The 56596-nt window shown below is 64.4% G+C and carries 49 protein-coding genes, 3 tRNA genes and 1 pseudogene (1 of these 53 only partly in view); 32 read left to right on the top strand and 21 right to left on the bottom strand.

The window, feature by feature from the left end; genetic code table 11:
• The 6 genes from denD to AB5Y68_RS14060 all read left to right on the top strand — a co-directional run.
• Positions 1–291, top strand: the final stretch of a protein-coding gene (gene denD / locus AB5Y68_RS14085; protein ID WP_368207281.1) for a D-erythronate dehydrogenase. The gene continues 684 nt to the left of window position 1, outside the view; only the last 291 of its 975 coding nucleotides appear in the window; its start codon lies off the left edge, out of view; it ends in the stop codon at positions 289–291.
• Complete coding sequence (locus AB5Y68_RS14080) at positions 288–1793, top strand: GntP family permease (RefSeq protein WP_010673294.1); 1506 nt, start codon at positions 288–290, stop codon at positions 1791–1793. Before denD ends, AB5Y68_RS14080 begins: the two co-directional genes overlap by 4 nt.
• A gap of 90 nt (positions 1794–1883) precedes the next feature.
• Positions 1884–2774: a DMT family transporter gene (locus AB5Y68_RS14075; RefSeq protein WP_039041063.1), complete on the top strand. Its 891-nt coding sequence runs from the start codon at positions 1884–1886 to the stop codon at positions 2772–2774.
• Positions 2775–2833: 59 nt separating this feature from the next.
• Positions 2834–4771 (top strand): methyl-accepting chemotaxis protein, encoded by a 1938-nt coding sequence (locus AB5Y68_RS14070; RefSeq protein ID WP_042017726.1) that lies wholly within the window; start codon positions 2834–2836, stop codon positions 4769–4771.
• 679 nt (positions 4772–5450) lie between these two features.
• On the top strand, positions 5451–6851 hold the full coding sequence (locus AB5Y68_RS14065) for an OprD family outer membrane porin (protein ID WP_010673291.1): 1401 nt from the start codon (positions 5451–5453) through the stop codon (positions 6849–6851).
• Between the two features lie 114 nt (positions 6852–6965).
• On the top strand, positions 6966–7796 hold the full coding sequence (locus tag AB5Y68_RS14060; RefSeq protein WP_368207279.1) for an SDR family oxidoreductase: 831 nt from the start codon (positions 6966–6968) through the stop codon (positions 7794–7796).
• A gap of 59 nt (positions 7797–7855) precedes the next feature.
• Here the strand turns inward: AB5Y68_RS14060 and AB5Y68_RS14055 are convergent, their stop codons facing one another.
• Positions 7856–8188: a DUF1904 family protein gene (locus AB5Y68_RS14055; RefSeq protein WP_041214640.1), complete on the bottom strand. Its 333-nt coding sequence runs from the start codon at positions 8186–8188 to the stop codon at positions 7856–7858.
• Between the two features lie 70 nt (positions 8189–8258).
• Between AB5Y68_RS14055 and AB5Y68_RS14050 the strand changes: the two genes are divergently transcribed.
• The 6 genes from AB5Y68_RS14050 (at position 8259) to AB5Y68_RS14025 (ending at position 13976) form a co-directional block, all read left to right on the top strand.
• Positions 8259–9146: a TraB/GumN family protein gene (locus AB5Y68_RS14050; RefSeq protein ID WP_041214639.1), complete on the top strand. Its 888-nt coding sequence runs from the start codon at positions 8259–8261 to the stop codon at positions 9144–9146.
• Positions 9147–9301: 155 nt separating this feature from the next.
• Positions 9302–9451 carry a DUF3149 domain-containing protein gene (locus AB5Y68_RS14045; protein ID WP_368207277.1) on the top strand — a complete coding sequence of 50 codons (150 nt, stop codon included), beginning with the start codon at positions 9302–9304 and terminating at the stop codon, positions 9449–9451.
• A gap of 115 nt (positions 9452–9566) precedes the next feature.
• Positions 9567–10148: a DNA endonuclease SmrA gene (gene smrA, locus AB5Y68_RS14040; protein WP_010673286.1), complete on the top strand. Its 582-nt coding sequence runs from the start codon at positions 9567–9569 to the stop codon at positions 10146–10148.
• Positions 10149–10254: 106 nt separating this feature from the next.
• Positions 10255–11733 carry a carboxypeptidase M32 gene (locus tag AB5Y68_RS14035; protein WP_039041058.1) on the top strand — a complete coding sequence of 493 codons (1479 nt, stop codon included), beginning with the start codon at positions 10255–10257 and terminating at the stop codon, positions 11731–11733.
• 261 nt (positions 11734–11994) lie between these two features.
• Entirely contained in the window at positions 11995–13503 is a 1509-nt protein-coding gene (locus AB5Y68_RS14030; protein ID WP_128345125.1) for an AlkA N-terminal domain-containing protein, read from the top strand.
• Entirely contained in the window at positions 13500–13976 is a 477-nt protein-coding gene (locus tag AB5Y68_RS14025; protein WP_128345123.1) for a methylated-DNA--[protein]-cysteine S-methyltransferase, read from the top strand. The genes AB5Y68_RS14030 and AB5Y68_RS14025 overlap by 4 nt, the downstream gene beginning before the upstream one ends.
• 22 nt (positions 13977–13998) lie before the next feature.
• Here the strand turns inward: AB5Y68_RS14025 and AB5Y68_RS14020 are convergent, their stop codons facing one another.
• The 6 genes from AB5Y68_RS14020 to AB5Y68_RS13995 all read right to left on the bottom strand — a co-directional run bounded on the left by AB5Y68_RS14020 (position 13999) and on the right by AB5Y68_RS13995 (position 19258).
• The gene (locus tag AB5Y68_RS14020; RefSeq protein ID WP_128345121.1) at positions 13999–14664 is read right to left on the bottom strand and encodes a class I SAM-dependent methyltransferase; all 666 of its coding nucleotides are present in this window, start codon (positions 14662–14664) and stop codon (positions 13999–14001) included.
• A 111-nt stretch (positions 14665–14775) separates the two neighbouring features.
• A complete protein-coding gene (locus tag AB5Y68_RS14015) occupies positions 14776–15033 on the bottom strand; it encodes a DUF1272 domain-containing protein (protein ID WP_210600433.1) in 258 nt (85 codons plus the stop codon).
• A gap of 43 nt (positions 15034–15076) precedes the next feature.
• The gene (locus tag AB5Y68_RS14010; protein WP_039041054.1) at positions 15077–15406 is read right to left on the bottom strand and encodes a DHCW motif cupin fold protein; all 330 of its coding nucleotides are present in this window, start codon (positions 15404–15406) and stop codon (positions 15077–15079) included.
• 117 nt (positions 15407–15523) lie between these two features.
• Positions 15524–17386: a U32 family peptidase gene (locus AB5Y68_RS14005; protein WP_368207274.1), complete on the bottom strand. Its 1863-nt coding sequence runs from the start codon at positions 17384–17386 to the stop codon at positions 15524–15526.
• 178 nt (positions 17387–17564) lie between these two features.
• Positions 17565–18176 carry a LysE family translocator gene (locus AB5Y68_RS14000; protein ID WP_368207272.1) on the bottom strand — a complete coding sequence of 204 codons (612 nt, stop codon included), beginning with the start codon at positions 18174–18176 and terminating at the stop codon, positions 17565–17567.
• Between the two features lie 128 nt (positions 18177–18304).
• A complete protein-coding gene (locus AB5Y68_RS13995) occupies positions 18305–19258 on the bottom strand; it encodes a LysR family transcriptional regulator (RefSeq protein ID WP_124245298.1) in 954 nt (317 codons plus the stop codon).
• 200 nt (positions 19259–19458) lie between these two features.
• On the opposite strand from AB5Y68_RS13995, the gene AB5Y68_RS13990 reads away from it, so the two are divergent.
• From AB5Y68_RS13990 to AB5Y68_RS13960, 7 genes and pseudogenes are all read left to right on the top strand, one after another.
• Positions 19459–20547: a ketoacyl-ACP synthase III gene (locus tag AB5Y68_RS13990; protein ID WP_225159775.1), complete on the top strand. Its 1089-nt coding sequence runs from the start codon at positions 19459–19461 to the stop codon at positions 20545–20547.
• 223 nt (positions 20548–20770) lie between these two features.
• A tRNA-Tyr gene (locus tag AB5Y68_RS13985) sits at positions 20771–20855 on the top strand.
• A gap of 42 nt (positions 20856–20897) precedes the next feature.
• Positions 20898–20982, top strand: a tRNA-Tyr gene (locus tag AB5Y68_RS13980).
• Between the two features lie 31 nt (positions 20983–21013).
• Positions 21014–21098: transfer RNA gene (locus AB5Y68_RS13975), tRNA-Tyr, on the top strand.
• A 136-nt stretch (positions 21099–21234) separates the two neighbouring features.
• Complete coding sequence (locus AB5Y68_RS13970) at positions 21235–21507, top strand: hypothetical protein (RefSeq protein WP_039040070.1); 273 nt, start codon at positions 21235–21237, stop codon at positions 21505–21507.
• A 112-nt stretch (positions 21508–21619) separates the two neighbouring features.
• Positions 21620–22351 carry an EAL domain-containing protein gene (locus tag AB5Y68_RS13965; RefSeq protein WP_039040069.1) on the top strand — a complete coding sequence of 244 codons (732 nt, stop codon included), beginning with the start codon at positions 21620–21622 and terminating at the stop codon, positions 22349–22351.
• 82 nt (positions 22352–22433) lie between these two features.
• Positions 22434–23739, top strand: a pseudogene (locus tag AB5Y68_RS13960) (endonuclease/exonuclease/phosphatase family protein).
• Between the two features lie 56 nt (positions 23740–23795).
• On the opposite strand, the gene AB5Y68_RS13955 reads toward AB5Y68_RS13960, so the two are convergent.
• The 3 genes from AB5Y68_RS13955 to dsrO are packed head-to-tail and all read right to left on the bottom strand — an operon-like array spanning position 23796 to position 28787.
• Entirely contained in the window at positions 23796–26903 is a 3108-nt protein-coding gene (locus AB5Y68_RS13955; RefSeq protein ID WP_368207269.1) for a tetrathionate reductase subunit A, read from the bottom strand.
• Positions 26903–28009: an NrfD/PsrC family molybdoenzyme membrane anchor subunit gene (gene nrfD / locus AB5Y68_RS13950; RefSeq protein WP_039040066.1), complete on the bottom strand. Its 1107-nt coding sequence runs from the start codon at positions 28007–28009 to the stop codon at positions 26903–26905. The genes AB5Y68_RS13955 and nrfD overlap by 1 nt, the downstream gene beginning before the upstream one ends.
• Positions 27999–28787: a sulfate reduction electron transfer complex DsrMKJOP subunit DsrO gene (dsrO, locus tag AB5Y68_RS13945; protein WP_039040065.1), complete on the bottom strand. Its 789-nt coding sequence runs from the start codon at positions 28785–28787 to the stop codon at positions 27999–28001. Before dsrO ends, nrfD begins: the two co-directional genes overlap by 11 nt.
• A gap of 259 nt (positions 28788–29046) precedes the next feature.
• Between dsrO and AB5Y68_RS13940 the strand changes: the two genes are divergently transcribed.
• The 3 genes from AB5Y68_RS13940 to pepE all read left to right on the top strand — a co-directional run bounded on the left by AB5Y68_RS13940 (position 29047) and on the right by pepE (position 32464).
• A complete protein-coding gene (locus AB5Y68_RS13940) occupies positions 29047–31002 on the top strand; it encodes a PhnD/SsuA/transferrin family substrate-binding protein (RefSeq protein WP_039040064.1) in 1956 nt (651 codons plus the stop codon).
• 1 nt (position 31003) lies between these two features.
• Positions 31004–31615, top strand: a complete 612-nt coding sequence (locus tag AB5Y68_RS13935; protein ID WP_039040063.1) for a response regulator transcription factor — start codon at positions 31004–31006, stop codon at positions 31613–31615.
• Between the two features lie 120 nt (positions 31616–31735).
• Positions 31736–32464 (top strand): dipeptidase PepE, encoded by a 729-nt coding sequence (pepE, locus tag AB5Y68_RS13930; protein WP_039040062.1) that lies wholly within the window; start codon positions 31736–31738, stop codon positions 32462–32464.
• Positions 32465–32529: 65 nt separating this feature from the next.
• Here the strand turns inward: pepE and AB5Y68_RS13925 are convergent, their stop codons facing one another.
• From AB5Y68_RS13925 to AB5Y68_RS13915, 3 genes are read right to left on the bottom strand one after another with little or no spacing between them, the layout of a single operon-like run.
• Positions 32530–34068 carry a DHA2 family efflux MFS transporter permease subunit gene (locus tag AB5Y68_RS13925; protein ID WP_039040061.1) on the bottom strand — a complete coding sequence of 513 codons (1539 nt, stop codon included), beginning with the start codon at positions 34066–34068 and terminating at the stop codon, positions 32530–32532.
• Between the two features lie 7 nt (positions 34069–34075).
• Positions 34076–35137, bottom strand: coding sequence for an HlyD family secretion protein (locus AB5Y68_RS13920; RefSeq protein ID WP_039040060.1), 1062 nt, complete (start codon positions 35135–35137; stop codon positions 34076–34078).
• A gap of 36 nt (positions 35138–35173) precedes the next feature.
• Positions 35174–35602, bottom strand: a complete 429-nt coding sequence (locus AB5Y68_RS13915; protein WP_039040059.1) for a MarR family winged helix-turn-helix transcriptional regulator — start codon at positions 35600–35602, stop codon at positions 35174–35176.
• Between the two features lie 122 nt (positions 35603–35724).
• Here AB5Y68_RS13915 and fumC point away from each other — a divergent pair, with 122 nt between their 5' ends.
• Complete coding sequence (fumC, locus tag AB5Y68_RS13910) at positions 35725–37116, top strand: class II fumarate hydratase (RefSeq protein WP_039040058.1); 1392 nt, start codon at positions 35725–35727, stop codon at positions 37114–37116.
• 200 nt (positions 37117–37316) lie between these two features.
• Here fumC and AB5Y68_RS13905 read toward each other — a convergent pair whose 3' ends face one another.
• Positions 37317–37754, bottom strand: a complete 438-nt coding sequence (locus AB5Y68_RS13905; RefSeq protein ID WP_039040057.1) for a VOC family protein — start codon at positions 37752–37754, stop codon at positions 37317–37319.
• A 398-nt stretch (positions 37755–38152) separates the two neighbouring features.
• Between AB5Y68_RS13905 and putA the strand changes: the two genes are divergently transcribed.
• Positions 38153–42100 (top strand): trifunctional transcriptional regulator/proline dehydrogenase/L-glutamate gamma-semialdehyde dehydrogenase, encoded by a 3948-nt coding sequence (gene putA, locus AB5Y68_RS13900; protein WP_039040056.1) that lies wholly within the window; start codon positions 38153–38155, stop codon positions 42098–42100.
• Between the two features lie 157 nt (positions 42101–42257).
• On the opposite strand, the gene alr is transcribed toward putA, so the two are convergent.
• Together alr and dnaB are read right to left on the bottom strand one after the other, a co-directional pair.
• Positions 42258–43331, bottom strand: coding sequence for an alanine racemase (gene alr / locus AB5Y68_RS13895; RefSeq protein WP_039040055.1), 1074 nt, complete (start codon positions 43329–43331; stop codon positions 42258–42260).
• A 134-nt stretch (positions 43332–43465) separates the two neighbouring features.
• Complete coding sequence (gene dnaB / locus AB5Y68_RS13890; RefSeq protein WP_039040054.1) at positions 43466–44860, bottom strand: replicative DNA helicase; 1395 nt, start codon at positions 44858–44860, stop codon at positions 43466–43468.
• A gap of 421 nt (positions 44861–45281) precedes the next feature.
• Here dnaB and AB5Y68_RS13885 point away from each other — a divergent pair, with 421 nt between their 5' ends.
• Positions 45282–46136 (top strand): Tim44 domain-containing protein, encoded by an 855-nt coding sequence (locus AB5Y68_RS13885; protein ID WP_010673257.1) that lies wholly within the window; start codon positions 45282–45284, stop codon positions 46134–46136.
• A gap of 193 nt (positions 46137–46329) precedes the next feature.
• Here the strand turns inward: AB5Y68_RS13885 and ushA are convergent, their stop codons facing one another.
• Complete coding sequence (gene ushA, locus AB5Y68_RS13880; protein WP_139700100.1) at positions 46330–48000, bottom strand: bifunctional UDP-sugar hydrolase/5'-nucleotidase UshA; 1671 nt, start codon at positions 47998–48000, stop codon at positions 46330–46332.
• Between the two features lie 248 nt (positions 48001–48248).
• Between ushA and AB5Y68_RS13875 the strand changes: the two genes are divergently transcribed.
• From AB5Y68_RS13875 to AB5Y68_RS13865, 3 genes are all read left to right on the top strand, one after another.
• Positions 48249–48587 (top strand): DUF2956 domain-containing protein, encoded by a 339-nt coding sequence (locus tag AB5Y68_RS13875; protein ID WP_103260734.1) that lies wholly within the window; start codon positions 48249–48251, stop codon positions 48585–48587.
• 115 nt (positions 48588–48702) lie between these two features.
• Entirely contained in the window at positions 48703–49038 is a 336-nt protein-coding gene (locus AB5Y68_RS13870) for a hypothetical protein (RefSeq protein WP_201920540.1), read from the top strand.
• Positions 49039–49136: 98 nt separating this feature from the next.
• The gene (locus AB5Y68_RS13865; protein ID WP_368207265.1) at positions 49137–50003 is read left to right on the top strand and encodes a tetratricopeptide repeat protein; all 867 of its coding nucleotides are present in this window, start codon (positions 49137–49139) and stop codon (positions 50001–50003) included.
• Between the two features lie 69 nt (positions 50004–50072).
• On the opposite strand, the gene AB5Y68_RS13860 is transcribed toward AB5Y68_RS13865, so the two are convergent.
• Positions 50073–51476, bottom strand: a complete 1404-nt coding sequence (locus AB5Y68_RS13860) for a sigma-54 dependent transcriptional regulator (RefSeq protein ID WP_042881314.1) — start codon at positions 51474–51476, stop codon at positions 50073–50075.
• Between the two features lie 148 nt (positions 51477–51624).
• Positions 51625–52434, bottom strand: a complete 810-nt coding sequence (gene fkpA / locus AB5Y68_RS13855) for an FKBP-type peptidyl-prolyl cis-trans isomerase (protein ID WP_029313875.1) — start codon at positions 52432–52434, stop codon at positions 51625–51627.
• A gap of 119 nt (positions 52435–52553) precedes the next feature.
• Here fkpA and AB5Y68_RS13850 point away from each other — a divergent pair, with 119 nt between their 5' ends.
• Both AB5Y68_RS13850 and AB5Y68_RS13845 read left to right on the top strand, forming a co-directional pair.
• Complete coding sequence (locus AB5Y68_RS13850) at positions 52554–53522, top strand: WD40 repeat domain-containing protein (protein WP_039040050.1); 969 nt, start codon at positions 52554–52556, stop codon at positions 53520–53522.
• A gap of 14 nt (positions 53523–53536) precedes the next feature.
• Positions 53537–53752 carry a SlyX family protein gene (locus tag AB5Y68_RS13845; RefSeq protein ID WP_010673249.1) on the top strand — a complete coding sequence of 72 codons (216 nt, stop codon included), beginning with the start codon at positions 53537–53539 and terminating at the stop codon, positions 53750–53752.
• A 64-nt stretch (positions 53753–53816) separates the two neighbouring features.
• Here AB5Y68_RS13845 and AB5Y68_RS13840 read toward each other — a convergent pair whose 3' ends face one another.
• The gene (locus AB5Y68_RS13840) at positions 53817–54455 is read right to left on the bottom strand and encodes a peptidylprolyl isomerase (protein WP_010673248.1); all 639 of its coding nucleotides are present in this window, start codon (positions 54453–54455) and stop codon (positions 53817–53819) included.
• A gap of 146 nt (positions 54456–54601) precedes the next feature.
• Complete coding sequence (locus tag AB5Y68_RS13835) at positions 54602–54808, bottom strand: YheV family putative zinc ribbon protein (RefSeq protein WP_039040049.1); 207 nt, start codon at positions 54806–54808, stop codon at positions 54602–54604.
• Positions 54809–54847: 39 nt separating this feature from the next.
• Between AB5Y68_RS13835 and AB5Y68_RS13830 the strand changes: the two genes are divergently transcribed.
• Both AB5Y68_RS13830 and AB5Y68_RS13825 read left to right on the top strand, forming a co-directional pair.
• Positions 54848–55534 carry a hypothetical protein gene (locus tag AB5Y68_RS13830; RefSeq protein WP_039040048.1) on the top strand — a complete coding sequence of 229 codons (687 nt, stop codon included), beginning with the start codon at positions 54848–54850 and terminating at the stop codon, positions 55532–55534.
• 138 nt (positions 55535–55672) lie between these two features.
• A complete protein-coding gene (locus tag AB5Y68_RS13825) occupies positions 55673–56572 on the top strand; it encodes a chemotaxis protein (protein WP_039040047.1) in 900 nt (299 codons plus the stop codon).
• Positions 56573–56596 lie beyond the last annotated feature (24 nt).

The following is a 56596-nucleotide window of genomic DNA, read 5'->3' as shown; positions in this document are numbered from 1 at the left end:
AACTTCCTGCTGGCGGCCAGACTTCCCGCCACCGGTGACGCCCGCAGCATCAATCTGCCCGGCATCAGCGTGACCGTCGGCGAAATGCTGGAGGCCCTCGCCCGGGCCGGTGGCCAGGCAGCCCGGGATCGGGTGCAGTTTGCCGCCGATCCGGCCATCGAGCGCATCGTGGCGAGCTGGCCGGGACGCATCGACAACCAGCGGGCCAGCGCCCTCGGCTTCGCGGCAGACAGGACGTTTGCCGACATCATCGACAGTTTCATCACCCATGACATGCAGGAGGCATCATGAGCGACATCCCAACCCCCATCATCGGTCTCATCATCGCGGTCTTCGTGCTGGTGTTCCTGGTCATCCGTACCCGGGTGCACGCCCTGATCGCCATGCTGGCGGCGGCCTGCATCGCCGGGATCACCGGCGGCATGAGCATCGACAAGACCCTCACCGTGATCACCCAGGGCTTTGGCTCCACCCTCGGCAGCATCGGCATCGTCATCGGCCTCGGGGTCATGATGGGTCGCCTGCTTGAGGTCTCCGGCGCCGCCGAACAGATCGCCTACAGCTTCATCAAGTGGCTCGGCAAGCGCCGCGAGGAGTGGGCTCTGGCCATCACGGGCTACATCGTCAGCATCCCCATCTTCGTGGATTCCGCCTTCGTCATCCTCTATCCGGTGGCCAAGGCGCTGGCAAAAAGTGGCAAGCGCTCCCTGCTCACCCTGGGGGTGGCGCTCGCGGGCGGCCTGGTGGTGACCCACCATACCGTGCCGCCGACCCCGGGCCCGCTGGGGGTTGCCGGCCTGTTTGGCGTGGACATCGGCGCCATGCTGCTGACCGGCATGGCCCTGGCCATCCCCTGCGTGCTCGGCATCGTCTTCTACGCCCAGTGGCTCGACAAGAAGTACCCCGAGTTCGGTGCCCAGGCCGCCCAGACCCCGGACGAGCTGCAAGCCACCTATGAGCAGTACCTCAAGGAGAAGGAGGGCAAGACCCTGCCGAGCCTGACCCTGTCGCTGCTGCCGATCCTGGTGCCCATCGTGCTCATCTTCGTCAAGGCCATCTTCACCACTCTGGCCACCCTGGAGGGCATGGACGGCCTGATGGCGAACCCCCTGGTGCAGGGCATCAACTTCATCGGCACCCCCATCATCGCGCTGGCCATCAGCGTGCTGCTGGCGGTCTATACGCTAGTCCCGCACATGGACAGGCACGCCACCGCGGCCCGCCTGGAAGAGGGGCTGCAATCCGCCGGCATCATCCTGCTGGTGACCGGTGCCGGCGGGGCGCTGGGGGCCGTGCTGCGCGACAGTGGCGCAGGCCAGCAACTGGCCGAGCAGATCGCCCAATTGCCCATCTCCCCCATCCTGATCCCCTTCATCGTGGCGACCCTGGTGCGCCTCATCCAGGGGTCCGGCACCGTGGCCATGGTGACGGCGGCCTCCATCTCCGCCCCTATCCTGGCGCAGATCCCCGGGGTCAACATGCTGCTGGCCGCCCAGGCCGCCACCATGGGGTCGCTCTTCTTCGGTTACTTCAACGACAGCCTGTTCTGGGTGGTCAACCGCATGATGGGGATCTCCGACGTCAAGCAGCAGATGATCGTCTGGTCCATCCCGACCACCATCGCCTGGGCCATCGGCGGCACCGGCGTCGCCCTGCTGAACCTGCTGTTCGGCTCCGGCGGCACCTGGTTCGACCCCGTGCTGCCGCTGCTGGTGCTGGCCCTCATCGTCTGGTACGTCAAGGGGCAGTCCCTGGCTCCGGCGGCAGGGGCCGTCCCGAGCCGGGAGTCATAACCCGCACCGTCACGGCAACGCTGTGTGACGAGGGCCAGTCTGCTAGACTGGCCCTCTTTTTCGTTCATTCATCTTGCAAAGGAGTGTTGGATGCCTGCGTCTTCCTGGTGGGACAAGTCCACCGGTTTTGCCCTGCTCACCATCTTGCTGTGGGCCTCCCTCGCCGCGCTCACCTCCCGGATCACCAGCGTCTCGCCGCTGGTGCTGGTGGGGCTGGTGCTGCTGTTCTGCGGGGCGGGCACCCTGCCATTCTGGCGCCAGTGGCGCGCCAGCCCCCTCACCTGGCTGGTGACCATCACCGCCCTGCTGCTCTATCACCTGCTGCTGTTCACAAGCTTTCGCCACGCCCCCGTGCTGGAGGCAAACCTCATCAACTACCTCTGGCCGCTGTGCATCATACTGTTCACCCCCTTGCTGCTGCCGGGTCATCCCCTGAGCCTGCACCATCTGCTGGCCGGGGCCCTGGGTCTCGCGGGATCGGTGCTGGTGATGGTCGATGGTCACCTGCAACTGCAACAGGCCCATCTGCCCGGCTACCTGCTGGCCCTCGGCGCTGCCATCGTCTGGGGCGCCTATTCCGTGCTCTCCCGACGCCTGCCTCCCGCTCCTGCCGTGGTCACGGCCGCCGCCTGCCTGCCCGCAGGGCTCCTGGCCCTGCTGCTGGCATGGATGCTGGAAGGCCCCTTGCCATTCGCCCGGATCCCCCAGGGGGACTGGCTGCTCATCGCCGGGCTCGCCCTCGGCCCCATGGGGGCGGCCTTCGTCACCTGGTATCTGGCGCTGCGGGACGGGGATCCGCGCCGCATCGGCGCGCTCGCCTACCTCACTCCCTTGCTGAGCACCCTGCTGCTGGTCTGGCTCAACGGCGAGGCGCTCACCCCGCGCCATCTGCTGGCGGGGGGGCTCATCATGGGCGGCGCCCTGCTCGGCCTGCTGGTGAAGAGCCCAAGTCAACGGGAGCTGGCACGGCCACTGTCATAAAAACGCCATCAGACCTGATTAAGCTCGCGCCCATTGCGTGATTCAAGCAGGAATCTGATGTGAAAATTGCCCATTTTGCCTCCCTCTCTTCCCTCGTCTTGCTGCTGGTGGCCGGTGTTCAGGCCACCGCGCTCTATCATGGCTGGCAACAATTCAACCACTCGGCCCAGGCCCAGCGTTTGCAGGAGCGCCTGCAACAGCAACTGAGCGGTCCGCTGCAGGGGGCGCTTCGCGACTATCTCGGCAGCGGGGATCCCCTGTTGCTGGCCCAGGCCCAGGGAGTGCGCCAGCAGGCGCTGGCCCTGCTGTCCCGCCTGGAGGATCCCCAGACCCAGCCGCTAAACGCCCGGCTTGAGCAGATGAAAACCCGCATTGACGGCGACTATCTGGCGGCGGGCAAGCTCTCCGGCAACAGCCAGTGGTTGCTGCAAAATGCCGAGAACGAGTTGACCACCCAGGCCAAAGCCTTGCTCCGTTACGGCCAGCAGGGGGCTGCCGCCGGGCGGGATCCGGCCCTTGCCGAGCAGTATCGCCAGGGGGCGGCCGACATCCTGACCGCCCTCCCCTCCCTCGCCCACCAGCGCCAGAACTACATGGAGCAGGCGAGCGCCAAGCGCCTCGAAGGGCTGCAATTCGAGCTGGCTGCCCTGCAAAAGCAGGCAGACTCCCTGGCCGCCCTGCCGAGCCTGGCACTTTTCGAGGAGGCACCGGCCGACGAATTCACCCTGGGAGAGCCGATACGCAAGGAGCTCGGGGATCAGCCCAAAGCCGAGCTGACCTCCCTGCTCAAGCGCTATCCCCAGGAGCTGGAAAACAGCCGCAAGGCGCTGCAACAGCAGCAGGCCGCTCGTCAGATGGTGCAGCAGGACATCACCCAGCTGCTGCAAGCGGGGGAGCAATTGGGCGAACAACTCGCCGCCGCCCGTCAGACCATGAACCGGGAGCTGGCCACCGTACTCGGCGTGCTGGCGCTCTGCCTGGTCGTGGTGGCCCTGCTGTTCGCCCTGGTGCAGCGTCGCTGGCTGGTCAGGCCCCTGCTGCAACTGCGGGCAGCCTTCCTGCAGCTCGACGCCACGGGTCAGGCCCAGCTGCTGACCCCGGGGCGCGAGCGCAACGAGCTGGCGGACATCGTCGCGAGCTACAACCGCCTGATACAGCGCCTGCAACAGGATCAGCAGCAGAAAGAGGGCCAGCTATCGGCGGTGTCGCAAAGTCTGCAAGGGATGGTCAACCAGGTGCAGGAGATCCATCACAGCACCCGCACCACGGAGCAGGCGGTGGACGAGAGTGACACCATGATGCAGGAGCTCAACCAGCTCGCCAGCGAGGTGCACCAGGTCGCCGCCGAAATCGCCCAGCACGCCCAGCACAATGAACACTCCATGAGCCAGAGCGAGCGGCTGGTCGGGGGCATGCTGACGGCTACCGCCCAGACCGGGCTCGCCATCGACGAGAGCAGCGGCGCCCTGGCCCAGCTGACCCGCTCGGTGGAGGACGTGACTGCCATCGTCGACGTCATCGGCCATATCTCCCAGCAGACCAACCTGCTGGCCCTCAACGCCGCCATCGAGGCGGCCAGGGCCGGGGAGCAGGGACGCGGCTTCGCGGTGGTAGCCGACGAGGTGCGCCACCTCTCCGCCGACACCCAGCGCTCCCTCGGCCAGATCACCGAGATCCTTGCCAGCCTCACCCAGGCGGGGGATCAGCTCGCCACCGTGCTGGCCCGCATCACCGCAGAGGCCGCCGAGCAGCGCCAGCAGGCGGAGCAGCTGCGCCAGACCACCCTGACGGTGCGGGAGATGGCGCGCAGCACCGCCGTCATCGCCCTGCAGGGCGCCGACAATGCCAAGAGCCAGGAACACAGGCTGGCGAGCTTCGCCGCCCTCATCGGTCGCATCAGCCAGCACGCCCGCCAGGGCAGTCGTCTCTCGGTACAGGTCTCGGAGCACATACACCACCAGGCCCAGCAGATCCCCCGGATCCTGAGCCAGGCCTGATAACCCCCGGGTCTGGCTCGCACCAGACCCGGGGCGCGCTCCCTGTCTACCTGCCCGCGGTACGGCCTTGCCGCAACCCTTCCCCTGATACTCCCGTCACGTCCTCACGGGCGATGACGGGTTGCCTCATCCATTCAGTCACAGGCCCTCTCACCCCTTTCACATCCCTGGTCCCCCTGTCTGTCGGGCGACGGCTCACGCTCACGACAGTGGGCATCCCGCCGGGCCCATCTTTTTTTGTGATACAAAATTATATGTTGCCACCGGGTTAACAAAGAAAGTTCTGCCTTGACGGCAAGATCTGCGCAGGAGAACGGTGAAATCACCATGAAAGCGCTGTCATTGCCGACATGAGTGGCCTGGGAGTGCCCACACCAAGAATCATGATTATTTGCACTCGGTCATATTTTTGAAACTTGCCGGGAACTTTACATTGATATTTCGCACCGCGAACGTACTCTTGGTGATGTCAGATCGCCAAGGATCGACAGCCAAAAAATAACGACTGTAACGATGCAGATAGCCCCGACCGATGCGCCAAGGCATCAGGCACAAGGGCACGACAGAGAACCATTTTTTTGCCCTTAGGGGTGTTGATTGCAATGCCAATACCGAGCGGCGGGTGCCTACCCGGCTGCCGGATAAAAAGCTAAGTCCATAAAATCAGGAGCAATAACAAATGGAAAAAGTGATCTTCAAGCGCGCCGCGTTGAGTGCTGCCGTGGTCGCGGCACTGGTCGCACCCGGCATGGCGTTCGCCGCTCAAGACATGATGAGCCCGGAATACGGCAAGTCCTACAGCGCCTTCATCGACGAAGGCAAGCTCACCGGTGGCCTGTTCTACTTCCAGCGTGAGCGTGATCGCGTCCAGGCCGGTCCGGGTCAGGATGGCAAATACCACTCCAACCTGAGCCATGCCACCACCCAGGCAGCCCTGAACTTCAACTCCGGCTATGCATGGGGTGTGGTCGGCGTCGACGTGGGCGGCTTCGGTGCCTACGACCTGGCCGTTGACGAGAGCAATGGCGTCAACGAAGAGAACGAGTTCTCCTTCTGGGGCGACAAGTGGGGTTCAGGTGGTGACGGCGTTCCCGAGAACGGCTTCAGCCTCTCCAACGCCGCCCTGAAATTCAAGTTCGGTGACGCCGTCACCGCCAAGGGTGGTTACACCCAGCTCTATGTACCCGGCATCCTCGGCGTCAACTGGTCCTATCAACCCGGTACCTACCGTGGTGGCCAGATCGAAGGCACCTTCGGCGGCCTCTACCTGACCTACGCCATCGCCGACGAGTACAAGGCTCCCTGGTTCAAGAACACCACCGGCTTCTCCAAGAGCAGCCCCTATGCCAGCGATCCCTTCACCGATGCGAACAAGATCGACTACATCCACGGTCTGGCCGCTCGCTACACCTTCGAGAACGGCACTGCCGTCACCGCCGGCTTCGGTCAGTCCGAAGGCTACATGGACAGCTACCACTTCAAGCTGGCCCACAAATTCGACGTACTGGGTGGCCTGAACACCAGCTACCAGTTCTACGGTTCCGACACCGAGAACAGCGACTATGACGGCCTGGCCTGGCAACAAGCCCTCACCGCCAGCTGGGCAGCCGGCCCCTATGGCTTCCGTCTGGAAGGCCTGTGGACCAAGGCTGAAGGGGATCTGGGCAACTACCTGCCCCGTCTGACCCGTGGCTACGGCAACTCCCAGGGCGCCAACGAAATCTGGTGGGATTCCCGCTCCGACTGGAACCACAACGACGAGAAAGCCCTGTTCTTCGGCGTGACTCGTTCCCTGGATGATCTGGTGGGTGCACCGGGCTGGGGCGTGGGTGTCTCCGGTGCCTACGGCTGGGATGCCAACAACGGTGACAAGTCCCTGGAAGGCGGCAAAGAGTGGGCAGCCAACTTCGACGTCATGTACACAGTGCAGGACGGCAAGCTGAAGGGCACCCTGTTCAAGCTGCACTACACCGACTACAACAACGAACAGGACGACAAGGGCAGCTGGTACTACCCGAACATGTTCAGCTCCGAGCATGACGTCAAGTTCCACATCATCATGCCGTTCACCATCATGTAATCAGGCATCTGACGTGACCGAAAACCGGGCCTCTGGCCCGGTTTTGTTTTTGGTGGCACCACGCTACCATGCCAGCTTCGGGCCACCTGCTGGCCGCCAACCAGGACCATGCTCATGCCCCATCCCTTCGTGCTCGTCACCGGCTGCTCCAGCGGCATCGGCCTCGCCGCCGCAAGAACGCTCGGCGCCCGGGGCTTCACCGTCATCGCTTCCGCCCGCAAGGCCGAGGATGTGGCCCTGCTGCAGCAGCAGGGTCTGTTGGCGGTGCAACTGGATCTGGCGGACAACACCAGCATAGAGCGAGGGGCGGCAGAGGCGCTGGCCCTGGCAGAAGGGCGCCTCTACGGGCTGTTCAACAACGGCGCCTACGGCCAGCCCGGTGCGCTGGAAGATCTCCCCACCGAGGCGCTGCGCGAGCAGTTCGAGACCAACCTCTTTGGCTGGCACCACCTCATTCGCCAGGTATTGCCCCCCATGCTGGCGGCAGGCGAGGGGCGCATCGTGCAGAACAGCTCGGTGCTTGGCCTGGTGGCCATGAAGTATCGTGGCGCCTACAACGCCAGCAAGTTCGCGCTGGAAGGCTATACCGACACCCTGCGCCTGGAACTCGCGGGCAGTGGCGTGCACATCAGCCTGATCGAACCCGGCCCCATCGACACCCGGTTTCGCGCCAATGCCCGGGAGGCCTTCCTGCGCCACATAGATCCCGCCACCAGCCGCCATCAGGACGCCTATGCCCAGACACTGGCCAGGCTGGAGCGTGAAGGGGGTGCCCGCGGCTTTACCCTGCCAAGCGAGGCCTGCATCCCGCCGTTACTGCATGCGCTCACGAGCAAGCGTCCCAGGCACCGCTACCCGGTCACCTTCCCGACCAAATTGTTTACCGTGCTGCGCCGCCTGCTGCCAAGCCGCTGGCTTGACAAGCTGCTGATCAAATCAGCCTGATAAAGGGGCCCTCGGCGGGCCTCCTCTTGACATGCACCTGTCTTAGCAACGATGCCCGCTCAATAGTGCTGGCCGTTGCTGTAGTAGTGACTCTTGACGATGGGCAGCACCTGCACCACCACATAGGTCTGCTCCCCCAGCACCCCTTTCAGGTGGCGGGTGATGAGGGCGGCGGCGGCATCCTGCATCTCCTGCGGTCGCTCGAACCAGACCAGCTCCACGAAGGGGAAACCGGCTTCGGGCTGGCCATCTCGTACCCACTGGCTCGGCACGCACTCCAGGGTGACGAACTCCGGCTTGCCACCGGTCAGGGCGCAGAGATCCGCCATCAGGGGGGCGCTTATCCGCTGCAGGGTGTCGACAGAAACTGCCCGAAAACGAAGGTGGGGCATGGGAAACCTCTTGGCTGTGACAAATGAGGACTTATCATAGAGCACTCATCCCGCTCACATAAGGTGCCTCATGAGATTCCATCCCACGCTGCTCTCCTTCCTGCTCTGTCTGCTGCTGCCGCTCCATGCCATGGCCGATCCGGCCTTTTACCGCATCAACAAGGGCAACGAACAGCACTGGCTGCTGGGGTCCATCCACGCGGGCAAACCCTCTCTCTATCCCCTGCCGGACCCGGTGGAGCGCGCCTGGCAGCAGAGCCGCGCCCTGGTGATGGAGGTGGACATGACCCACATAAGCCAGGAGCAGTGGCAGGAGATGGGCGCCATCACCCGGCTCGTCGACGGCAAGACCCTCAAGGATCACCTGCCCATCGACCTCTACCGTCGCACTCTCATCGCCGCGGGCCAGAACGGTCTGAACGAGAGCATGCTGGCCCCGCTGCGTCCCTGGTTTGCGGCCATTACCCTGACCCAGGCGGCCCTGGAGCGCACCGGCTATCGCGGTGAATACGGTGTCGACCAGCACTTCGCCAAGCGGGCGAACGACGGCGGCAAGCCCATCGTCGGGCTGGAGACCCTGCTGGAGCAACTCGGCTATCTCGCGAGCGTCGGCGACAACCAGACCCTGATGCTGGAGAGCACCCTGGACGAGCTGCCCGACATCCAGCAGGGGTTCGACGCCGTGATGACCGCCTGGCAGAACGGGGACGAGGCCACCCTCATCAATCTGCTCAGGGAGGAGATGGCGCCGCCCAAGCTGCAAGCCTGGCTGGAACAGACCCTGCTGGCGGAGCGCAACCGCAACTGGGTCAAGAAGTGGCCCAGCCTGCCGAACGAGAGCTTTATCGTGGTAGGGGCCCTGCATCTTTACGGCGAGCATGGGCTGCTCGCCCTGCTGGAGCAGCAGGGCTGGCGCATCACGCCCCTCACCGAACCGACCCTGGAGAAGGCAAAATAGCGTCCAGTCCGGCGACCTGACGCGCCGGATTCGCGTCGGCTCACAGAATTCGCTGCCGATTAAATAACCAGAGAGGGAGTTGATCGAGATCATCCCCTCCCTCCTGAAGAGGTATCTATCATGCCTGTCACCGCCCAGTGACAGGAGTGAACGAGATGGAATTCTGGATGAACCTGATGTTTGGCAACAGCGTGGAGCTGATGTCCATGCTGGTGATTTTCGGCACCTTCCTGCTCATCAGCGCCTATGCGGTCTATTTCATCTACAAGGTGATGCACGCAGAGCCGCCCAAAGAGGGGCAATAACCAGGCTCGCTCAGACCGCCCTCCCCGGCAGGGCCGGGGCCTGCGAGCGTTGCCATTCTAAGGCCCACCAAGGCCCGCTATACTGGCTCCCTCATTTTCATGCGGGGAGCCTGCCGTGTCTCATAACGACGAACTCTCACTGTTCCTGCAGGAAGTGGCCGACGTGCGGCCCCTTCGCAGCGACCATATCGCCCCCGTTGCGGGCAACAGCCAGCCCACCGAGGCGCAACTCGCGCGCCGGGAAGCCGCCACCGCCGAACAACTCACCCTGGATCACCTCGGCACAGAAGCAGTCGAGATGCTGGACCCCCACGCCATCGTCGGCTTCAAGCGTGACGGCGTGCAGGAGGGGGTCTACAAGAAGCTGCGCCTTGGCAAGTACGAGCTGCAAGGCTCCCTCGACCTGCACCACAAGACGCTCAACGAGGCCCGTATCGCCCTGGTGCAGTTCATTGCCGAATGCGAAGTGCGGGATATCCGCTGCCTGCTGATCCTGCACGGCAAGGGGGAGCGCAGCACCCCGCGTGCCCTGCTCAAGAGCCATGTCAGCGCCTGGCTGCCACAGTTGCCTTCGGTGATGGCCATGCACAGCGCCGAGCGCCGCCACGGCGGCAGCGGTGCGCTCTACGTATTGCTGCGCAAGAGCGAGCGCAAGAAGGCGGAAAACCGCGAACGGCACCAGAAGCGCCTCGGCTGACTGCCTGAGGGTGGCACCAGGGTGGATGGCAGTGCTAGCATCGGGCGGCCCCGATCATGCCAGGTACGGGGTGCATATCATCAGGGACGATAACAAGGACAATCCCATGTCATACCAGAAACTCGAACAACATCAGCAACAACTGCACCGCCTCTCCCACCTCTCCGCCATCTGCGGCTGGGATCAGGCCGCCATGATGCCGGAGGGGGGCAACGAGGCCCGCGCCGAGGCGATGGCGGAGCTCGGCGTGCTGATCCACGGCAAGCGCACCGCCCCCGAGCTTGGGGAGTGGATTGCCAAGGCAGAGAGTGAACCGCTGGACGAGCACCAGCGTGCGAACCTGCGGGAGATCAAGCGCCAGTGGCAGGATGCAAGCCTGCTGCCGGGGGCGCTGGTGGAGGCGCTTTCCCTGGCCGGCAGCAAATGCGAGCACGCCTGGCGTCGCCAGCGCAAGGAGAACGACTGGGCAGGTTTTGCCCCTAACCTCGAGGAGGTGGTGCGCCTGTCGCGGGAGGTGGCTCGCCTGCGCGCCGACGCGCTCGGGGTGCGTCCCTATGACGCCATGCTGGCGCTGTACGAGCCCGGCATGACGAGCGCGAGGCTGGATCAGATCTTCGGCGATCTGACGAGCTGGCTGCCCGGCCTCATCCAGACCGTGAGCGAACGGCAGAAGAGCGACGTGCTCCTTACGCCGCAAGGCCCCTTCCCGATCCCAACGCAGCAGGCGCTCGGTCAGGAGGTGATGGGGCTGCTCGGCTTTGATTTCGCCCACGGCCGGCTCGACGTGAGCAGCCACCCGTTCTGCGGCGGCGTGCCGACGGACGTGCGCATCACCACGCGCTACAACGAGCAGGAGTTCGTCTCCAGCCTGATGGGCATCGTCCACGAGACGGGTCACGCGCGTTACGAGCAGGGCCTGCCGCGCGCACTGCTCGGCCAGCCGGTGGCCGAGGCGCGTTCCATGGGCATTCACGAGAGTCAGAGCCTGTTCTGCGAGATGCAACTCGGCCATCACCCCGCGTTCCTTGCACAGATTGCACCGCGCATCCGCGCACACTTCGGCGAACAGGCCGCGCTCGCCCCCGCGAACCTCGAGAAGCTGTACAACAGGGTCGAGCCCGGCTTTATCCGCGTCGATGCGGACGAGGTCACCTACCCTGCCCACGTCATCCTGCGCTACGAGCTGGAGCGGGACCTGATGGAAGGGCGCATCGAGGTCGCGGACATCCCCGAGCTGTGGGACGCGAAGATGCAACAGTGGCTCGGCTTGTCCACGAAGGGCAATTACCAGAATGGCTGCATGCAGGACATCCACTGGACGGACGGCTCGTTTGGCTACTTCCCGAGCTACACGCTCGGCGCCATGTACGCGGCGCAACTGCGCTTTGCACTCGAGCGTGAGCTCGGCGACATGGGCACGCTCGTAGAGTCCGGCCGCCTGCCGGAGATCTTTGGCTGGCTCGGTCGCCATATCTGGTCCCAGGGCAGCCTGCACGGCACGGACGAGCTCATTCGCCGCGCGACCGGTGAGGCGCTCAATCCCCAGTGGCTGCGCAAACACCTCGAACAGCGCTATCTGAAATAAGCGAGGTTGAACCCCCTCCCAGCCTCCCCCTTCACAAGGGGGAGGAGCTAACCCCGCCCCCGTTCACAGAGGGGAGCTGTTTGTCCCCTCCCCTTACGAAGGGGAGGGTTAGGGTGGGGTCCTGCCCCCCTAACCTTACAAAGGGAGGACTGGGATTCCTCGGATCGCACTATTTTTGCTATCCCTGTCCGTTTTTGGCTAGTCACCCCTCTCGCCCCCGCTTAGTCTCTGGGACATGCCCACAGCAACCCGAGCCATGCCATGACCACAGAGCCCCCGCATTCATCCCAACGGGACGAGATCATCCCGGGTCTCACCCGGGAGCAGTGCCACGCCGCACGCCTCGCGCGAGACGCGCGTTTCGATGGTCGCTTCTTCACCGGGGTGCTCTCCACCGGTATCTATTGCCGCCCCGTGTGTCCGGCGCGGGCACCGCACGAGCACAATGTGCGCTATTTTCGCTTCGCGGCGGCGGCGGAGCAGCACGGGCTGCGCCCCTGTCTGCGCTGTCGCCCCGAGCTCGCACCGGCCCAGAGCGGCGATCTGCCACCGCTCGTCGCCCAGGTGCTGGCGCGCATCGAGCGCGGCGAGCTGGCGGAGCACAGCCTAGGCTCCCTTGCAACGCAGGCCGGGATCACGGAGCGCACCCTGAGGCGCCAGTTCGAGCAACACCTCGGCGCCTCGCCGAAACAGGTGGAGCAGACGCGCCGCCTGCTGCTCGCGAAACGGCTTTTGACGGAGACGCGCCTGCCCATCACGGACGTGGCGTTTGCCGCAGGCTTTGCGAGCATTCGTCGCTTCAACGACGCCTGGCTGCAGGCGTATGGGATGACACCGGGCGCCCTGCGCAAGCAGGAAGGGGGGACTGGCGAGGCGGCGCCGCAATCGAGCCTGCAACTGCACCTGCAATATCGCCCGCCATTCGATGCGCAGGCCATGCTCGCGTTCTACCGGTTGCGCGCCATTCCGGGGCTGGAGCGGGTGGATGAGCACGGTTACGAACGCCGTCACCGGGTCGGCGAGCAGGAGGGGCTCATCCGCATCGAGCCCGTCGAGGGGGAGAGGCTCAGGCTGACGGTGCAGGATCTGCCGCCGGGCGCGCTGCCAGACATCCTGTACCGCGTGCGCCGCATGTGGGATCTCGACGCCGACATGAGCCGCATCGGCGAACACCTGGGGCAGGATCCGCTGCTTGCCGGCATCCAGGGACGATGGCCCGGGGTGCGGCTGCCGGGGGGGTGGGATGAATACGAGGTGATGCTGCGCGCCATCGTCGGCCAGCAGGTGTCGGTCAAGGGTGCCATCACCATCATGGGGCGCCTGGTGGCGCGCACCCTGGCGCAGTTCGGCACCGCGCAGCTGCCCACCCCGACCCAGCTGTGCGAACTGGATCTCGACGGCATCGGCATGCCGGGCAGCCGCATCCGCACCCTGCAAGGGCTGGCCTCGGCGCTCGCAAGCGGCGCACTCACCCTGGGCAGCGCAAGCGACGAGCAACTGCTCGCGCTGCCGGGCATAGGTCCCTGGACGGTCGCTTACTGGCGGCTGCGCTGCGGGCTCGACACGGATGCCTTCCCCGCCTCGGATCTCGTGCTGCAAAAGGCGCTGGGGGGCGGTGACAAGCTGCCGGTGAAAGAGGTGACAGCGCGCAGCGCCCCCTGGCAGCCGTGGCGCGCCTATGCCGCGAGCTGGCTGTGGCACGCCATGAGTGAACAACCGGCGCTGCTCACCCGGCCAACACAGACACAAGACGAGGAGAAGAGCCCATGATCCGCTATGACATGATGCCCACCGACCAGGGCGAACTGCTGGTCGCCATCGACGAGCGCGGTCTGGTCCATGTGGACTTCCTGGCCGGACTGCGGCCGCTGCCCGACATGCAGGACTGGCAGCAGGACGGCGAGGCGCTCGCCCCCTTCCTCGCCGAGTTTCGGGACTACTTCGCGGGCCGGTTGCAGCGCTTCACCCTGCCGCTCGCCCCCAGGGGCACGGCGTTTCAGCAAGCGGTGTGGCAGGCGCTGTGCGACATCCCCTACGGGGAGACCCGCAGCTACGGCGACATCGCCCGCACCATCGGCAAGCCAAACGCGGTGCGGGCGGTGGGTGCCGCGAACGGCCGCAATCCGCTCTCCATCATCATCCCCTGCCACCGGGTGATCGGCCAGAATGGCAGCCTCACCGGCTATGCGGGAGGCCTGCCCATCAAGCAGGCGCTGCTGACGCTGGAGAGGACCTCTCGTTGATCCGGCGCCACCCGGCCAGGGCTCACTGCCGCTGCGCCAGCCAGCCGTGAAACCCCAGCGCCTGAAAGAAGCGGTGCGCCGCCGCGAAACCGGCCCCTTGCAAGAGGCGCCGGGTCTGTCCCTCGTCCAGGGAGGTGAAATCCTCCCCGAGGCGGCGCACCATCTGCTCGCAGGCAGGAAGCGGCAAACCGGCGAGGGCGGCTTGCAACCCCATCGCCTTTCGCTCAAGCGGGTCCGTGGGCGCCATCAGATCCGCCAGCAGCAGGGGAGCGCCAGGATTGAGCTGGCGATAAATATCACCCAATAGCGCGGCTTTGGCATCTTGCGCCAGAAAATGCAGCACCAGCAGACAGAGTGCACCATCGCAAGGCTTATCCACCACAGGCAATTCGCCTAGGTGCCAGCACACCCTCTCTCCCATGCCCGCCTGCTCGGCCCGCATCCTGGCCTGGGCCAGCATGTCCGCCGAGATATCCTGGGCCACAAAGGTCCAGCGGGGGCAGAGACGGCCAAGCAGCAGCAACTCGCTGCCCGTGCCCACCCCCACCAGCAGCACCCGGGCCTGCTGACCCAGCGCGGCCATCAGCCGGGAGGCACAAAGCTGGTGCAGCAGCTCGTAGCCTGGCACCAGCAAGGGGATGCGGCTGTCATAGGCCTTCGCCCCTTCTCCTTCAAATCGCTCCGTCATCTTTTGCTCCTTTGGTGTGAGCCCCCTTGATAGGGGCTGCCGCCGGGAGAAGGTCAAGAGCCACAGGGGCGAGCCAGTTGCCAGCCCAGCCCTTCCGATGAAGGGAGGGCCCTAGCCCCCCTTGCCCAGCACCGCTTTCAGAGCCGGATTGAAGACGCGCTGGAGGGAGGCGGGATTGTTCACCAGCTTGGCCGCCGGGCGGCGCGGGCGCCTGACCAGCTCGCCGCCACAGTTGGGACAGATCAGGTGCAGATACTGATCGTTGCACTCGGCGCAGAAGGTGCACTCGAAGGAGCAGATGTAGGCCGTCGCCGTGTCGGCGGGCAGATCCCGGTCACAGCACTCGCAGTTGGGTCTGAGTTCAAGCATGGCAAGATCCTGATGCACAAGGGGAAGCGGGAAAGAGGGAGGCTCAGTCGACGATAAAGAGGCGAGCGCCCAGTTCGGTATAGGAGCGATGGGGTTCGGCGTTGTCCGCCACCTGGTAGCTCATGCCCGGCGTCAGGGTGAAGACGCGGCCATCCTGCAACTCGGTGTGCAGCTCCCCTTCGAGGCAGAGCAGCACATGGCCCTTGCTGCACCAGTGATCCGCCAGATACCCGGGGGAGTACTCCACCATTCGCACCCGCAGATCCCCGAACTGCCGGGTGTGCCAGCGGGCGACGCCGCGCTCTCCCTTGTGTTCGGTCGGCGGGACCTCGGCCCAGTTCGTGGTGCAAAACGGCAGTGCATGGATGTTCATGACGGATCCTTTGTCAGAAGAAGACTGGGGGAAGGCGCCTCACCACGGGATATCCGTGACAAGGCCGCGCCCCATACTGCCATCAAATCCGCTCCAGCCCCATGCCCACACGGGCAATCATCCCCTCTTCAGGCTGCCCATCACCTGCATCTCGCAGCGATGGCAGTCAAAGCGCAGGCGGAAACTCTCCTTGCCCATCTTGAGCTCCAGGGGCTCGGCCTTGAGACCGGGCACCTCCTTGGGGCAGAGCTGCTGGCTGTAGCGGATGCAGTGCTTCGTTGTCATCAGCACCACTTCCCGCTCCTCCTTGTTCGCCTCATACGCGGGGGCGATGCTCCCCACCCCGTGTTCGCGAAAGAACTGCTCCGCCGCGCTGTTCAGCACGTTGCCGAGGTAGGAGAGCCGATGCAGGGGATAAACGGCGCCTCGCAGGGGAATGCGCCGCTCGGGTCGCCGGTAGGCAGCCAGACGGGCCGCTTCCAGGGCGGCGATCCCCTCCCGGCGCAAGCCGTTAAGCTGTGAAGCCGCAATAAATAGCGGGCGAGTGAATGCCAACTCAATCTGGCGCGCCACAAACAGGGTGTTGCCGAGTTTGCCGAGCTGATCCCTGGCCTGTTGCAGCGCCCGTTCCGGGTTGTCCGCCGGCTGCTGGTCGCAGGGGAGCGTGACGGCGGCACCAATGCCCTGCTCGTCCACAAGTTCGAGCCGCAGTCCCTCGTCGCACTCCGATAGCCGCATATCGACCCGGATGCGGCGATCCGCGCTCCCTTTTTCAAGCTGCTTGCTGAAGGCCTGATCGTGGTTGCGAAAAATCTCGGTGCCCACCTTGAGACCGGGCATGGGTTCCGACAGGAGTAACCGCTTGCTCTGTGCCTTCTCTTCCACCTTATTGAGGCGCATCCCCACCAGCTCGCCCCCCGGCTTGAAGAAGCCGAGGCCATCGCCGTTGTTGAGGGCTACGGCCTGGCCGTCGATCTCGATGCCATCGCGGGTCACGCTGGTGACGCGCCCGAGCGGCTCCCCGACGTATTTCGGGCTGCGCGGCGAGTCGATGCCTGGCTGTCGGCCATGGAGGAAGTAGTCGGTGCTGCCCCGGTTGAAACTCTTCTTGGGATCCGGCGTAAAGGTGTAGCTGCAACGACCGGCGGAAGCGGCCACCAGATCGGGGCGGCGCTCCAGAATGGTGTCCAGCTTCTGGCGATACCAGGCAGTGACGTTCTTGACGTAGTCGAGCCCCTTGAGGCGCCCTTCAATCTTGAAGGAGCGGATCCCTGCGGCGATCAGCGCCTCCAGATTGTCGGTCTGATCCATGTCTTTCAAGGAGAGCAGGTGGCTGTTTTCCACCAGCACCTCCCCCCCTGGCGTTTGCAGGGAACAGGGCAGCCGACAGAGCTGGGCGCACTCGCCGCGATTCGCGCTGCGCCCGGTGCGGGCGTGGCTGATGTTGCACTGGCCGCTGTAGGAGACGCACAGGGCGCCGTGGATGAAGAACTCCAGCTGCACGCTCGTGGCGGCGCTTATCTCGCGGATCTGCGCAAGGGAGAGCTCGCGGGCCAGCACCACCTGGGAGAAGCCCACGTCCTGCAGAAACTTCACCTTTTCCGGGGTGCGGTTGTCGGTCTGGGTGCTGGCGTGCAGCGCGATGGGGGGCAAATCGAGCGCCAGCAGCCCCATGTCCTGCACGATCAGCGCATCGGCGCCCGCCTGGTAGATCTGGTGGGTCAGGCGCCGGGCCTGCTCCAGCTCGTGGTCGTGCAGCAGGGTATTGAAGGCGACGAAGACCTGGGCGCCGAAGCGGTGAGCATGGCGGGCAAGAGCCTCGATATCCTCAAGGCTGTTGCCCGCTGCGCTGCGGGCACCGAAGGCGGGGCCCCCCATGTAGACGGCATCGGCGCCGTGGTTGATGGCCTCGATGCCATAGGCGAGGTTCTTGGCCGGGGCCAGCAACTCCAGGCGGTTGTGATGGTTCTGATCGCGCATAACGTCCGGTTCGAAGGGCTGCAAATGGCCGCCACTCTAGCCAGACTCCCCGCCCCCCGCCTTGATCCCGCTTAAGATCACCGCAGAATGCAGGATTGACCCGGTACAAAGACATCTGGCGGCCCCCTCATCCCCCGGCCCTGAGAGAGTGCCGACTACGCAGGCACCCGACGCGGAGCTAGATCACGACCTTGAGGGCCAGCCCCAGCAGCACCAGGCCGCTCACCTTGTCGATCACGGTGGATTTGGCCTTGAGCCAGGCGAGTACGGGCCCGCGAGAGAGCACCAGGGCCACCAGCACATACCAGAGCGCATCGATGCCGCCTGCGGTCAGCATCATGATGCCCCCCTCACGCCAGCCGGTGTCGGCATGAACGAACTGGCTGAACAGGGCAATAAAGAAGATGGCGAGCTGGGGGTTCAAGAAGGCCACCATAAAGCCCTCGAACGCCCCTTGACGTCCCCGTGGCGGGTGCCCCTCCTCCTTGCCTGCCTCACCCCCTGCGGGCCTGGCCAGCAACGCCTTGACCCCGAGCCAGGCGAGGAACGCCGCGCCGCCGTAGCGGATGAGATCGAACAGCAGCGGGGTCTGGGTGATCAGGATGGCGAGGCCGAGGGCCGTGATCAGCGCATAGATGCCGACTCCCAGGCCGTGTCCCAGCGCCGTGGCAACCCCGTGGCCCTGCCCTCCCTGCACCGTATTGCGGATGATCAGTGCCAGGCTCGGCCCCGGGCTGATGGCCCCCATCACGCAAATGGCGGCCAGCGCCAGCCAACTCGTCAGCTCCATACCTTCTCTTCCTTCGTGTCGATTGTTGCCACCCGGGATCAGGGTAGGGGGTGGCTCGCTATGCCAGAAGTGAAAGTTATGAATAGAGTCCATAGCCAGTGGCTATAGAGTGGCACAACCCGCTGCCATCAGCGGCTCGCCTGCGACCCTCCTGTCAACTGCTTGCGACTCTCCCCCAGGGTGAATTGCAGGTGATCCCGCAGGAAGGGATAGGCCAGCTCGCGAAACCAGCGGTGAGCCGGATCCAGGTGGTGGCGCTGGTGCCACAGCAGATGATACTGCTGGACCCGGGTGGCGAAGGGGAGATCGCAAAAACTCAGGGCATGTTCCCGGGAGAGCTGCCAGGCGATATGAGCCGGGGTGGTCATCAGACAGTCTGTGCGCAGCAACACCTCCACCGCTGCCTGGAAGAAGGGCACCCGGGCAAACCAGCGGCGGGAGAGCCCGCGAGGGGCCAGCACCTGCTCCACCGGGCTGTCCTTGTCCCCGCCCCCGCTCACCTGCAGGTGGGGCCATGCAAGGTAATCCTCCAGGCTGAGCGCCATGCCAGAGAGCGGGTGATGGCGCCCCATCAGCACCACCAGCCTGTCCTCCCCCTGATGCAGGCCGCGGATCTGGTCCGGCACCAGCTCCGTGATGGTGGAGACCATGTCCAGCTCCGATTGCCAGAGCTGGGGCAACTGGCGCTTGTCCCACAGGCTGTACTCCAGCGCCGCTCGGGGGGCGGCCCTCGCCAGGGCAGCACAGATGTCCGGCAGGATGTGCTGGGCCACGTAGTCGGAGGAGGCGAGCCGAAACACCCGCTCGCAGCGCTCGGGGGCAAATTCCGGTGCCTCGTAGAGCCGCTCCAGGGCACCGAGGGAATCGGCAAGCTGGGCCGCCAAGGCCTCGGCCCGCGGGGTCAGCAGCCAGCGCTGCCCTTCCCGCACCAGCAGCTCGTCGCCAAACTCGCTGCGAAGCTGGCCGAGCTGCTTGCTGATAGAGGGCTGGCTCAGGTTCAGCAGCTCCGCCGCCCGGCTGATGTTGCGGGTCTCCAGCAGCACCTTGAGGGTGGGCAAGAGATTGAGATTCGCTTTGTGCACAGGAGTCACCTCGGGAAGGGGTCGCCGGGATCGGGCCTTCATCTTACGGCAAGGAGAAGCGGAAATTTAAGCAAAATCACGGTCTTGCTCCCGCCACTCCCCTTACACTGGGGGGACCGCAGGATGACAGTGAACGCCCCGTGCGGCATAATTTCGCCACTTTCCGCCCCAGGGCGGCCATCACGACAAGCGACGACAAGATGACATACGCCACTATCACCGGGTGGGGAAAATGCCTGCCCCCCGCCTCGCTGACCAACGATGACCTCGGCACCATCATGGATACCTCGGACGAGTGGATCTACCCGCGCACCGGCATCAAGGCCCGCCGGGTCTCCCATGTCAGCACCCAGGCGCTCGCCACCCTGGCCGCCCGTCGCGCCCTGGCGTGCGCAGGTCTGGACGCCGCCGCCCTCGATGGCATCATCCTCGCGACCGCCACACCGGGCACGCTGGTCCCCAATGGTGCCTCCGCCGTGCAGCAGGCCCTCGGCGCCCACAAGGCGGCGGTGTTCGATCTCAACGCCGCCTGCACCGGCTTCGTCTATGCCCTCTCGGTCGCCACCTCCCTGGTGCAGACCGGCATGATGCAAAGGGTGCTGGTGATCGGTGCCGAACGGCTGACCCAGTTGCTGGACTGGGCCAAGCGCGACACCGCCGTGCTGTTCGGGGATGGCGCCGGCGCCGTCATCATCGAGGCGAGCGAGCAGGAGAGCGGCCTGATTGCCAGCAAGCTCGGCTGTGACAGCGAAGCGCGGGAGATACTGCACGTGCCGAACTTCGGTACGGATCGGGTGCGTTTCGCCGACATTGACGGCCTCTTCACCTTCAACTTCGAGGGGCAGGAGATCTTCAAGCGCGCCGTGCGCGGCATGGGCGAAGCCACCGGCACCGTACTGGCCCAGGCCGGCATCGCCCCCGAGCAGGTCGACCTCATCGTGCCGCACCAGGCGAACGTGCGCATCATCGAGACCCTGGCCAAGCGGATGAACGCCCCCATGGAGAAGGTGATGGTCAACATAGAGCAGTACGGCAACACCTCCGCCGCCACCGTGCCCATCGCCCTGTGCGAGGCGCTGGAGCAGGGTCGGGTCAAGCCGAACAGCTACCTGCTGACCGCCGCCTTCGGGGCCGGGCTGACCTGGGGCGCCGCCCTCATCAAGTGGGGAGACCGCGTCACCCCGATCGCGAGTTGCGACGAGGTGCTGCCCCCCTGCGAGCAGAGCGCCCTCGAACTCATCGCCCATGCGGTGCAGGGTTGCCAGCAGGCCCGCCCCGCCGACGCCTGAGCGAGCGCCAGCTCCCCATGATCCGCCAGGAGCCCCGTGGCTCCTGGCTGCCAGCCCCCCTACACCCCCTCGCCGTTTCGGCAGCGACATAAAAGTCATTGAAAAGTGTGAATTTTGAGCTAAACATATCAAAAAATGACCATTTGACACTTTTTTGTCGTCAGAATGCGGCCAAGGGGTTCACAACCTTGCCGGATCTGGTAGTATGCGGCCTCGCACTTGGGGAGGGGTTCCCGAGCGGCCAAAGGGATCAGACTGTAAATCTGACGGCTCTGCCTTCGAAGGTTCGAATCCTTCTCCCTCCACCATTCAAGTGCGTCAAGTAAGTAAAAATCAGGAAAATACCCCGTGGAGGGGTTCCCGAGCGGCCAAAGGGATCAGACTGTAAATCTGACGGCTCTGCCTTCGAAGGTTCGAATCCTTCTCCCTCCACCATCTTCCTGAACACAATATGCAATGCCCCTGTGGAGGGGTTCCCGAGCGGCCAAAGGGATCAGACTGTAAATCTGACGGCTCTGCCTTCGAAGGTTCGAATCCTTCTCCCTCCACCATCCTTCAGACAACCCGGCCTCGCGCCGGGTTTTCGCTTTTCTGAATAGAATCCATATGGCGCTGTCAGATCTGACAATTGCCCTCCCCGCACTTTTTAGAAACAGTGGAGCCTCATGTCGCAAGGAGTGCACACAGATGTTTGAAATCTGGGATGAAACGGGTCGCGAGCACGGGCTGACACTGGCCGAGCTGCAACTGCGGCTGCGGGATTACCAGGGAGACGTGATGGTGCGCTACCTCAACCGCCTCGGCCTGCCGAGCACCCTCTTCCTGACCATCCGCCAGGGATGTGCCTATCAGCGCTTCAAGGCGGGTTCCCCCATGCTCGACTGGTCCTGGCTTGCCCAGGCCATGCACGCAGCCCCCCTGGCTGGCGCCGCACCTGCACAGGGCCATGCCCTTCCCTGACCCCCTCCTTCCTGCCCACGCCCAAGCAGGGCCCATTATCAGACTCTTCCTACAGCCTCCCTTTAGACCCTCCCTGTATGATGCGTAACCATGTTCCCGTCAGGTGAGAACCATGTTTGCGTTCAAAGAAGAGTCTCCCGTAAGGGCCATGGCCAACATGGCGGATATCGTCGTCCCCTTTTATCAGCCCATCATCGGCCAGGATCGTCAAGTCAAGGGGTATGAGGTGCTGGCCAGGCGCTGGGATGCCGATAGCCAGGGTTATCAGGGCATCGATTTTGCCGCCCTCGGCGAAGATGACGCTCTGCACCTGGATATCGTCATGCTCAGGGCCATCATGCGCGATCTGCCCGTGCTCGCCCAAAAAGGCCCCTATGCACTCTCCATCAACCTCAATCCGGCTCTCTCCAGCCCCACCTACTGCAATCTGCTGTTGCAGGTGCTGCTCCAGGCCCGCAAGCTGGGGATCGACATCTGGTTCGAGGTGCTGGAACACGTCAGGATCAAGCACCAGCACAGGGAGATGATCGAGGTGTTGCGGGCCCATGGCGCCCACATCGCCTGTGACGACTTCGGCTCCCTGGCGTGCAATTTCCAGCGCCTGATGATGCTCCCCTACGAGATCGTGAAGCTGGATCGCTCCCTGCTGCTTCAGGCTACGCGCAGTAGCCACGCCCTCAACATGCTGACGGGGCTGGTGAAATACCTGCAACGACTCGGCATGGCCGTGGTGTGCGAGGGGGTGGAGACCCAGGTCCATATCGAGGTGGCGAACCGGCTGGGCTGCGACTACCAGCAGGGCTACGCCTACGCCATTCCCTCCCCTCTCTCCCGCTGGGCCTGAGCGGAGCGCTTGCTCGTCACGGGGGAAACCCGGGCACCTTTCCCATAAAATCCGGCAGGGTGCTGCCATTTTCCTGCCAAAGATGGCAGGCTGTCCCGGCCACACTGACGCCGAGGCCCGCCATGGTTCGCTTTGCCACCTTCAATCTCGCCTTCGATCGCACTGCACCCGGCATGCTGGGGGAAGAGCTCGCCCTGACCGGCACCGAGCAGGACGCCCTGCTGGCCCGCCTCGCCGACGGCACCTTGAGCGGCGCCGAGAGGACCAAGGCCCTCGACGTGCAGCAGATCCGCAACATCGCCGAAATCATCCAGCGCACCCGACCGGATGTGTTGCTGCTGAGCGAATTCGACAATGACGGCAAGGGCGCCGACACCACGGACCTCAACGCCTTCAACGACAACTACCTGGCCCACGCCCAGCACGACGAGGTGAAGGCCATCAGCTACCCGGTGCTGCAGAACTTCGCCACCAACACCGGTATGATGAGCGGCCATGACCTCAACCTGGACGGCAAGGTCAACAACGGGCCGGACGACGCCTGGGGCTTTGGCAACTACCACGGCCAGTACGCCTTCGCCGTGATGTCCCAGTACCCCATCGATACCAAGCAGACCCGCACCTTCCAGACATTCAAGTGGAAGGAGATGCCGGGCGAAGTGAATCCCGTCATCGACGACTGCAACAATGCCAAGGCGCCGATCCCGGCCGGCCGCCAGTGCGGCGATGCCTGGTATGACGACGCCGCCTGGCAGGCCTTCCCGCTCTCGTCCAAGAACCACGCCGACGTGCCGGTGCGCATCAAGCGTGGCAACAAGGAGGAGGTGATCCACTTCCTTATCTCCCACCCGACCCCGCCCATCTTCGGCAACGCGGCGCGCCACAACGTCAAACGCAACCGGGCCGAAGTCGCCTTCTGGCAGGACTATGTAGAGACCGCCAGCTACATGGTGGATGACGCGGGCAAGGCCGGTGGCCTGCCCGCGGGTGCCAAGTTCGTCATCGCCGGCGATCTCAACGCCGATCCCCAGATTGGCGATGGCGACCTGACCGCCATTCAGGATCTGCACAACCATGTGCTGGTCAACCAGGCCGTCACCAACGGCGCCCTGATCCCGGTCAGCCAGGGCGGCCCCGAGTGCCTCGCCAGCCAGCCGGATCAGTGCAAGCGCAACAACAACCGCCCCACCCCGGAGCGCATCACCAGCAGCAGCGGCCTGCAGCTCGACCACGTGCTGCCCTCCGCCAACCTGAACGCGGTCGCCTCCGGCGTGTTCTGGCCGGCCAGCTTCGAACCTGGCTACCACCTGGTGTATGACGCCAAGCTGGGCATCGCCAAGGGAGTCAGCTCGGATCACCGCCTGGTGTGGGTCGACGTCACACTGTGACAGTGACGCAGAGCAGATAAGCAACGGGGCCCGCAGGCCCCGTTTTCATTGGTTTGTCATACCAGCTTCTCCACCCGGGCCGGCAGCCCCTGGCGGGCCGACGAGCCGATGGCCCAGTCCACCAGGGGGTAGCGGCCATGGCGGCTGGGATCCAGCACCGCCAGATCGTTGAGGTTGACCCCGGCTCCGCGCAGCGGATTGGCAACCACTTTCTGGCCGTCTATCCAGTGTTCCCGCGCCCCCAGCTCCTTGTGGCCGAAGCCGTGTTCGATGGCGATGGCATCGGCCTGCACCCCGGCCACGCACTCGGCCACCCCGATCACGCTGCCATCCGGGGTGCTGACCCGCACCCTGTCCCCGCTCTCGATGCCCAGCTGCGCCGCCGTCTGCGCATTGAGCCGCACCCGGTTGCTGGGATTCACCTGGCGCAGGCGATCCGAGCCGATACTCATGGAGCTCATGGTGTGGGACTTGTAGCTGGTGAGCAGCAGCGGCCACTGGGCCGGTTTGAACGCCTCATTGAGCGGCGTGCCATCCGCCAGCTGGGGGCGGAAGAAGCGCGGGGTACCACTCAGGAACTGCCCGCTCTGGCTGTGGCGGCGGCTGCCCACCTCGGGGTTCCACACCATCAGCGGCTTGGGCCAGCGCTTGCTTGGCTGACCCGCTTCGTCGCGCCCCTTGGCCGCCGGCTCGAAGCGCCCGCCACGGGCGAAGAGATAGGCGGCGCGGCCCGCCTCCTCCGCACTCAGGGTGGCATTCAGCACCGGCAGGATCCGTTCCACCCCGGACCAGGCGAGATCCTCAGGCCCGATAGGAGGCACCGGCTCGCCGAGATAGGCGACGTTGGCCGCGCCGTAGAGGGAGAAGTCCGCCGCCTTATGCAGGGCATGCAGCTTGCCATCCGCCCCTTTGAGCGCCCCCTCGCCAAAGCCCGGCAGCCCCAGCCGTTTGGCCACCGCGATAAAGAAGGACTCCATGCAGACCGGATCTCCCTCGGCGGTCTTGGCGACACGAGGCTCTACGATGGGCCAGCGGCCGGTGGAGACCTTGGTCATCACCCCGTGCCAGGCGGTGGCCCAGCCCCAGGACTCGTAGGTCAGGGTATCCGGCACCAGGTAGTCCGACAGCGCCGACGACTCGTTGATGAAGCTGTCGATGCTGACCACAAGGGGCAGCACGGCAGGGTCCTTGAGATCTTCGCCTATGGCCTTGGCGAGCCCGGCCTGGCCGTAGAGGGGGTTGCCCATATGATTGATCCAGGCCTTGAGCCGGTAGGGATAGCCGTTCACCGCCGCGGTCAGGTGCTCGCCGAGCAATGGGCCCGAGATCGGAAACCAGGGCTCTTGCGCCGGATAGGGGTTCTGGCCAGCCTCGCGCTTGCGCCGATATTCAGAGGTCTTCTCGTAGGGGAACTTGGAGCGCGACAGGAAGACCCCGGCGGGTTTGACCATGCCGGGGAAGCTCGCCAGATCGTAGCGCGGCCCCGCCCCGAAGGGATCGAACTTGCCGCCGCTCGCCACGGCGCCGCCCCGGGCATTGAGGTTGCCGATCATGACGTTGAGCATCATGATGGCCCAGGCCGAGTAAAAGCCGTTGGCGCTCATGGTGCCGCCGTGGGAAACCACCGCCGCCCGGGTGCCGTGGCTGGTGAACTCCCGCGCCAGCGCCTCGATATCGCTCACTGGCACGGCGCACTCGGCGCTGTATTGCGCGAGGGAGTGCTCCCGGCACGCCTCGACCAGCAGCTGGAAGCTGCTCTTGACCACGAACTCCCCCTTGGGGCCCTGAATGAGGCGATCCACCCAGAGGTTGGCCCGCTCACACTGGCCGGCGGGTCTCGGCTCGCCGCTGCCCGCCTCCTCTACCAGCATGGCGTCCCCCTCCCCATAGGCTTCCCCATCAAAGGGCAAACCAAGATCGCTTGCCCGCAGCATCTGGCCGAAGCGCGGGTGGGACTCGTCGCAGAGCACCAGGTGGCTGGCGTTGCAAAAACCGCGATAGCCGGCCCGCTCGGCGGCAGCGGCATTGGGTGCCGTCAGGAAGGGCTCGGCGTAGCGCCGGTTGTCGATGATCCAGCGCAGCATGGCCATGGCCAGGGCGGAATCCGTGGCGGGCCTGATGGGCAGCCAGCGGTTGGCGGGGGCGGAGGGCATGTTCACCGTGTTGGGCAGGCTGGGGGCCACCACCACGTAGGAGAACGGCTTGTCCTGCCGCGCCCGGTTCGCCGCCAGCTGACGGGACTGGCGCTTGAAGGGATTGCCCGATTGCTGGGGCGAGGTGCCCATGAACAGCAGGAAGTCGCTCTCGTCCCAGTCCGGCTTGAGGTGGGCGTTCTTCTCCAGATCGTCCAGCAGGGCACCGGCCCCGACCCGGAACGACAGGCCGCAGTAAGCGCCGTGGTTGGCGAAGTTGCGGGTGCCGAAGCTGTTGAAGGTGAAGCGCTTGATGAAGTGATCCCGCCCCTCGTCCGAGGCGTTGCTCACCAGCAGCTGGTTGGCCCTGGGGCCGTACTCCGGGTTGGCCGGGTCGAGCGGCTCGGCGAGGTTGCGAATGGCCCGCAGCCCCTCAACCAGGCCCTCGCCAAACAGATCGCCCCCCTCCACCACCTCGGCCACCAGCTGCTCGAAGGGGATGCTCTGCCAGCGGCCGCTGCCACGGGGTCCCACCCGCTTGAGGCAGCGGGTGACCCGCTGCGGGCTGTCGAGCTGCTCCAGCATGGCATTGCCCCGCGCGCAGGCGGTGGAGCGCCCGTCCAGCCCCCCTTCCTGGTAGCCACTGGTGGCGAGCAGCGCCTGCTTGACCGGGGTCTTGAAGTCGATGTGATGGCGGGCGGAGAGGGGGTGATAGGGGTTGCCCAGGATCCGCACTATCTGGTCTCGCTCGTTGTCGATGCGGGCCCGCACTCCGCACAGGGTCCAGCAGCCGAGGCACATGGTGTTGGCAACCCGCTGGGCCGGGTTGGGGTGCAGCTCCCCTCGCTCGTCAACCCGGTACTCCACGGCCAGCGAGTTGCCATGGATGGGATCCCGGGTCGGCTGGCCCGAGCTGCCGGTGGCAAGACCACTCGCCACCTGCTTGAGGGTGTCGCTGTAACCGGCGACGAACAATCCGGTGCCGCCGGCGATGGCGGCGCCCTTGAGAAACTTGCGTTTGCTGTGATCCATCAGAGTGCCTCGCGTGCAAAAGTTGTGGATGCCTTGATGGCAGAGGAAGCAGAGGGGTGCACCAGCTCCGAGAGGGCCACCAGCAGGGCCACCAGCAGACCGAAGGTGCCGAGAATGCCGAGCACACCGGCCGGGCCCCAGGCGATTTCATAGAGGTAGACGCCGGCCCCGTACTTGGGGGCGAGCTGCCCCTGAATGAGCAGCAGCCAACGCAGGCCCCACACCAGGTGCAGTCCCAGCAGCGCCAGCCCCCAGAGTGCCAGGCGGGCAGAGATCCTTCGCTGGATCAGCATCAGCAGGCCAGCCAGCCCCAGGGTCAGCAACAGCCAGTGGGCCGCCAGCCGCCAGCTCGGGTCGAGCCGATAGAGGGCCGCGGCCTCTGCCGCCGAGGCGCCGCCAAGCAGGGCCCAGCCCAGCAGGGAGAGCGCCAGCAGGCTCAAGGTCCAGCCGCTCTGGCGCAGCAGAGTCGACTCGGTCTGGGCACCCCAGCCCGTCAGCAAGCGGTTGAGCAGCAGCAGGGCGCTCTGGGCCCCCAGCACGGCGCTCAGGGTCAGCAGCCAGGGCAACCAGGGGGTATGCCAGAGCGGGCGCGCCGCCACCGCCATGGTCTCGAGCCCGGTGTAGAGGGCGATGCTGAGCCCGCTCAGGGCGGCCAGCAAAGAGAGGGGCCGCAGCCAGACGTGCCCCGACCAGCTTCCCAGGCAGAGCAGACAGGCAAGGCGGGCTATCTTGTCCCCTTCTGCGCCACGCCGGGCCAGGGCTGGCCTTAGCAGCAGCCAGCCGAGCAGCATGGAGAACAGGCTGAACAGCGGCAGCAGATAGGCGCCATACCACATGACGGAGCCAACGCGCGTCTGGGCGTAGAAGTGCCAGGCCCGGGCCGGCTGGTGCAGATCCGCGGTCAGGGCGATGGGAGCCACCAGACCGGCCGCCACCATCAGCACCGCCGCCAGGGTCTGCAGCCGCGGGTCCGGCGCCTTGCGCCACAGATCAAAGGCGCCGAGCCAGAGGGCCCCGTAGGCGAGGCCGATGAGGAAGAAATATTGCACCGCCCAGGGCAACCAGGTGATGGGCTGAGCCGGGGCCAGCAGTTCGTTAATGACCATGGGCTATCTCCTTGCCATCGTCGGTGAGCAGGGTGCGCAGGGCCGGATTGCCGTCGACCTTGCTGACGAAGGCCTCGTCCATGCCGAGATAAAAGACCCGCGGTTGGGTATTGGCCTCCGGCTTGAGCACCTTGAGCGCCGGCTCGTGTTCGCGCAGCAAGCGGCTTATCCGGCTCTTGGGGTCGTTCAAATCCCCTATGATGCGCGCCTCGCCGACACAGCTCTCCACGCAGGCGGGCAAGAGCCCCGCCTCCAGCCGATGGGCGCAGAAGGTGCACTTGTCGGCGGTGTTGGTCTCGTGGTTGATGAAGCGGGCGTCATAGGGGCAGGCCTGCACGCAGTAGCCGCAGCCGACGCACCAGTCGTTGTTGACCACCACGATGCCGTCGTCGCGCTGGAAGGTGGCGCCGGTGGGGCAGACATCGAGGCAGGCGGGCTTGGCGCAGTGGTTGCAGAGCCTTGGCAACATCAAGAGAGAGGCGGGAGCCGCGAGGGCGGCCACGTCACTCACCTCGTACTGGCTCACCGTGGTGCGAAACTGGCCGAGTGGAGGCTGGTTTTCGATGGTGCAGGCCACGGTGCAGGCCTGACAACCGACGCAGCGGCGCAGGTCGATCAGCATGCCGTAACGCTTGCGACCGTCCCCCCGGCTGATGGCCGCCCGCCCGTTGCGGGGAGCGGGAACGGACTGCGCCTGAACCTGGGTGACGGGGATCAGGGCCGCCCCTGCGGTGAGGGCGGCGATCCCGGATAACAATCGGCGCTTGCTGGGCTCCATGGCATCTTTCCTTCTGCTGAGCTGGCTTGAAAGGGGTTGGGCCGATTGTCCTCAACGCAGGAAGTCGCCTCTATTGTGGTTTTCCACATACCGGGAGCCGGGTTGATCCAGCGCAATAAAAAATGCCCCAGCCCTGCTGAACTGTGACCGGGGCGGCGTTTGCCGCCCCTCCCGGCCCCGTTCGCGTGCAAGCGCGCGCCCCAGTGATAGACTGCCCCCTTTGCACCGAGAGGAGAGCCCCCTGCACGCCCCAGTTCCCTTGCCCCTGCTCAGCCTGCTGCTCTGGCTCGCCCTGTCAGCCCTGCCGCTGCGGGTGCAGGCCGCCCCGACTCCCTCTTCGCCAGCGCCGGCCCGGCAGCAACCCGCACCATCCCAGGCCGCGCCGGTGCAGGCCTTGGCCGAACCGATACGCATCGGCGTGCTGGCAACCCGTGGCCCGGCCCTGGCCAGAGCCCAGTGGCAACCGCTATTGCGCTGGCTGGCACAGCGCGTGCCCGACCATCGCTTCGTGCTGCATCCGCTGGGGCTCGATGAACTGGCCGAGGCCGTCGCCCGCGAGCACCTCGATTTCGTCATCACCAACCCGGGCCAGTCGGTGAGTCTGGCGCGCCAGTACCCACTGGCCTGGCTCGCCACCCTCAAGAGCCCGGCCGGGGGGGACAACCTCGCCATCGGCGCTGCCCTGGTGGTGCCCGCCCAGACCCCCTACCAACACTGGCGTGACCTCGAGGGGCAAGCGGTCGCTGCCGTTTCGGAGAACGCCTTCGGCGGCTACCTCGCCTATCGCTTCGAGGCGGGCGAACAGGGGGTCAGGCTGGAGCGCTTCTTCTCCACCGTGCAGTTCACCGGCTTTCCGCTGGACCGACTCATCGAGCGGCTGGCAACAGGTGAGGTGGCCGCCGCCATCGTGCCGGTGTGCCAGCTGGAGCGCATGGAGCGGGAGGGCAAGGTCGCCAGGGGGGCATTTCGGGTGCTGGACGATCAGGCGCCGGCCGGCTTTGGTTGCCAGAGCTCGACCCGGCTCTACCCCAACTGGTCCTTCGCCAAGACAGAACGGGCCTCCCCCGCGCTGGCGCTGGCGGTGACCCGCGCGCTGTACGATCTGCCCTCTGATAGCGAGGCGGCCATCGCCGCCGATTCGGCGGGCTGGACCGTGCCCACCAGCGAGCTTGCCATCGACCGCCTGCTCAAGGCGCTGGATCGCCACCCGCTGCAGGGCCCCTGGTGGCAAGCGGCCTGGCACTGGCTGCGCCAGCATCAGCAGTGGGGCTGGGGTGCTCTGGTGCTGGTACTGCTGCTGGGGGGCCACCACCTGCTGCTGCAGTACCTGTTCAACCGCAGCCAGCGCCGGCTGCTCAAAGCCCGCCACCAGCTCGAGCAGAAGGGACGCCAGCTGGCACAGGCCAGACGGCTCGCCGAACTGGGCGAGCTGGGCGCCAACGTGGCCCACGAGATCAATCAGCCCCTCAGCGCCATCGCCAACTACAGCCAGGGGGCACTGCTGCGACTGGACAGATTGGCACAGGATCCGGCCCAGGCTGCCGCCCAGGCCTCCCTGCGTCAGGCCCTGGAGCAGATAGGGCGCCAGGTCCAGCGCATCACCCAGACCGTCAACCGGCTCAGGGCCAGGCTGCAAAAGCGCCCTCCCCGCTTCGCGCCTTGCGACCTGCCCCCCCTGGTGGCGGAGTTGCGCCCCCTGCTGGAGCAGATGCTGGCGCCGCTCGACGTCGCCTTCACCCTGCACTGGCGGGGCCAGCCACGCCCGTTACCTCTGGACGGCACCGGGATGGAGCAGCTGCTGGTCAACCTCATCAAGAATGGCGCCGAGAGTGCAGCGAAGAGAGCGGCGCAGAGGGCAGCTAAGAGTGCGCGCCCCGCTGTTCACTCCCCTGCTCACCCCACTACGCAAGCACCGGCACAGGAGCCTGCCCGGGTCGAGCTGCTGATCGCCTTCGAGTCGCAGAGCCTGCTGCTGGAGATCCGCGACAACGGCGCCGGCCTGAGGGTCCCCGCCACCGAACTGCAGCAGGCGTTTTACAGCGACAAGCCGGACGGCATGGGGCTGGGGCTCGCCATCTGCCGGGAGGTGGTCGAGAGCCATCGCGGCCAGTTCAGCCTGGAGAGCCTGAGCCCCCACGGCTGCCTGGCCCGGGTCATCCTGCCCGTGCCGCCACCCGAAACCCTCCCTTCATCCACCGACATGCCGAGGAACTGAGATGACCTCCCCCTCCCGCCCCCCGCTCTATCTGGTTGACGACGACGAGGCCGTGCTCGACTCCCTGCGCTTCATGCTGGAGAGCTGCGACGAGCGGCAGCTGCTCAGCTTTGCCGATGGCGAGCGCTTCCTGGCCGAGGTCGACCTGCACCAGCCCGCCTGCCTCATTCTCGACTGCCGCATGCCGGGGCTGTCGGGCCCCGAGGTCCAGCAGCGGCTGAAGGCGGCCCAGAGCCCCATCGCCATCCTGTTTCTCACCGGCCACGGCGAGGTCCCACTGGCGGTGAAATCCCTCAAGCTGGGGGCGGTGGATTTCTTGCAAAAACCGGTGCAGCTGGCCCCCCTGCTCGCCGCCATCGAGCGGGCCGAGCAGGCGACGCAGGCGGCGGCCACCCGCCTCGCCCATCTGTCCGCCTTTGAGCGCCTCACCCCGCGCGAACGCCAGTTGTTGCAGCTCATCGCCCGGGGCCACAAGAACCAGCAGATAGCGCAGGATCTCTGCATTTCGGTTCGCACCGTCGAGGTGTGCCGCGCCAGCCTGATGAAACGCCTGGCGGTGAACTCCCTCGCCGAGATGCTGTTGCGCTACGCGCAGGTGAACGAACACCCCTGAGTGGCCTGCAACCGTACAAAACGGGCCGGGATCACACATTTGGCGCTTCGATGGCGGTAGAGTGCCCTCTTCTCTTCACCAGGATCGCCCGGGTCCTGCGCCTTGTTTCGAGGACACATCATGGAACTGCTTCTGCTCAGCAACGGTAAAACCACAGAACACCCCGGCCTGCTCGGCTGGGCCCGCGACCGGGTGCAAACCCTGCTCGCTCGCAACCAGGTCAAGCGCATCCTGCTCATCCCCTACGCGGTGATCCGCAGCGACTGGGATGCCCGCGCCCGGGAGCTCACCGAGAGTCTGGGGGTGGACGCCATCAGCATCCATCACTTCGACGATCCGGTGGATGCCATCAACCGGGCCGACGCCATCTTCATCAGCGGCGGCAATACCTGGCTCCTGAACCAGCGGCTGCACGAGTATGGTCTGGTGGTCCCCATCCAGCGTGCGGTGCGCGAGCGGGGCGTGCCCTATGTGGGCTGGAGCGCCGGCTGCAACGTGGCCACCCCCAGCATCCGCACCACCAACGACATGCCGGTGTGCAGCGCCGTGGTGCTGCCTGCGCTGGGGCTCTTCCCCGTGCAGATCAACCCTCACTATCTGGACGCCAGCATCAGCGGCCACATGGGGGAGACCCGGGACGAGCGCCTGGCCGAGTTCTGCGCCATCAACCCGAGCGAATCCGTGGTGGCCCTGCGCGAGGCGAGCCTGTTGCAGATCGGCGGCAATCACATCGAGTACTGGAGTGCCCGGGGCGAGACCTTCAAGATCTTCAAGCACGGCGAACCCATCCGGGAATACGGGGACGCTGCGCCTCTGGCAGCGCTCACCCCCTTCACGTCAGCACGCTGATCCTGCCAAACGACGAGGGATGGCCTGCGCCATCCCTCTTTCTTTGTTGCTCGCCCCTTCGTGATTCACTCCAGAATGGCCATCTCCTCCCGAGAGCCGCTGCGCCCGGGAGCCCTCAGCAACACCACCAGCGGCACGGCGCACAGGCTGACCCACATCATCAGGCGAAAATCCTGCAGGTAGGCGAGCAGGCTGGCCTGCCGGGTCACCTCGCCGTTGATCATGGCCAGCCCCTTCGGCGTCATCAGCTCCGCCATGCCCCCGCCCTGATGCAGGTTGACATTGAACGGGGTGATGTAGGCGGCGAACGCCTCGTGGTTCATCTGGGATCGCTGGGCCAGATAGGTGATCACCACCGAGATGCCGATGCTGCTGCCGATGTTGCGCACCAGGCTGAACAGCGCCGTCCCCTCGTTGCGATAGCGCGGCGCCAGGGTCGCAAAGGTGATGGTGGAGAGTGGCACGAAGATGAAGCCGAGCCCCAGCCCCTGGATGATGCCGGTGCGCACTATGTCCCAGCTGCCGATGTCCGTGTTGAACAGGGTCATCTCCCACATGGAGAAGCTGGTGAGCAGCAGCCCTGACAGGATGAGGTAACGGGCGTCCACCCGGCCCGACAGCCTGCCCACCATCATCATGGCAACCATGGTGCCCACCCCGCGCGGGGCGAGCAGGTAACCCACGTCGATCACCGGGTAACCCATCAGCCCCTGCATGAAGGGAGGCAGCAGCGTCATGGTCGCCAGCAAGATGATGCCGACGATGAAGATGAAGAGCAGACCGACGCTGAAGTTGCGATCCCGGAACAGGGCCGGTTCTATGTAGGGGTGCGGGTGGGTGAAGATATGCACCACGAAGAGGTAGAACGCCATCACCATCAGGATGGTCTCGATGACGATCTCGGGGCTGGCGAACCAGTTCTGGGACTCTCCCCTGTCCAGCGCCATCTGCAATGCCCCTATGCCGAGACTCAGCAGGGCGAAGCCCAGCAGATCGAAGCGGCGGCTGGCATCTATCTTCGTCTCCTCGATGAAGGCGGCAAGCCCGAACCAGGCCAGCAGGCCGAACGGCAGGTTGATGTAGAAGACCCAGCGCCAGTTGTAGTACTCGGTGAGCCAGCCCCCCAGCGAGGGCCCCAGAATGGGGCCCACCATGACCCCTATCCCCCAGAGCGCCATGGCGGAGCCGTGCTTCTCTGGCGGATAGGTGTCCAGCAGCACCGCCTGTGAGAGGGGCACCAGACTGGCACCGAAGATCCCCTGAAGCAGGCGGAACAGCACTATCTGATCCAGGCTCTGGGCCGCGCCGCACAGCATGGAGGCAACGGTAAAGCCCGCCACCGACCACATGAACAGCCTTTTGCGGCCAATTCTTGCCGAGATGAAACCGGTCAGCGGCATGAAGATGGCGGCCGCGACTATGTAGGAGGTCAGCACCCAGGAGATCTGATCCTGGGTGGCGCCCATGGCCCCCTGCATATGGGGGAGGGCCACGTTGGCGATGGTGGTGTCCAGCGCCTGCATGATGGTGGCCAACATCACCGACAGGGTGATGAAGCCACGTCGGGAGCTCTGATCCACCCCCTGATGGCTTTGCGTCGTCATATTAACCTCAGAATGACCAGCCCAGCAGGCTGCGTTTGTGGCCGGTGTCTATCTTGGTGATGGCGCTCAGGCCAGCGCGCAGAGTAGGCCCGGAGGCCATTTCGTCCAGCTTGATGCGCACCGCGACTCGCTGGGCGATCTTGACCCAGTTGCCGGTGGCATTCTGGGCCGGGATCACCGAAAACTCGGAGCCGGTGGCCGGACTCAGGCTCTCCACCACCCCGTGCCAATGGGCATTCGGGTAGGTGTCCAGGCTGATCTCCACCTCCTGCCCCGGCTGAACATGGGTCAGCTCGGTTTCGGTGAAGTTCGCCTCTATCCAGGGGTTGTCGGTCTCTACCAGCATCATGGCGGTCATGCCGACGATGCTGTACTGGCCCGGCTTGGGCAGCTGGCTGGCGATGCCGTTGGCGGGGGCGTAGATCTTGGTGCGAGCCAGATCCAGCCTGGCCTTGGCGAGCTCGGCGGCGGCCTCCTGATAGGCGGGCTGCTGCTCCACCGGCAGGTTGACGTCGCCGTTCAGGGAGGCCTCTATCTTCTTGAGCCCCTCCTCCAGCGCCACCTGCTGCTGGGCGGTCTGTATGGTGAGCTGACGGGCATCGTCATAGTTGGCGGTGGAGGTGAAGTGTTTGGCCACCAGATCCGCCTGGCGATGCTCCTCCTTCAGGGCATAGGCATGGCGGGTGCGTGCCACGGCGATCTCCGCCTGCTGGCCGCGATAACTGGTCTGCAGCGCCACCAGATCGGTGCGCACCTTGGCGAGCTCCGCCTCGGCCTTGGTTACCGCCACCTGGAAGGTCTCGGGATCCAGCTCGAACATCAGCTGACCGGCCTTGACCTGCTCGTTCTCATTCACATAGACCTTGGCCACCCGGCCCAGCACCTCGGTACTGATGGGCACCTTGTCCGCCTTCACATAGGCGTTGTCGGTCTCGACATAACGGCCACCCAGCATGTAGATGGCACCTATGCCGAGCAGGGCCAGGGCCGGTACCACCACCAGCAGAAGCAGACGGGTCCGGCGGCGGTTCGTCACCGGCGTTTGGGGAGGGGAAGATTCGGCATTCATAGAAACACTCCACATTCAATGCTGATAAAGATGAGATCAATACTTCGATAGATTGTCGCGCAGGGTCTTGAGGGCGTCGCAGAGGGCGCGGGTGCCCGCCTCCCCCAGCTCACCGATGGCGTGCTGATGCACCACAGCGGAGGCCTGCTTGATCTTCTCGAGATAGGGTTCCGCCCCCTCGGTCAGGAACAGCTGATGGGCACGCCTGTCGTTGGGGTCGTTGCGCCGCTCCACCAGACCGTTGTCGGCCATCTGATCGAGCTGGCGCGCCAGCGTGATGGGCTGGATGTCCAGCCGCTCGGCGAGATCCACCTGGCGTATGCCCTCGCTGCGTGCAATGTGCACCAGAGCCCTGGCCTGGGCCAGGGTGAGGCAGCTTCCCTCTAGCTGCTGCTGGAACTGGCGGCGCATCAGGCGCTGGACGTCGCCGATGAGAAAGCCAAGGGTGTCCGGTTGTTTGTTCATGATATGCAACCCATATAGTAAGCTTTACTTATTATATACAAGGCGTATCCATGTGCAAGCTGGCTCCGGCCGCCGTTTGGGTTCATGCTGGGTGCCACCACCTCAACGGCAGGAGACACGTCATGGATATCAGGATGGAGCGGGACAGCCTGGGGGAGATAGCCGTCCCGGCGGACAGGCTCTGGGGGGCACAGACCCAGCGCTCCCTGCATCACTTCAACATCTCGGGGGAGCGCCAGCCCATGGAGATCATCCATGCCCTGGCCCGCATCAAGTCCGCCTGCGCCAGGGTGAACCACGCCCTGGGGCTGCTCCCCGCCCGCAAGGCCCAGGCCATCATGGCCGCTGCCGACGAGATCCTGCGCGGCCTGCACGACGCCGAGTTTCCCCTGATGGTGTGGCAGACCGGCTCCGGCACCCAGACCAACATGAACCTCAACGAGGTGCTGGCAAACCGGGCCAGCGAACTGCTCGGCGGCCCCCGGGGGGAAGCGCGGCTGGTGCATCCCAACGACGAGGTAAACAAGAGCCAGTCCAGCAACGATGTCTTCCCGAGCGCCATGAACCTGGCGGCGGTCACCGCCATCACGCAGCGGTTGCTGCCGGCCCTCGCTGCCCTGAAGCAGACCCTGGCAGGCAAGGCCGCCGCCTTCGACCACATCGTCAAGATTGGCCGCACCCATTTGCAGGATGCCACTCCCCTCACCCTGGGCCAGGAGATCTCCGGCTGGGTCGCCCAGCTCGAACAGGGGGAGCGCCATCTACGGGCCGCCCTGCCCCATCTGTGCGAGCTGGCGCTCGGCGGCACCGCCGTGGGCACCGGCCTCAACTGCCCTCCAGGCTTTGCCGAGGCGGTGGCCAGAACCCTGGCCGAGCAGACCGGCCTGCCGCTCATCAGCGCCCCCAACAAGTTCGAGGCCCTGGCGGCGAGTGACGCCCAGGTTCACGCCCACGGTGCCCTCAAGACGCTGGCAGCCTCCCTCATGAAGATCGCCAACGACGTACGCTGGCTGGCGAGCGGCCCCCGCAGCGGGCTGGGGGAGCTGCTCATCCCCGAGAACGAGCCCGGATCCTCCATCATGCCCGGCAAGGTCAACCCGACCCAGAGCGAGGCCCTCACCATGCTCTGCGCCCAGGTGATGGGCAACGATGTGGCCATCAACATCGGCGGTGCCAGCGGCAACTTCGAGCTCAACGTGTTCAGGCCCATGATCGCCTACAACGTCCTGCAGAGCGTGCGGCTGCTGGGGGATGGCATGCAGAGCTTCCACGACCACTGCGCCGTCGGCATCACTCCGAACCAGGCCAGGATCGACGATCTGCTCTCCCGCTCCCTGATGCTGGTGACGGCCCTCAACCCCCATATCGGCTATGACAAGGCGGCCGAGATCGCCAAGCGGGCGCACCATCAGGGACTGAGTCTGCGGGAGGCGGCCATTGCCTCGGGCCACCTCAGCGCGGAGCAGTTCGATGCCTGGGTGATCCCCGCTGACATGGTGGGTCGCACGCCATAAGGTAGCTCAACGCACGGCAATCCCATGCCCGGGTGATCCCCGCTGACATGGTGGGCCGCACGCCATAAGGCAGCGCAGCGCACGGCAATCCCATGCCCGGGGCATACCAGCGCAGGTGGCGGGGCGCAGCAAATAGGGACAGTGATGGGCAATAAAGATGAAAAGGGCGCCATGGCGCCCTTTTCATTGCAGATCTGCCGTCAGGTCTTGCTCTGGCAGTTGAACATCCAGTGGGTGCCGAACTTGTCCACCAGGGATCCGAAATAGTCACCCCAGAACATCTCCGCCAGCGGCATCTCCACCCTGCCTCCCTCGGCCAGGGCCGCGAACAGGCGATCGGTCTCGCCTCGGCTGTCCGGCTCCAGGTTGAGGTAGCTGTTGTTGCCCTGCACCAGGGTGAACCCCATGCTGGCCGGAGCATCCGTGCCCATCAGCACGTGTCCCCCAAGGATGGGCAGGGCCACATGCATCACCAGCTCCCCGTCTTCCTCCGACAAAGGGGGCTGGCCCGGGCAACCCGGGGACTCCTTGAACCTGTGGATGGGGCCGCTGAAGTCACCGCCGAACACTTCGCGATAGAAGAGGAAGGCAGCCTCCGTCTCCCGGGCAAAATTGAGATAGGTACTGACACGCGCCATGGGTTTCTCCTTGTCACCGATAGCTGGCCCCTGTGGCCAGCTAACAGCATAGAAGAGCACGGGGCTCTGTCAGGTGGCGATCCGGTCCCCCTCCCCGCATGGGGAGCCGTGATCACAGCCCCACCTCGGCCTAACCTCCAAAAGTGCAACCACATTTGCAAGGGGTTGCACCTCACATCAGCATTCATAAGATGCATTGCCAACCCATTAATAATGTTGTGAAAAGCGGACAAGCGGCGGGCTTGAAAGGAGCCTGATGGAGACCGGATTCATGGAAGAATTCAACAATGTAACCAATACATTAAAATTTCTTGCTTGAAGGTTGCACCTGGTTGCACCATCATCGGCGAAATTTAACCGTCCGGTAATATTGTTACCTTCTAGACACAGGAAGTCCCATGGCCACTACCACCCTCGGCGTCAAACTCGATGAAGCGACCCGCGACCGCCTCAAACAGGCTGCGCAGACCCTGGATCGCACTCCCCACTGGCTGATCAAGCAAGCCATCTTCACCTATCTGGAGCAACTGGATCGCGGTCTGACCCCGCCCGAGCACTCCGGGCTGGCTGCCGCCGCCGGGGAAGAGGCCGTCGAGACCCTGACCGAGCAGGGCATCCAGGTCTTCCTCGAGTTTGCCGAGAGCATTCTGCCCCAGTCCGTGCTGCGGGCCGCCATCACGGGGGCTTATCGCCGCCCCGAGACCGAAGCCGTCCCCATGCTGCTGGAGCAGGCCCGTCTGCCCAAGGAGAAGGCTGACGCGACCCAGAAGCTGGCCATGGGCATCGCCGAGAAGCTGCGCAACCAGAAGAGCGCCAGCGGCCGTCAGGGCCTGGTCCAGGGGCTGCTTCAGGAGTTCTCCCTCTCCTCCCAGGAAGGGGTGGCCCTGATGTGCCTGGCGGAGGCGCTGCTGCGCATCCCCGACAAGGCGACCCGGGATGCCCTCATCCGCGACAAGATAAGCGGCGGCAACTGGAGCCAGCACCTGGGCCAGAGCACCTCATTGTTCGTCAACGCGGCCTCCTGGGGTCTGCTCATCACCGGCAAGCTGGTGGCCACCCACAACGAGGCGGGCATGAACAGCTCCCTCAAGGGACTCATCGGCAAGGGGGGTGAGCCGCTCATCCGCAAGGGCGTCGACATGGCGATGCGCCTGATGGGTGAACAGTTCGTCACCGGCGAGACCATCGCCGAGGCGCTGGCGAACGCAGGCGGCATGGAGAGCAAGGGGTTCCGCTACTCCTACGACATGCTGGGGGAAGCGGCCCTGACCGAGGAGGACGCCAAACGCTATCTGGCCTCCTACGAGCAGGCCATCCACGCCATCGGCAAGGCCTCCCACGGTCGCGGCATCTACGAGGGGCCGGGTATCTCCATCAAGCTCTCCGCCCTGCATCCGCGCTACAGCCGCGCCCAGTACGATCGCGTCATGGAGGAGCTCTACCCCACCTTGCTGGGCCTGACCCAGCTCGCCAGGCAGTATGACATCGGTATCAACATCGACGCCGAGGAGGCCGATCGGCTGGAGATCTCCCTCGATCTGCTGGAGAAGCTCTGCTTCGATCCGTCCCTCGCCGACTGGAACGGCATCGGCTTCGTCATCCAGGCCTACCAGAAGCGCTGCCCCTATGTGATCGACTACGTCATCGATCTCGCCAAGCGCAGCCGTCACCGCCTGATGATCCGTCTGGTGAAGGGCGCCTACTGGGACAGCGAGATCAAGCGCGCCCAGCAGGAAGGGCTGGAAGGCTACCCGGTCTATACTCGCAAGCCCTACACGGACGTCTCCTACCTCGCCTGCGCCCGCAAGCTGCTGGCGGTGCCCGAGGCCATCTATCCCCAGTTCGCCACCCACAACGCCCATTCGTTGTCGGCGATTTACCAGCTCGCCGGTCAGAACTACTACCCGGGCCAGTACGAGTTCCAGTGCCTGCACGGCATGGGTGAACCGCTCTACGAACAGGTGGTCGGCAAGGTGGCCGACGGCAAGCTGGGTCGCCCCTGCCGCATCTATGCACCGGTAGGCAGCCACGAGACCCTGCTCGCCTACCTGGTGCGCCGCCTGCTGGAGAACGGGGCCAACACCTCCTTCGTCAACCGCATCGCGGACAACAACATCTCCCTCTCGGATCTGGTGCAGGATCCGGTGCAGCAGATCGAGCAGATGGCCGCCCGTGAAGGGACCCTGGGTCTGCCCCATCCGCGCATCCCCCTGCCACGGGATCTCTACGGCGAGGCGCGCCCGAACTCCGCAGGTCTGGATCTCGCGAACGAGCACCGCCTGGGGTCACTCTCCGCCGCCCTGCTCGCCAGCACCAACACCGCCTATCAGGCCGTGCCCATGCTGGGTTGCGACACCGAGGCGCCGACCCAGTTCCAGCCCGTGCTCAACCCGGCGGATCACCGCGATGTCGTCGGTCAGGTGAGCGAAGCCACGGTAGCGCTGGTGGACAAGGCGCTCGCCTGCTCCCTCACGAGCGGCCAGATCTGGCAGTCCACCCCGCCAGCCGAGCGGGCCGCCGTGCTGGACAGGGCCGCCGATCTGATGGAATCCGAACTGCAACCCCTGATGGGCCTGCTGGTTCGCGAATCCGGCAAGACCTTCGCCAACGCCATCGCCGAGGTGCGCGAAGCGGTGGACTTCCTGCGCTACTACGCCGCCCAGGCGCGCAACCACTTCGCCAACGACACCCACAGGCCGCTCGGCCCCGTGGTCTGCATCAGCCCCTGGAACTTCCCGCTGGCCATCTTCAGCGGCCAGGTGTGCGCGGCCCTGGCCGCCGGCAATACGGTGCTGGCCAAGCCTGCCGAGCAGACCCCCCTCATCGCGGCACAAGCGGTGCGCATCCTGCTGGAAGCGGGGGTTCCCGCCGGTGCGGTGCAACTGCTGCCGGGCCGTGGTGAGACCGTGGGTGCGGCGCTCATCGCGGACGAACGGGTGCGCGGCGTCATGTTCACCGGCTCCACCGAGGTGGCGGGCATCATCTCCCGCAACCTGGCCGGTCGCCTCGACGCCCAGGGTCGCACCATTCCCCTCATCGCCGAGACCGGCGGCCAGAACGCCATGATCGTCGACTCTTCCGCCTTGACCGAACAGGTGGTGATGGATGTCATCTCCTCGGCGTTCGACAGCGCCGGTCAGCGCTGCTCCGCCCTGCGAGTGCTGTGCGTGCAGGATGACGTGGCGGATCGGGTGATCCGGATGCTCAAGGGCGCCATGGCCGAGTACAAGGTCGGCAGCCCCGAGCACCTCTCCACCGACATCGGTCCCGTCATCGACGCCGAGGCCAAGGCCAACATCGAGCGCCACATCAAGGCCATGGGCGACAAGGGGCGCAAAGTGCACCAGATCGCCCGCACCCAGGGGGATGCCTGCAGCCGCGGCACCTTCGTGCTGCCGACCCTGATCGAGCTCGACAGCCTGGACGAACTGGGACGCGAGGTGTTCGGCCCTGTGCTGCACCTGGTCCGCTACCCGCGCACCCGGCTCGGGGAGTTGCTCGAGCAGATCAACGGCAGCGGTTACGGCCTGACCCTGGGTGTTCATACCCGCATCGACGAGACCATCGCCCAGGTGGTGAACGTGGCCAAGGTGGGCAACCTCTACGTCAACCGCAACATCGTGGGCGCCGTGGTCGGGGTGCAACCCTTCGGTGGGGAAGGGCTTTCCGGCACCGGTCCCAAGGCCGGTGGCCCGCTATACATGTATCGCCTGCTCGGCGCCCGTCCCCAGGAGGCGGTGGCCAACCAGCTGCACCAGGAGTCCGGTGCCCTGCATGCCGAGGCGAAAGCCCCCCTCGTGGCCCTGCGCGACTGGGCAAGCAAGCAGGATCCGGCCCTCGCCGCCCTGTGCGATCACTACGCCGCGCTCTCCCAGAGCGGCCGTACCCAGCTGCTGACCGGCCCCACCGGCGAGCGCAATAGCTACAGCCTGCTGCCACGGGAACGGGTGCTCTGTCTTGCCCAGGAGAAGGCCGACCTGCTGGCCCAGCTGGCCGCCTGTCTGGCGGTCGGCAGCCAGGTGTTGCTGCCGGACGATGCCCAGACACGCTCCCTGCTCTCTTCCCTGCCGACCGAGGTGCGGGATCCCATCGCGCTGGTGGCGGACTGGGCCACGGGAGAGACGGACTTCGATGCCCTGCTGCACCACGGCGACTCGGATCAGTTGCGGGAGGTGAGCAAGCTCGCCGCCGCGCGCCAGGCAGCCCGTAACGGCGCCATCATCGGTGTGCACGGCCTGCATCGCGGCGAGACCGACATCCCGCTGGAGCGCCTGCTCATCGAGCACGCCCTCTCGGTCAACACCGCCGCCGCCGGTGGCAACGCCAGCCTGATGACCATAGGCTAAGCGCCACATAGTGACGGAGACTCAAGCCCCGCCGATGCGGGGCTTGTTCTTTCGTCTCTGGGACACGCCCATGAAAAAGGCCGCCCTTGTCGGGGCGGCCTTTTTGTTCTCCCTTCTCCCCTCGCGGGAGAAGGGTGGGGGATGAGGGGCGACTCGCCTACACGTAATCCATAAACACCCGGGAAGTGAGCTTGGTGATGAGCTCATAGGGAATGGTGCCGATCTGGTCGGCCACCCGCTCTACCGGCAGCCCCTCACCCCAGAGCACCGCCTCGTCGCCGGCCTTGTCGGTGGCGTCGGGGCCGAGATCCACCGTGGTCATGTCCATGGAGACGCGACCCACCAGGGGCACGATGCGGCCATTGACCAGCACTGGCGTGCCGTTGGGGGCCATGCGCGGATAACCGTCGCCATAGCCGATGGCAATCACCCCGAGCCGGGTATCGCGATCCGACACCCAGTTGGCGCCATAACCCACCGGCTCGCCCGCCTTGTGATCCCGCACCGCGATGAGCTGGGTCTTGAGGGTCATCACCGGCTGCAGGTCGTAATCCGCCGCCACCGTATTGGGGAACGGCGAGACGCCATAGAGGATGACGCCGGGGCGCACCCAGTCGCAGTGGGAATCCGGCCAGGCCAGGATGCCTGCCGAGTTGGCCATGGCGCGCTCGCCCAAAAGCGGCGCGGTCAGCTGGCTGAACAAGTCGATCTGCTCGCGGGTGGTGGGTTGCTCCAGCTCATCGGAGCGGCTGAAGTGAGTCATGACGTTGAACGGTTGCACCACGTTCTTGCACTTGGCGAGGCGCTCGATAAAGGCGGGCATCTCCTCGGCCCGTACCCCGAGGCGGTGCATGCCGGTGTCGAGCTTGAGCCAGGCTACCACGGGGGCAGGCAGCTCGGCCTGCTCCAGCGCCTCGAGCTGCTCCCAGGTGTGCACCGCGGTCTGCAGGTTGTTGGCCGCCAGCACCGGCAGGTCGGCGGCGCTGAAGAAGCCTTCCAGCAGCACGATGGGCTTGACCACGGCGCAGGAGCGCAGCATCAGCGCCTCTTCGATGCGGGCCACCGCGTAGGCGTCCGCATCCACCAGGGTGCGGGCGACCGGCAGCAGGCCGTGGCCGTAGGCATTGGCCTTGACCACGGCAATGATCTTGCATTGGAGGGCGTGGCGTTTCACCACGGCGAGGTTGTGGCGCAGGGCCGCTGTATTGATCTGGGCGATAGCCGCTTTCATCTGTTTTCCCTTACGAGGGCATGATAATCAGGCACCGGGTGGTGTCAGCCCTCAAATCTCATCGTCTAAGGCCGGACCGGCAGAATTGTCGAACCGGGAAAACTGTATCTGGATACCGGGAGCAGGCTCCCGACTTAGTAGTCATCATCAAACGCCGGGCCCGCGTAGTTGTCAAAACGCGAGAACTGACCCTGGAAGGTGAGCCGCACTCGTCCTATGGGGCCGTTACGCTGCTTGCCGATGATGATCTCGGCGATCCCCTTGTCGGGACTGTCGTCGTGATAGACCTCGTCGCGGTAGATGAACATGATCAAGTCCGCATCCTGCTCGATAGAGCCGGATTCCCGCAGATCCGAGTTGACCGGGCGCTTGTCGGCCCGCTGTTCCAGGCTTCGGTTCAGCTGGGAGAGCGCCACCACGGGGCACTGCAGCTCTTTCGCCAGCGCCTTGAGGGAGCGGGAGATTTCACCGATTTCCAGAGTACGGTTGTCAGACAGCGCCGGTACCCGCATCAGCTGCAGGTAGTCCACCATGATCATGCTGATGCCGCCGTTGTCCCGCGCCACCCGACGGGCACGGGAGCGCACTTCGGTCGGGGTGAGGCCGGAGGAGTCGTCGATGTACATCTTCCCCTTCTCCAGCAGCAGCCCCATGGTGGAGGAGAGCCGCGCCCAATCCTCGTCGTCGAGCTGGCCGGTCCGCACCTTGGTCTGGTCGATGCGGCCCACCGAGGCGAGCATACGCATGATGATCTGCTCGGAGGGCATCTCGAGGGAGAAGATCAGCACCGGCTTGTCGGCGGTGAGGGCCGCGTGCTCGCACAGGTTCATGGCAAAGGTGGTCTTGCCCATGGAGGGACGGGCGGCGACGATGACCAGATCCGAACGCTGCAGGCCGGCGGTCATCTTGTCCAGATCGTTGTAGCCGGACGACACGCCGGTCACCCCGTTGTGGGGGGTCTTGAACAGCTCTTCAATCTTGTCGACGGTCTGCTCGAGGATGAGCTTCAGGGGCTGGGGGCCCTCGTTGGCGCTGGTGCGCTGCTCGGCGATCTGGAACACCTTGCTCTCGGCAAGATCCAGCAGATCGTTGGAGGTACGGCCCTGGGGCTCGTAGCCCGCTTCGACTATCTCGTTGGCGACCGAGATCATCTCCCGCACCACCGCCCGCTCACGCACGATCTCGGCGTAGGCACTGATGTTGGCGGCACTCGGGGTGTTCTTGGCGATCTCCACCAGATAGGCGAAGCCACCGGCCTCTTCCAGTTGCTCGGAGCGCTCGAGCTCCTCCTGCAGAGTGATGAGGTCGATGGGGTTGCCCGCGTTGGAGAGGCGGGTCATGGCCTGGAAGATCAGGCGGTGCGGGCGGCTGTAGAAATCCTTGTCGATCACCCGTTCGGCGACCCGATCCCAGGCCTCGTTGTCCAGCATCAGGCCGCCCAGTACGGACTGTTCGGCCTCAAAAGAGTGGGGAGGTACTTTCAGCTGTTGTGTCTTGGCGTCTTTTTTCGCCGTCACTTGCTCTGCCATACACATAAAAACCGCAGCGGGAAGGGGACGGGAATTTTACAAAAGAAACCCCGCCATCGCGAGTGCTAATACGTCCCGTCATCGCATCCGGCGACAAGACGGGACCCAGGCCTCGTCAGCGTCATCCACTTCTGCGCCGCAGACCTGCCTCACAGTACGAGAAAGGGCCAGACCAGGGTCTGATCTTTCGTTCTTGCTCTTTGTTTGTTGCGCAGCCTGCGCACCGAGCGACTCGGCCGTCTGTGTTTCATGGGCGCCTCCCCTGTCGGACGACTCAATCTGTTCATGAATAATTCATGCCATCCGTGATAATCATACCCGCAAGCTGCAACACAAAAAGGGACTGGCAGCCTGCCATGCGCCTCGCTGAGCTTGCACAAGCAGAGCATGCCCCCACCTACATGAGAGTGAAAGAGTCAAAATGAAAAAGATGCTGACCCTGTTTGCCCTGATCCTGGCCATTGGCCTTGGGGCACCCATCGCCGAGGCCAAGAAACTTGGTGGCGGCAAATCCTTTGGCAAGAGCTACAAGACGGCTCCGGCCCAGCCTGCGGCCAAGCCGGTTGACACCAAGAACCCGACCGTGGGCGCCCAGGCACCCAAGAAAGGCGGCATGATGGGCGGCCTGCTGGGTGGTCTGCTGGCCGGCGGCCTGTTCGCCTACCTGCTGGGCAGCGGCGCCTTCGAAGGTCTGCAAGGGATGGACTTCCTGCTGATCGCCCTGCTGGCACTGGGCGGTGTCTTCCTGTTCCGAGCCCTGCGCAGGAACAAGGCGGCAGCGGCCCAGCCACAGACGGCCTATGCGGGCTATCAACCGCCCCAGAGCGCGGCCCCCCAGCAGTTCGAGCAGAGCCACAGCGCCCCGCAGGCCACCGGTTTTGCCGACAGCGACGTGCCCTTCCGTCTGCCCCCGGGCTTTGACATGAACGGCTTCCTGGCCGGCGCCCGCGATCACTACCGCACCCTGCAAGAGGCCTGGAACAAGAACGACCTGGAGAAGATCCGCGAGTACGTGAGCCCCGAGCTGTTCGAGCACCTCAAGGCCGAACGCGCCGAGCTCTCCGGTGAGCAGCACACCGAGGTGATGTACGTGGACACCCAGCTGGTCCGTGCCGACTACGGCAGCGACTGGGCCCAGGTGAGCGTGCGCTTCAGCGGCCGCTACATGGACCGTCAGGAGCAGGTCGAGGAGGATATCAAGGAGGTGTGGCACCTCGAGCGTGATCTCGCCAAGGACAATGCCCCCTGGCATATCGTCGGCATCGAGCAGCTCTAAGGTTCAACCGACCCATTTCATCAAGGCGACCTCAGGGTCGCCTTTTTATTGCCCTCAGATCGTGTCATGCCCTATTTCGAGGCAGCTCCCCGTGGCCGGATATATTTCCCGAGAGACGCTGCTGATGACATTGAAAATAAAAAGAGAGGCAGCCATGGCTGCCTCTCTTTTTTATTGGCTCGGGGTGCAGAGATTATTTGCAACCCTCTACCGAGGTGGAGTTGATATAGCTGACCTCGCCGGCCGGCTGATAATCGGCGACCTGAATGGTCTTCTTCGCCGCGATATAATCCTTCAGCACACCGGCATCCACCAGACCGGCATTGATGGTGTCGATCTTCGGATAACCGTCACCACCGGCCGCGCTGAAGCTCGGGATGGAGAAGCTGTAGGTTGCTGCCGGATCGAAGGCCTTGCCGCCGATGGTGGCGATGTCCACACTCTTGGCCTGGCAATCCACCGTCATCTTGATACCGCCGAACTGGGCATAGCCACCGGTATTGGCGGTCTTGGTCGCAACCTGACCCAGGTAGGTCAGCAGCTCGTTGCCGCTCATGGTCGCCTTGTTGACGGTGTTGCCGAACGGATGCACGGTCAGCACGTCACGGTAGCTGATGTCCCCTGCCGCGATGGAGGCACGCACCCCACCGGAGTTGACGATGCCAAAGTCGGTGCTCAGCTTCTCGGCAGTCGCGGTGGTGATGAGACGACCCAGGTTGGTCTGCTTGTTGCGCACGTTGGCGCGTTCACCGTCCAGTACGCCATCGGTGGCACCGATGACCACACCCAGCTCCTGCTGTCCCTTCTCCTGATAGGTGAGCAGGGTGTTGTAGAGCTCGGGATCCTTGACGATCTCTTCCTGAATGAAATCACCGTCCGCATTCTTCAGGTTGACCGGGATCAGATCGTACTGGGTCAGGGTCAGCTTGCCATTCTGATAGTCAAACTGGGCACGACCCACATACTTGCCCCACTCGTGAGCCTGCATGATCCAGGTGCCGTTCTGCTGATCCGGCTGGCAGTCGTCGCCCGGCTTGAAGTCGGCGTACTTGTCCGGGGTACCCGGCTCCATGCAGACTGGGTTCTGGGAGTGACCACCGATGATGGCGTCCAGGGTGCCTGCCGGCAGCGCACGGGCCATTTCCACGTCACCCGGTGCGTTGCTGCCGTGCTGACCATTCTCGTAATGGCCCATGTGGGTGATGGCAAGAACCAGGTTCGCCTCTTTGTTGTCGCGGATCTGCTTGCCGAGATTGGCGGCTTCCGTGGTCGGATCGCGGAACTCCAGGGTCTGGACGTTGTTGGGATCCACCAGCTGGGCGGTGTCCTCTGTGGTCAGACCCAGCACGGCGACTTTGAGGCCGCTTTCCAGCTTGAACACCTTGTAGGGATCGAAGTAGCGCTTGCCGCTCGCCTTGTCATAGATGTTGGCGGAGATCATCGGGAACTGGGCCCACTGGCGCTGTTTCTCGAGGATGGTCAGGGGGTTGTCGAACTCGTGGTTGCCCACCGCCATGGCATCGTAACGGATGCTGTTCATGGCCATGAAGTCCGGCTCTGCATCCTGCAGATCCGACTCTGGCACCCCGGTGTTGACGTCACCGCCGGAGAGCACCAGCACTTCGCTGCCCGCCGCTTTCGCCTCGGCACGCAGCCGCTCGACCAGGGTCTTCTGGGCCGCCATGCCATATTCGCCCTTGTCGTTGTGCCAGAAACGACCGTGGGTATCATTGGTATGCAAAATGGTCAGCTTGCAGACATTTTCGGTGCAGGGGGCGACGCTGTCGTTGCTTGAGGTATTGCAGCCGCTCAATGCGGCAAGCACTGCCAGTGCGATACTTCCTTTGACAAATTTATAATTCATTTCCATATCACCTTGTTATTTTGTTATTGGACGACCCTATCCAGGATCGGGCGGTAATATAACAAACAACATGTGACGGTTTTTCATCGGCGACTCACAAATTCCGCCAAATGTGATCATCCACGCAACCTGTTTCCCCTATTTGGAACAGAGGCACCCCACTCGCAGAGCAATTTCCCCCATGATGGCAGCCCGCCGGTAACGGTTATGGCATACTGCCCGCCAATCAATGCCAAGGAGTGCCTGGAATGGCCAAGTACGACAAAATTTCCCCCGAAACCCAGCAGGAGGCGATGAAGATCGCCCGTGCCAACCAGAAGCCGGGGCAGACCAAGGAGCAAACCCAGCTCATCGCCCAGGGGATCCAGAAGGGCATAGACGAATACAAGAAACAGATGAAGGCGAAGGCCCGCGAGGCCAGCCGCCAGAAGAAACTGCAAGCCAAAGCCAGGCACTCTTCCCAAGAGACGTCGGAAGAGGAGAGCGAAGCCGAGGTCATCGAGCTCACCCGCCAGCACCCGCTGCCCTGGATCCTGCTGGTGCTGAGCTGGCTGGTATTTGCCGTGCTCTGGTTCTGGTTCCGCTGATCCTGCCCAGGCAAACCTTTGCCCTGCGATCCGCTTCACAGCCCGGGCGCGGGGGACTGGTCATTCCCCACCAGGACTGCCTACACTCTGCCCCCCTTGTCAGGAGACCCTCATCATGAACCCGGCCCCGCTCTATCTGCTGGCTCCCCTCGCCCTCTTCCTCGTGACCCTGGTGCTCTATCGCATCTCGCCACTGCGGGCGGTCGCCGCCGGCCATGCCCGCTGGTTTATCCTGCCCGCCTTCACCCTCTTTATCCTGCTCATCGTCATCAATGGCAATGCGGATCCCGCCCTGCGAAGCCCTGCTTTCCACTGGCTGATGCCGGGGTTCGGCTTTGCCCTGAGCCTGTTCCCTGCCCTGCCCAAGGCACTGGTACCGCGCCTGGCTATCAAGGAGGGAGCCTTTGCCGCCCTGGGTCTGATGCTGATGAGCCTTGCCATGGTCTACTGATCGGCAAACGCTGGCGTCACGATGGCGCCAGCCCCCCTTCTTGTACAAAGAATGGCCTTCAGGCATCTTGGTGGGCGGATAACCGGCATGGAGGCCAGATGAACAATCCGCCCGATTTCATGGCGCTGTGGGATTATCAGGATCCCGTTGCCAGCGCCCAGCGTTTTCAAGCACTGCTGCCCGAGGCGCGTGCCACCAACCTGCAATGGGAGCTGGAGCTCCTCACCCAGATAGCCCGCACCCATTCACTGCAACGCCAGTTTGCACAGGCGCACCAGCTGCTCGACGAGATAGAACCCCGCCTCACCGAGGCGACTCCCCGGGCCCGCCTGCGCGCCTTGCTGGAGCGTGGCCGCACCTTCAACTCCGCCGGTGACAAGGCCAGCGCCAAAGCCCTGTTTGAACAGGCCTGGCAACTGGGAGAGCAGCACGAAGAACACTATCTGGCCATCGATGCGGCCCACATGGTGGCCATCGCCGCCCCCTTGGAGGAGCAGAGCCACTGGCACCAGCTGGCGATGACCCTGGCCGAGCGCAGTCACAACAAGCGGGCGCGAGGCTGGCTCGCCACCCTCTACAACAATCAGGGCTGGACCCTGTTCGAGCTGGGTCGCCTCGACGAGGCCATCGCCTGTCAGCAAAAGTGCCTGGCCTGGCACGAGCAGCACAACAACCAGGGCAAAGCCTTTATCGCCCGCTGGAGTCTGGCGCGCCTGAGCCGGGCCCAGGAGCGCCATGAACAGGCCATGGCCGAACTGGCGCAGTTGCGCGACGACATGACCGCCGCAGGCGCCCCCGAGGATGGCTATGTGTTCGAGGAGCTGGGGGAGAATGCACTCGTGCTCAATGATCCCGCGGCGACCGAGTACTTTGCCCGCGCCTGGTTTCTGCTGTCACAGGATGGCTGGTTCACCGCCAACGAGGCAGAACGACTGGCCAGGCTCAAGCTGCTCGCCAAACTCTGATAAGCGTGCGGGGCGACCAATTGGCCGCCCCGCACATCAGCATGTCTGCCCGGGAGCAGAGGTGACGGCTCAGGCCGGACTCGCCTCTTCCCAGCTCTGCTTCTTGCGATAAATCGTGGAAGGGCTTATTTCCAGCAGGGCCGCCGCCTTGGGGATGTTGCCGTCACAACTGGCGATGGCCTGCTCGATGGCCTCCTTCTCCACCTGCCAGAGCGGACGGACCTGCCTGCGAACGACGACGGATTCTGACTGGGGATCCGCGATCCCGACCGCAGGCTCCGGGGCCAGGGTACGCCCCCCGTTGAGGGGAGGTGGCAGGATATCCGGGCTCACCAGCTCGCCATCGTTGAGCACCACTATGTTGCGCACCACGTTTTGCAGCTCGCGCACGTTGCCGGGCCAGGGATAGTCGAGCAGCACCTGCACTGCGTCCGCATCAAAATCCCTGAACCGCTTGTTCTCCTCACCGGCATAACGCAGCAGCAACTCCCGGGCCAGCAGCAGGATGTCCTCTCCCCGCTCCCTCAGGGGGGGCAGCGCCAGCGGGATCACATGCAGGCGGTAGTAAAGGTCTTCACGAAACCGTCCGGCCTTGACCTCCACCAAGGGATCCCGGTTGGTGGCGCAGACAAAGCGCACATCCACCGTCTCCAGCTTGCCGCTGCCGACCCGCTGCAAGGTGCCGGTCTGGATGAAACGCAGCAGCTTGCTCTGCAGGTCGAGATCCATCTCGCAGATCTCGTCGAGGAAGAGGGTACCGCCGTCCGCCAGACTGGCCGCCCCCTTGCGATCCCCTTGGGCACCGGTAAACGACCCCTTCACGTGGCCGAAGATCTCGCTCTCCATCAGGTCATGGGGAATGGCGGCGCAGTTGAGGGCGATGAAGGGCTGATCCCGACGCGGGCTGCACTGGTGGATGGCCTCGGCGCACACCTCCTTGCCGGTGCCGCTCTCGCCAGTGATGAAGACGGTGGCCTTGCTCGGCGCCGCGCTCTCGATGATGCGATAGACCGCCTGCATCGCCATGGAGGCGCCGATGAAACCGGCAAAGGAGCTGCGCTCGAAGTTTTCCCGATACTGGGCCACCAGCGAGCTGAGCTGCTGGTGCTTCAGGGCATTGCGCGCCGTGGCGCACAGGCGCTTGCCATCGAACGGCTTGGTGAGAAAATCGAAGGCCCCGAACCGCATCGCCTCCACCGCCACATCCACCGAGCCGTGAGCGGTGATCACTACCACGGAGCAGGGCAGTTGCCGCTCAGTGATCTGCTGCAAGATGTCCATGCCGGACATGTCGGGCAACTCCAGGTCGAGCAGCACCACAGGGGGCGGGCTTGCCAGCAATTGTGCCAAAGCCTGCTGGCCACAATCTGCCAGCTGCACCTCGTAGCCATCCTGGGCCAGATACTGCTCATAGACGACCGCCAGACTGCGGGTATCTTCCACCAACAGGACACGGGGTTTGCTTTCAGCCACGAGATCCATCCTTGCGCTTGATTTTGTTGTCTATTCTGGGGGCTAGCCGCCACACACTCAAGACGGCCTCATCGCTTTATCCGGGGGATTGCGACAATACACAAGCAAAAACGGCTCCCTGGGGAGCCGTTTTTATGGTGCTTTGAGCTTATTTCTTGGCGTTGTCGCCATCGGCAGCCGGTTTTTCGATGGCCAGCAGCTCTACGTCAAATACCAGCACGGCGTTGGCCGGGATGGAACCTGCACCGTGCTCGCCATAGGCCAGCTTGGACGGCAGGAAGAACTTGAACTTGGAGCCGACCGGCATCAGTTGCACCCCTTCGGTCCAGCCCGGGATCACCTGGTTGAGCGGGAAGGTAGCCGGCTCGCCGCGATCGACGGAGCTGTCAAACTTGGTGCCATCGGTCAGGGTACCGGTGTAGTGTACCTTGACGATGTCGGTGGCCTTCGGCTTGGCGCCGTCACCCATCTTCTCGACCTGATATTGCAGGCCGGACTCGGTGCTCTTCACGCCCTCTTTCTTGGCGTTGGCAGCCAGGAACTCTTCACCCTTCTTCAGGTTTTCCACGGCATCCTTGTCGGCCTTCGCCTTGGTCAGCTCGTTGATCTTGGCGTCGTATTCCTGCAGAACCTTCTGGATCTCCTCGTCGGTCATCTTGGCTTCTTTGCCCAGACCGTCGGTGACACCCTTCAGGATCACGGTGTTGTCCAGCTTGATGCCGAGCTCCTGCTGGCGCTCCAGGGTATTGGCGATATAACGACCCATGGAGAGGCCGATCGCATAGCCGGATTGCTCTTCAAAGCTCTTGGCCTCAGCCTTGGGGGCCTCTGCCGGCTTGCTGGCTTCTGCCTTGACCTCTGCGGTGTTGGTCGCAGCAGGTTTCTCATCTTTTTGGCAAGCAGTCAGACCGACGGCAACCGCCGCAGCCAACAGGGACACCTTCAGAAAATTGTTCATCAGTTTCTCCAAAACTCTAAATACCGCTCTCGGTTCCTTCGTGAAATGAGAGGTTTATCGTGATAAGCGCCTTATACTAACGCCGTGATCGCAGGTAACGAAAGCATGAGACAGGAAAAATGATCAAAAGTGCCATTTATCTCATCGGTATTTGCCTGATGCTGACGGGGTGCGAACAACGCTCACTTCCCAGCCAGCAGATCCACCTCGCCAACCAGGGGCTGCTGAGCGCGGATCTCGCCAGTTCCGGCAAGCTCGCGCTCGTCTCCAGCCTGGGTCAGGGCACTGTGGTGTGGGATCTGGAACAGGGCAAGGAGCGCTGGCGCTGGCGCCAGAGCGAAGACCAGGAGGAGTTCGTCACCCTGACCCGCTTCTCCCCCGATGACAGCCATGCCATCACCGCCACCCAGCACACCTTCGCCATCTGGCGCTTGCAGGATGGCCGCTCCCAGGGCTACTACTCCCTGCCAGAATCCCCCCTGCGCGATGCGGCGATCTCGGCGGATGGCCGCCAGGTGCTCATCGGCCGTGAAGACGGCAAGGCGGAAGTGGTCGACACCCAGACCGGACGCCGGCTGCAATTCCTCGGCCACACCGAACAGGTCAACACTGTGGATCTCTCCCCCAATGGTCGCTATGCCCTCACCGGCGGCAACGATTACAGCGCCTATCTGTGGGATACCCGCACGGGCCAGGTGGTGTGGCGCTTCAACCACGCCGGGCGAGTCGTGATGGCGAGACTGGATCCGTCCGGACGCTTCGCCTTCACCGCAGACAGTCGCCAGGCCAGCATCTGGGATCTCAAAACCGGCAAGGAGCACAGCCGGTTGCAATACGATCACCGCTTCGAGGTCTACACCAGCGCCCGCTTTGCCAACGGCGGCAACTGGCTCATCACCGGCGCCCCCTCCCGCCAGCTCACTCTGTGGCAGGTGAGTGACGGCCAGCCGTTGCAGAGCTGGCGCGTCTCGCCCCATCCCAAGGTGAAACCGCCGAGCGCTGTGGTCTATGGCGTGGCTTTGCGCGACAATGACCACCTCGTCAGTGCCAGCTCCAGTGGCCTGGCTGAAATCTGGACTATCAAGTAAGGACCAAAAGGCCCATGAGTCAGCAACTAAACGAACGCCTCGAAACCCTGGAAAGCCGCCTCGCTTTTGCCGAATACACGGTGGAGCAGCTCAACGACGAGGTCACCACCCAGGGTCGCGAGCTGGACCGGCTCAAACACCAGATCCATCTACTGGTGGATAAATTGCAGAGCGTACAGCCGAGCCAGATCGCCAGCATGGCCGAAGAGACGCCGCCACCGCACTACTGATGAGTGCCAGCCATAAAAAAACCCGCGCCATGCGCGGGTTTTTTTATCATCGGCCAGGCCGTGATCAGTGCTGATGGCCCTTGCCACCACAACCGCCACCACCGCAGCAACCACCGTGACCGTGATCGTCGCCGTGATCGTGTGCATGGTTGTGACCATGGCCGCCACAGCAGCCACCGTGGTCATGATCGTGATCATGGCCGTGATCATGGTCATGACCATGATCGTGACCGCAGCCACCAGCGCCGTGCACATGGCCATGGGCCAGCTCTTCGGCAGTCGCGGCACGCACGTCCTTGATCTCGACCTTGAAGCCCAGGGTCACGCCAGCCAGGGGGTGGTTGCCGTCCACCTTGATGAACTCCTCGGACACCTCGATGACGGTCACCGGGCGGTGGCCGTCGTCGGTCTCGGCCACAAAAGTATCCCCTTCAGACACTTCCATACCGTCGAACAGCTCGCCGGGCACTTCCTGCACCAGATTCTCGTCGTACTCGCCATAGGCCTGGTTCGGCGTCAGGGTGACGTCGAACGCCTCGCCCACGCTGCGACCTTCCAGCTCGGCTTCGAGGCCGGAGACCAGGTAACGGGTACCGTGCAGATACACCAGCGGCTCTTTACCGACAGTGGTGTCGATGACTTCACCGTGTTCGTCGGTGACCGTGTATTCCAGCGTAACCACGCTCAGGGGAGCTACTTTCATGTCAGGGATCCTGCGGATAGAAAAAAACGGGCTCAGAATACCTCAAAAAGGCAGACAAGCATATGGTCGGTCCGGCTTCAGTGTGATGAAAAAGTCATCAACAGCGACCAACCTGACCGGCGTACCATCACCTTGAGGCATGGCACTCACTCGGGACGAAACACCCCAATCACCTGCTCCGCCTCGCGCGTCACCTTGTCCACCTGCTCCTGGGTCTGCACCTGGGTATCCCCGCACTCGACACAGGTCACCTTCTCGACTCCATGCTCCATATACAGCATCATGGTGTCCATCTTGCCGCACGCCGGGCAAACCGCCCCGGCAATGAAGCGTTTTTTACGTCTGGTTTCCATTTTTGTTACCTCCAGGCAGCATCATATCAGGGTTTTTACATGCATCACGCCATCGAATATCAGCATTTTTCCACTTCCTCCCTTCAGGTCGGCCCCCGCAAGCGCTCCCCCATGGGCCAATTGCTGCGCGTCACCCAGGGGGCGGCGCTGCTGAAATTGGGTGCCCATGAGCTGCTGCTGACACCTGGCAGCCACTTCTGGCTCTGTGCCGATGCCCTCGCCGCCTTCACCCCTCTGGCTAGCTGCCAGCATGATCTGCTGGCCTGCTCCGTGCGGGTGCCCCAGCCCGCCCAGGCTGGCTGGTTGCAGGCAAGCCCGTTGATGGACGCACTGCTGGACAGCCTGGCGGCCTGGTCACGCCCCCGCGACTGGCAAGGCCCCTATGGGCAGCGGCTGCAAGTGGTGGGGGATGAGTTGCATGGCTGCACCATCTCGTCACTGGGGGATCAGGCACTGCAAGATGCCTGGCAAGCCCTGGCCAGAGCGCAGCCGGATAGCGTGGCTGCCTGGCAGACCCTGCTGGGCACTCGCGGTCTCGAGGGCCCGGACGCCCGGGCACTGCAGGATCAGTGGCAACTGTTGCAGGGGATTCGCCTGCTGCGAAGCGGCAGCACACCGTCACAGGTGGTGAGCAGGCTGGGTTATCGGGATGAAAGCGCGCTGGCCGAGGCTCATCTGCAATGGCTCGGGGCGCCCCTCTCCCCTCAACCGTCCGCGACCCGATAAGAGAGGCATAAAAGGATGGCAAAAGAAATCCAGTTTTGCGGCTCACCGCCGCTAACAACAAAGGAGTCATTCATGTCACCATCTTTTATGCTGAACACCCGATTGACCGTCACCGACTAGATCAACAGGACATCCGCCATGACGAGCAAGGCCAACCAATCCCAAGGCATGTTGCTGTTCCACCTCTCTGCCAGACAATCTTTCGCCATCGGTACCCTCAAGGTGAAGGAGATCGTGCCCTACACCCAGCTCACCGCCCTGCCACAATCCCATCCCACCGTGCTCGGGGCCGCCAGCATGCGCGGCACCACCATCCCGGTGATCGACATGGCAATGGCCGTGGGCTACCGCCCCATCACCCGGGAGGAGATGCCCCACTGCTTCATCATCATCACCGATTGCCGCCGCACCCTGGTGGGCTTTCTGGTGCGGGGCATCGACAAGATCACCGAGTGCAACTGGCGTGACATCGAACCGCCCCCTCCCTCCTTGGGACAGAACGTCTTCGTCACCGGCGTGACCCGGGTGGGAGATCAGTTGATCCAGTTGCTGGATGTGGAACTCATCCTGTCGCGGGTCTATCCGGACGATCCCAGCCATCTCTACCCCGTGCTGACCGACGTGCAGCGCGAGCGGCTCAAGCCGATGCGGATCCTGCTGGTAGACGACTCCTCTGTCGCCCGTCGCCAGCTCATGGCGGCGCTCGATTACATCAATATCCCCTACGAGGTCTGCACCAACGGACGCGACGCCCTCACCCTGATGCAGACCCGGGTCTCCCAGGGCAAGCGGATCGACATCCTGGTGAGCGATATCGAGATGCCGGGGCTGGATGGTTACGAGCTGGCCTTCGAGGTCCAGAGCGATGCCAAGCTGGCGGGAGCCTACATCATCCTGCACACCTCCCTCTCCAGCGAGATCAGCGTGGAGCGGGCCCATCAGGTCGGCGCCCACGAGGCGCTCACCAAGTTTGAAGCCAACGAACTGATCCAGGCCATGCTGCGCGGCGCCGAGCACCACGATCGTCTGATGGCCTGATGTCGCGGCGAGCCAAGGGCTCGC

The sequence above is a fragment of the Aeromonas sp. R6-1 genome (assembly GCF_040908165.1).
Taxonomy (GTDB): Bacteria; Pseudomonadota; Gammaproteobacteria; order Enterobacterales; family Aeromonadaceae; genus Aeromonas; species Aeromonas caviae.
Note: the sequence above shows the minus strand (reverse complement) of the source record. Positions and strands in the feature narration are given on the sequence as shown.

Coding starts and splice junctions, on each gene's coding strand:
- AB5Y68_RS13875 (WP_103260734.1), top strand. CDS start 48,249: ATGGCCAAGTACGACAAAATTTCCCCCGAAACCCAGCAGGAGGCGATG.
- AB5Y68_RS14000 (WP_368207272.1), bottom strand. CDS start 18,176: ATGGAGCTGACGAGTTGGCTGGCGCTGGCCGCCATTTGCGTGATGGGG.
- AB5Y68_RS14055 (WP_041214640.1), bottom strand. CDS start 8,188: ATGCCCCACCTTCGTTTTCGGGCAGTTTCTGTCGACACCCTGCAGCGG.
- AB5Y68_RS13965 (WP_039040069.1), top strand. CDS start 21,620: ATGTTTGCGTTCAAAGAAGAGTCTCCCGTAAGGGCCATGGCCAACATG.
- AB5Y68_RS13870 (WP_201920540.1), top strand. CDS start 48,703: ATGAACCCGGCCCCGCTCTATCTGCTGGCTCCCCTCGCCCTCTTCCTC.
- AB5Y68_RS13830 (WP_039040048.1), top strand. CDS start 54,848: ATGCATCACGCCATCGAATATCAGCATTTTTCCACTTCCTCCCTTCAG.
- AB5Y68_RS14065 (WP_010673291.1), top strand. CDS start 5,451: ATGGAAAAAGTGATCTTCAAGCGCGCCGCGTTGAGTGCTGCCGTGGTC.
- AB5Y68_RS13845 (WP_010673249.1), top strand. CDS start 53,537: ATGAGTCAGCAACTAAACGAACGCCTCGAAACCCTGGAAAGCCGCCTC.
- AB5Y68_RS13835 (WP_039040049.1), bottom strand. CDS start 54,808: ATGGAAACCAGACGTAAAAAACGCTTCATTGCCGGGGCGGTTTGCCCG.
- AB5Y68_RS13970 (WP_039040070.1), top strand. CDS start 21,235: ATGTTTGAAATCTGGGATGAAACGGGTCGCGAGCACGGGCTGACACTG.
- AB5Y68_RS13915 (WP_039040059.1), bottom strand. CDS start 35,602: ATGAACAAACAACCGGACACCCTTGGCTTTCTCATCGGCGACGTCCAG.
- AB5Y68_RS14050 (WP_041214639.1), top strand. CDS start 8,259: ATGAGATTCCATCCCACGCTGCTCTCCTTCCTGCTCTGTCTGCTGCTG.
- AB5Y68_RS13905 (WP_039040057.1), bottom strand. CDS start 37,754: ATGGCGCGTGTCAGTACCTATCTCAATTTTGCCCGGGAGACGGAGGCT.
- AB5Y68_RS13850 (WP_039040050.1), top strand. CDS start 52,554: ATGATCAAAAGTGCCATTTATCTCATCGGTATTTGCCTGATGCTGACG.
- AB5Y68_RS14015 (WP_210600433.1), bottom strand. CDS start 15,033: ATGCTTGAACTCAGACCCAACTGCGAGTGCTGTGACCGGGATCTGCCC.
- AB5Y68_RS14045 (WP_368207277.1), top strand. CDS start 9,302: ATGGAATTCTGGATGAACCTGATGTTTGGCAACAGCGTGGAGCTGATG.
- fkpA (WP_029313875.1), bottom strand. CDS start 52,434: ATGAACAATTTTCTGAAGGTGTCCCTGTTGGCTGCGGCGGTTGCCGTC.
- nrfD (WP_039040066.1), bottom strand. CDS start 28,009: ATGGTCATTAACGAACTGCTGGCCCCGGCTCAGCCCATCACCTGGTTG.
- AB5Y68_RS14060 (WP_368207279.1), top strand. CDS start 6,966: ATGCCCCATCCCTTCGTGCTCGTCACCGGCTGCTCCAGCGGCATCGGC.
- AB5Y68_RS13865 (WP_368207265.1), top strand. CDS start 49,137: ATGAACAATCCGCCCGATTTCATGGCGCTGTGGGATTATCAGGATCCC.
- dsrO (WP_039040065.1), bottom strand. CDS start 28,787: ATGGAGCCCAGCAAGCGCCGATTGTTATCCGGGATCGCCGCCCTCACC.
- AB5Y68_RS13990 (WP_225159775.1), top strand. CDS start 19,459: ATGACATACGCCACTATCACCGGGTGGGGAAAATGCCTGCCCCCCGCC.
- AB5Y68_RS13955 (WP_368207269.1), bottom strand. CDS start 26,903: ATGGATCACAGCAAACGCAAGTTTCTCAAGGGCGCCGCCATCGCCGGC.
- AB5Y68_RS14080 (WP_010673294.1), top strand. CDS start 288: ATGAGCGACATCCCAACCCCCATCATCGGTCTCATCATCGCGGTCTTC.
- AB5Y68_RS13840 (WP_010673248.1), bottom strand. CDS start 54,455: ATGAAAGTAGCTCCCCTGAGCGTGGTTACGCTGGAATACACGGTCACC.
- AB5Y68_RS14030 (WP_128345125.1), top strand. CDS start 11,995: ATGACCACAGAGCCCCCGCATTCATCCCAACGGGACGAGATCATCCCG.
- AB5Y68_RS13885 (WP_010673257.1), top strand. CDS start 45,282: ATGAAAAAGATGCTGACCCTGTTTGCCCTGATCCTGGCCATTGGCCTT.
- AB5Y68_RS14005 (WP_368207274.1), bottom strand. CDS start 17,386: ATGCGCGATCAGAACCATCACAACCGCCTGGAGTTGCTGGCCCCGGCC.
- ushA (WP_139700100.1), bottom strand. CDS start 48,000: ATGAATTATAAATTTGTCAAAGGAAGTATCGCACTGGCAGTGCTTGCC.
- putA (WP_039040056.1), top strand. CDS start 38,153: ATGGCCACTACCACCCTCGGCGTCAAACTCGATGAAGCGACCCGCGAC.
- pepE (WP_039040062.1), top strand. CDS start 31,736: ATGGAACTGCTTCTGCTCAGCAACGGTAAAACCACAGAACACCCCGGC.
- AB5Y68_RS14020 (WP_128345121.1), bottom strand. CDS start 14,664: ATGACGGAGCGATTTGAAGGAGAAGGGGCGAAGGCCTATGACAGCCGC.
- AB5Y68_RS13925 (WP_039040061.1), bottom strand. CDS start 34,068: ATGACGACGCAAAGCCATCAGGGGGTGGATCAGAGCTCCCGACGTGGC.
- AB5Y68_RS13935 (WP_039040063.1), top strand. CDS start 31,004: ATGACCTCCCCCTCCCGCCCCCCGCTCTATCTGGTTGACGACGACGAG.
- AB5Y68_RS14075 (WP_039041063.1), top strand. CDS start 1,884: ATGCCTGCGTCTTCCTGGTGGGACAAGTCCACCGGTTTTGCCCTGCTC.
- AB5Y68_RS14010 (WP_039041054.1), bottom strand. CDS start 15,406: ATGAACATCCATGCACTGCCGTTTTGCACCACGAACTGGGCCGAGGTC.
- AB5Y68_RS13825 (WP_039040047.1), top strand. CDS start 55,673: ATGACGAGCAAGGCCAACCAATCCCAAGGCATGTTGCTGTTCCACCTC.
- AB5Y68_RS13920 (WP_039040060.1), bottom strand. CDS start 35,137: ATGAATGCCGAATCTTCCCCTCCCCAAACGCCGGTGACGAACCGCCGC.
- AB5Y68_RS14035 (WP_039041058.1), top strand. CDS start 10,255: ATGTCATACCAGAAACTCGAACAACATCAGCAACAACTGCACCGCCTC.
- AB5Y68_RS14025 (WP_128345123.1), top strand. CDS start 13,500: ATGATCCGCTATGACATGATGCCCACCGACCAGGGCGAACTGCTGGTC.
- alr (WP_039040055.1), bottom strand. CDS start 43,331: ATGAAAGCGGCTATCGCCCAGATCAATACAGCGGCCCTGCGCCACAAC.
- fumC (WP_039040058.1), top strand. CDS start 35,725: ATGGATATCAGGATGGAGCGGGACAGCCTGGGGGAGATAGCCGTCCCG.
- dnaB (WP_039040054.1), bottom strand. CDS start 44,860: ATGGCAGAGCAAGTGACGGCGAAAAAAGACGCCAAGACACAACAGCTG.